Source organism: Paracoccus sp. UBA889 (genome assembly GCA_002294185.1).
Classification (GTDB): Bacteria; Pseudomonadota; Alphaproteobacteria; order Rhodobacterales; family Rhodobacteraceae; genus Paracoccus.
The window spans coordinates 140215-185397 of the sequence record DBFD01000050.1; the positions used below are offsets into that span (position 1 = coordinate 140215).

Consider the following 45183-nt stretch of genomic DNA (forward strand, 5'->3'; position numbering starts at 1 on the left):
CATCCGCCAGAACCTGTTCTGGGCTTTCGGCTACAATGTCGCGCTGATCCCGGTCGCGGCGGGCGTGATCTATCCGGTATCGGGATTGCTGCTGTCGCCGATGCTGGCCGCCGGCGCCATGGCGCTGAGTTCGGTCTTTGTCCTGACCAACGCCTTGCGGCTGCGCCGGGTCCGTCCGGTCATGGAAGAGACCGGCAAGGGTCCGGAAAGGTCGGGGTCGCCCACCGTTTCCCCGGTCGCCGCAGAATAGAAAGGGCCACGACATGAATATCGGAGATGTTGCCACCCTGTCCGGCCTGCCGGCCAAGACGATCCGCTACTACGAGGATATCGGTTTCGTGAAGCCGCTTCGCAGCCAGAACGGCTATCGGATCTTCAGGGAAAGCGACGCGCACAAGCTTGCCTTTCTCGGCCGTGCGCGCGCCCTGGGCTTTTCCATCGAGGATTGCCGCAATCTGCTTGCGCTCTACGAGGACGAAAGACGCGCAAGCGCCGAGGTGAAGGATATCGCCGGCCAGCACCTGAAGCGGATCGACAGAAAGATCGCGGAACTTGTGGAAATGCGCGCGACCCTTGCGCATCTTTTCGAGGCCTGCGCCGGAGACCACCGACCGGATTGTCCCATCCTCGCCGACCTTGCCACGAAAGGCCCGGACGGCGAGGTGCTGGACAGGACCGGCTGAGGGAATCCGAGAATTTGGTCTGGTCCCTTTTTCTGGCGGTCGCCCTGTTCGGGCTGAGCGGGCTGGTTCATCTTCGCGCGATGAATCTGGTGATGAGATTCGGCGACAGCCCCGGATTGTCGGGATCGGGGCGGGTTCTGGTGGCACTCTATACGCTGGGGATCGCCCATGTCGTTGAAGCCGGCCTCTATGCGGTCGGCTTCAGCATGGGTGAGGCATTGGGCATCGGGGGTTTTGAACAGGATATCGTCGATTCGTTCATGGATGTCTTCTACTTCTCGCTCGTCAATTATTCGTCTCTTGGGCTGGGCGATATCTATCCCACCGGGCATTTGCGGTTCCTCGCCGGCATCGAGGCTTTGAACGGATTTCTTCTGATCAGCTGTTCGGCCTCGACGATTTTCCTGGTGGTGACCAAGCGCGGGAACTGACGGATCGCACGTCCCTCGCTGTCTGGCGCCGGTCCGGGTCGGCGCAGTCTGCGCGCCTGGTTCCCAAGCTTGCGGACGACGAGGCTGGACCGGTTCATGCACTGCGCGCGCCCATCGTCAGGGCGCGCTTTCGCCTTTCAGATTCCATCGCCGGCAGCGTCAATACCCATGCCGCAACCCGGCCGGATTGCGGACCGGTGCGAAGCGGGTTGACCGGCTGCGGAATCATTCATTATACATAATACAAAATTACGCCAGATTGTCGGAGGAGGGACATCGGGTGGTTCGCGCGGCCGAAATGGCGGTTACCCCACGGCGAATGCGGTGCGCTGTCCAGCCTTGACGGGGGCGAGGCACGAAGCCGCCGCAACAGCGGCCGCGCGACCCAAGGATCTGGTTCAGGACTGCTTGCCATCATCCGGTCAGCGGTGCTTCCCGCCCCCGTCAGAGGAGGACGAGGGGCGGGCCAACAGGCGAAAACAACGCAAACAGGGAGGAGACAAGATGAATATCAAGGGATTGCTGGCTGCCGCAGTCATGGCCGCCTTGGGCATGGCCACGCAGGCTGCCGCGCAGACCGAGATCAAGTTCGGCCATGTCGGCGAGCCGGGTTCGCTGATGGATCTCAGCGCCACCGAATTCGCCAAGCGCGCGAACGAGAAGCTGGGCGACAAGGCCAAGGTCGTGGTCTATGGATCCAGTCAGCTGGGCAACGACAAGGCAATGCTGCAGAAGATCAAGCTGGGCACCGTGGATCTGGCGCTGCCCTCGACCATCATGTCCTCGATGGTGCCGATCTTCGGTCTGTTCGAGATGCCCTATCTGGTCCAGAACCGCGACCACATGAAGAAGATCCGCGACGAGATCCTGCTGCCGTCGATGGCGCCGCCGGCCGAGGATGCGGGCTACAAGATCATCGGCGTCTGGGAAAACGGCTTCCGGCAGATCACCAACAATGTCAGGCCCATCAACACGCCCGCCGACCTGGCCGGGATCAAGCTGCGGGTTCCCGGCGGCGAATGGCGGGTGAAGATGTTCCAGGCCTATGGCGCCAGCCCCAGCCCGATGGCCTTCTCCGAGGTGTTCGTGGCGCTGCAGACCGGAGTGATGGACGGGCAGGAAAACCCCTATGCCCAGATCTATCCGTCGCGCTTCTACGAGGTGCAGAAATACCTGTCGAAAAGCAACCACGTCTATACGCCGGCCTATGTCGTGGCCGGACGGTCGTGGGGCAAGTTCGATCCCGAGGTGCAGCAGGTGCTGCAGGACACCGCCGTTGAAATGCAGGATGTCGTCTACGAGATCGCATCCGGCCTCGACACCGAATTGCTGCAGAAGCTGATCGACGAGGGGATGGAGGTGAACGAGGTCGATACCACCGCCTTCATCGACGCCAGCAAGCCGATCTACGACGAATTCTCCCAATCGGTCGATGGCGCCGCCGAACTGATCAAGAAGGCGCAGGATCTGGCCGCCCAATAAGGGCCGCGAGGGCGGGCCGGACGGAACATCCGGCCCGCCCGATCCGACATTCCGGGGAGATTTTCATGACTTCGTTCACGCTTCGGCGGGGTTTCGAGACCCTGCTCGAGGTCATCACCGCGCTGATCGTGGCGGCCCTGACGGCCCTGATCGTGGCGGGAACGGCCTTTCGCTATTTCGGATCGGCGCTCAGCTGGTATGACGAGGTCGCCTCGATCGGACTGGTCTGGATGACCTATTTCGGCAGCGCGCTGGCGGCGCTGAAGGGCGCCCATATCGGCTTTCCCGGACTGGTCAACGCGATGCCGGTCCGCTGGCGGGTCGCCGCGACGATCTTTTCGGAAATCTGCGTCTTCGGCTTCTTCGGGCTTCTGGCCTATGCCGGCTGGCAGGTTCTGATGATCCTCGAGGGCATGACGCTGGTCTCGCTGCCGAATGTCTCGGTCCAGCTGACGCAATCCATCATCCCGCTGGGCGCGGTGCTGTTCATGATCGCCGAGGCGGTGCGCCTGCCCGAACTGATGCGCGACGCGCGGGGCGGGGGCTTTGTCGATCACGAGATCAGGGAGGCGCTTGGCGACATCTCGAACACGCCGCTGGAACAGGACGATGCCAGCGTGCCGTCCCGTGCCCACGCCCATCGCGGAGAACGCTGATGACCATCGGATACATGCTTGTGGGAATGTTCGGTCTGGCGCTGCTGAACGTGCCCATCGCGGTGGCGCTTGGCATCGTCGCCATCCTGGCCATCGTCATCGTGCAGGGCGCGGACATGCTGCCCAACCTTGCCCTGACCATGTTCGAGGGCGCCTCCAGCTTTCCGCTGCTGGCCATTCCGCTGTTCGTGCTGGCAGGGTCGATCATGAATGCCTCTTCGATCTCGCGCCGCCTGATCGCGCTGGCCTCGGCGCTGGTCGGCTTCGTGCGGGGCGGGCTGTCCTTTGTCGTCATCGGGGCGTCCATGTTCTTTGCCGAGATTTCCGGCTCGGCCGTGGCGGGTGTTGCGGCGCTTGGCTCGATCCTGATCCCCGCGATGCGCAAGAAGGGATATTCCAAGGAATTCTCGGCGGCGATCTGTTCGTCGGCCTCCAGCCTTGCGATCATCCTGCCGCCGTCCATTCCGATGATCCTCTATGCGGTGATGGCGCAGCAATCGGTCGTCAAGATGTTCATCGCGGGCTTCGGCCCCGGCATCGTCGGCGCGATCTGCCTGGCCGTTGCCGCCTATGTGCAGGCACGGCGCCACAATTTCCCGGTCGAGGAACGGTTCCAGCTGTCCAATGTCTGGCTGCGCTTCAAGGAGGCTGGCTGGGCGCTGCTGCTGCCGGTCATCATCCTGGGCGGCATCTTCGGCGGCATCGTCACCGCCACCGAGGGCGCGGCGCTGGCGGTCGTGGCGGCCTTGTTCATCTCGGGCGTGATCTATCGCGAATTCGATGTCCGCGCGCTTTACAAGTCGCTGGTCGACAGCGGGGTGCAGACGGCGGTGGTGATGCTGCTGGTCGCATCATCCTATCTGATCGGCGGCTTCCTGACCGAGGCGCAGCTGCCCCAGCAACTGGCCCGCGCCATCGGCGGGGTCACCGAGAACAAATACCTGATCCTGATGATGCTGAACGTGGCCTTCCTGATCCTGGGCATGTTCCTGCATTCGGCGGCGGCGATCATCCTGGTCGTGCCGATCGTGATGCCGATGGTGCTGGCGGCCGGGATCGACCCGGTTCACTTCGGGCTGGTGGTGACGCTGAACCTGGCCATCGGTCAGCAGACGCCGCCTGTGGCCTCGGTCCTGATTGCTGCCTGTTCCATCGCCAAGTCCGACATCTGGGAGACGACCAAGGTGAACCTGCCCTTCATCGGCGCGCTGCTGGCGCTGCTGCTGATCAGCACCTACCTGCCCGCGATCTCGCTGCTGCCGGTCCGCCTGATCTACGGAGGTTAAGCCATGTCCGACAAACCGCTGCCGCTGGAGGGAATCCGGGTTCTGGATGTCAGCCAGGTCATGGCCGGGCCATTCTGCTGCATGTTGCTGGGCGACCTGGGCGCCGATGTGATCAAGGTGGAACCCCCCAGTGGCGATCAGACCCGCAGCGCGATGGGATTCAGGCTGAAGGGCGATGACAGCCTGGGTTTCCTGAACATGAACCGCAACAAGCGGTCCATCGCGCTGGACCTGAAATCCGACGAGGATCGGCGGATCTTTCTGGAACTGGCCAAGACCGCCGACGTGATCGTCGAGAATTATCGACCCGGCGTCGTGAAGAGGCTGGGCATCGATTACGACACGGTGGCGGCGATCAATCCGGGCATCATCTATGCCAGCATCTCGGGCTTCGGGCAGACCGGGCCGTGGTCGCAGCGGCCGGGTTTCGACCTGATGGCGCAGGCGGCATCCGGGATCATGTCGATCACCGGCCATCCCGATGGCCCGCCCGCGAAATCGGGCGGGCCGCTGGCCGATATCGGCTGTTCGCTGTTCACCGTCTACGCGATCCTCGCCGCCCATATCGGCAAGCAGAAGACGGGCGAGGGGCAGTTCATCGACGCCTCGCTCTACGAGGCCGGGCTGTCCTTTGCCGTCTGGGACATCTGCGATTACTGGGGCACCGGCATCGTCCCCGGACGGATCGGCACCGCCAACCGCATGGCCGCGCCCTATCAGGCGGTCCGCGCCAAGGATGGCCATTTCGTGCTGGGCGCCAACAACGACCGCCTGTATCGCCGCCTCTGCGAGACGATGGGCCGCGAGGATCTGACGGACCACCCCGATTACGCGACGAACGCGCTGCGGATGAAGAACCGCGATGCGCTGATCGCGGATCTGGAAACGACGCTGGTGACGCGCACGCGCCAGGAATGGGTGCAGGCGCTGCTGGATGCAGGGATTCCCGCCGGCCCGATCCTCGATTACGCCGAGGCTCTGGGCAACGAACATGCCGACGCGCGCGACATGGTCATGCCGATCAACCACCCGATCGAAGGCGAGGTGAGGAATATCGGCTTTCCGGTCAAGCTGCGTGGCACGCCCCAGCGGGTGCGCCGCCATCCGCCACTGCTGGACGAACACCGCGCCGAATTGCTGCGCGAACTGGGTATCGAGGTCGCCAATGGCTGATGCCGCCGGAAAAGGCGATGTCCATCTGCGCATCGAGGGCCCGGTCGCGCATGTCACCTTTGACCGGCCCGCCGCCCGCAACGCGATGACCTTCGCAATGTATGCGCGGCTGGGCGAGGTCTGCGACCAGCTGGAGGCCCGCGACGATCTGCGCGTCATCGTCTTTCGCGGCGCGGGCGGGGCCTTTGTCGCCGGCACCGACATTTCCGAATTCACCGCCTTCGATGGCGGCGCGGACGGCGTCGCCTACGAAGACCGGATCGATGCCACGCTGGCCCGGCTGACGCATCTGCCCGCGCCGACCTTGGCGGTGATCGAGGGCGCGGCCGTCGGCGGCGGGCTGGCCATCGCAGCCGCCTGCGATCTGCGGATCGTCACGCCCGAGGCGAAATTCGGCGTGCCGATCGCCCGCACGGTCGGCAACACGCTGTCGGCCGCCAATATCGCCCGGCTTGTCCGTGCCTTCGGCGATGGTCCGGTGCGTCGGATGCTGCTGCTGTCGGAGTTTCTGGACGGCGAGACGGTCCACCGTCTGGGATTCTCCGGCGCCTGCGTGCCGCCCGACCGGATCGAGGCCGAGGCCGACCGCCAGATCCGCCGGCTGACCGAGGCCGCGCCGCTGACCGTCGCCGCCTGCCGCGACCTGTTCGGAAGGCTGGCCGATGCCGCCCCCGATGACCGCGACGTGATCGCGCGCATCTATGGCAGCCGCGACTTCCGCGAGGGCGTCGGCGCGTTTCTGGCCAAGCGCAAACCGGAATGGAGCGGGACCTAGGGCACCGGGCGTTGAACCTGGCAAATTGCTGCCCGTCGCGCAACCAGGGACGCGGCGCCGAACCGTGAAGGATCCCGATCCGTCAGGGCGCGCGCTCAAGCGCCCTGTAGAAGTCTTCGAAGATCGCATCGCGGTTGACGTCATAGGCTTCCAGCATCGGGTGGCGACCCGCGGGATGCTGCCAGTACAGTTCGGGATCCAGGACTGGCGAACGGGTCATGTGCGTCGAGACGTAGGTTGCGTCGAACAGCCATGCGACATTGATGATGTCCCACAGAACCCAGGTCTTCGTCTCGGGTTCGGTGATGACGTATTTCTCGTGCAGCGGGTTGTGGGTGTAAAGATGGTGCAGATAGTCGCCGATCGACCCTTTGCCCTTCACGAACCGTTCCATCTCGGGCAGCGATATCCGAAGTTGCGCGCCGACATGGTATCCCGGCAGATAGACATGCGGCACGCCACAATCGAACAGCAGCCGCGAGGACAGCCTGTCCTGCACGAGGTTCAGCGACGGTGCGTTGCAGAACGGCGCGTAGGACGGGAAGGACGCCGTCCAGACCACGACGATGGTGTTGATGATGTCGGGCGCCATCAACAGGGCCGAGGCAATGTTGGTCAGCGCGCCCATCGCAAGGATATACAGCGGCTCGTCGGGTGCGGCACGTGCGCGGTCGATGATGAATCGTGCCGCCTCGGTGTCCAGCGGGCTGTCGAAATCGTCCAGATAGGCCGGCGATCCGCGATGGACCATGCCGTCGGGATCGACGCCGCAATGGCCGAACACCCGGATGATCTCGTGATAGGATTGTTCGGCGCCCTCGTCGGGCAGCACGAACTTGATGGATTCAGGGTCGGTGCCTGTCTCGACGATGCGTTGCGCCCAGCCGGCGAAGCCGCCCATGAACTTTTCTTCCTCGGCATTGCCCGGCCCGCCGCGCTTCAGGATCCGGACGCTGCGCAGCATGCCCTCGCGATGATGCGCGAAGGAATAGGGTTCGGCGGTCACGCCCTCCAGCTTCAGCCGGTCGGGCGACAACAGCGCCCAGGCCAGCGCATATTGATCGTCGATCTCGTTGGCGGTGTCGGTGTCGATGATCACCCGCGCCGGATTCTCTGGCCGTTGCAGGCGCGCCTTGACGAAATCGGGGTCCAGCCGCGGGAAACGGGCAAGCACCTGTTCGGGGATGGTCATGTGACGGGCTCCTTAATTGCCGAACCCCTTGCCGAACGCCTCTTCCTTGATGAAGCGCTCCGAGATGATCAGAAGGATGATCCCCGGCAAGGTGACGATGAGGGTGATCCCTGCCGCCGATGCATCCAGCGTGCCGCCCGCGATCTTCGAGAACAGCAGCGTCGGCAGGGTGATGATCTTGCCCTGACCCAGAAAGAAGGTCAGCAGGAAGATGTTGGTCGAGACGAGAAAGGTGAACAGCGCCCCGGCCACCACGCCGGGCAGCAGCATCGGCAGCGTCACAAGACGCAGCACCTGCCAGCGGCTGGCCCCGAGGATGATCGCCTGTTCCTCGAAATCGCGTCCCAGCCCCTGATAGACGGCGGTCAGCATGCGGACCATGTAGGGGATCGTGGGAATCAGGTGCGCGATGATGATACCGAAATAGCTGCCCGCCAGGTCCAGCCGGATGAACATCATCAGCAGCGCGATGCCGATGGCGGCCTCGGGCACGATCAGCGGCATCGACAGGAAGAACTCGAACGCGCTTTTGCCGCGGAACCGTTCGCGGGCCAGCACCCGTGCCGCCGGCAGGCTGATCGCAAGGCAGATCACGGTCACGGCCAGTCCGATGCCCACGGTGTTCAACGTTGCTTCCCAGATGCGGCTGTAGGGCGACAGGACATAATCCCAGGCCAGCGGCATCATGGATTTGCCGCGCTGCTCCAGCCACCAGGTGCCGGGCAGCATGTCGGGCCAGGCCCACCGGAAGGCAAGGCTCTGGATGATCAGGGGAATGAAAGGGCCCAGAACGAAACCGGCGACGATGATCAGATAGAACTTCTGGAACGGCGACAGGCGAGATGCCAGGCTTTCGGTGCTTCTGCGGGCCATGTCAGTTCCGTCCCATCCGTTTTTCGAACCGTCGATACGCCGCGAGATAGCCGAACAGGATCACCCCGGCGATCAGCCCGATCGACACCACCGTCGCCATCCCCTGCAGCTGCAGCGTATAGTCGGCGTCGTTGAAATAGCGCCAGGCCACCACCGGAAGCGTATCGGGAAAGCCGCCGCCCAGGATGAACGGCGCCTCGAACGCGCCCACGTTGAAGGCAAAGCAGATCAGCGTGGACGACACGATGCCGGGCAGGATCTGCGGCAGGGTCACCCGGAAGAAGATGGTGCGTCGCTTCGCACCCAGGATCGCCGCGGCCTCTTCGGTTTCGCGGCCGATGCCAAGCAGCACCGCATAGATCGCAAGGGTGATGAAGGGCAGCTGTTTCCAGACATAGACGGCGATGATGCCCCAGCCATAATGGGTCTTGAGGATCTGCGGAAACTGGCCCGGATCGTCGATCAGCCCGAACAGCGCCGCAAAGCGCGACAGCACGCCGCCATTGCCGAGCATCAGCACCGCCAGCGCGATCCCGACCGTGTAGGGGATCATCAGCGGCAGCTTGTAGAGATACTTGTAGAGGGTCTTTCCGGGAAAGGTCTTGATAAGCGCCAGCGCAAGAAGGATGCCGCCCACGAGCGCAAGAAAGGTCGACACCGTGGCGTAATACATGGTCAGCCCCAGAGACTGCCAGAAGGACGGCGACGACCACAGCGCCCGGAAATAAGACAGGTCGGGAAAGGTGTTGACGCCGAACCAGGGCGCATAGCCAAGCGACTGCACGATTGCCAGAACCAGCGCACCGCCGAACAGCAGGAAAAGGACCACCATGATCGGCGTCATCTGCAGGGCAAGAAACAGCCGTTCACGCCGCATGCTGCGCCTTCTTCTGATGTGCCTGTTCATCGGCGCCCTCGTATCGGGATGTCGTGCCGCCGCCGGGAATGGCCCGGCGGCGGCATGCGGTCACTTCGACAGATTGCCGGCGGCGCGGGTGACGATATCGGCGATCGGTGCCTGGCTGTCGCGTTCGATATATTCCAGCCAGGTCGCCTCGATCACATCGACCAGGGTGGCATTGGTATCGGGCGTCACGTTCGCGTCCAGTTCCTTTTGCGTCACGCCCACGGTGCCGGGCGACGCCTCGGCCAGGGCTGCGGCCTGTTCATCGGACAGTTTCCAGCCGTCGATGCCCGCCGGCATTCCCGCGAATTGCAGCTTCGAGGTCTGCGCCTCGGGCGAGGTCATGTAATTGACGAAGACCATCGCCGCCGCCGGGTTGGGCGTGTTGCTGGGCACCGCGAGATAGTTCTTGTTCTTGATCATCCCGCCTTCGGGAAAGATCATCTGTTCGGCCGCTTCGGGATAGGTGCCGGTGGACAGGCCGACGGCGACGGCATAGAGGCCGAACTTGCAGTTGAAGTTGACTTCGCCGTTCAGGAACAATCCGTTCAGCGACGCCGCATCCTCGGGATACCGGGGCCGGCCGCTTTCGCCGCCCAGCAGCAGCGGTTGAAGATTCTTGAGGAATTTCATGCCAGGCTCGATCAGGCGCGCCAGTTCCTCGGCCCCCAGTTCGTCAAGCGATTGCTGGAATGGCTCGGCGCCGTTACCATCGGGGTTGAACGCATAGACCACCGATTGAACGAAAGTGTTGCCCTCATAATCTGGCGGCTTGGTATAGATGAACTTGCCCGGGTTGCCCTCAAGATAGGTGCGCAGCGCCTCGAACGTCCAGGGGCGATCTGCCTCGGAAACTTGGTCGGCGTTGACGGCACAGACATATTGTTCGCCGGACCAGGGCATCTCCTTGCCCTCGGTCGGAACGCCGAAATCGCGCAGGTTCAACAGCGACCGGGGATCGCTTTCGTCCCATTCGATGAACTCGGCATTCGGCAGTTTCCGGGCAAAGGCGCCGAACAGCGCGTCCTGACGCTTCAGCGTGCTGAAATTCTCGCCGTTCAGCCAGATCGCATCGACGCTGCCCGCGCCGGCCATCTTGCCGGCGTTCTTCTCGGCCAGAACCAGATCGACCGCATCCTTGGTGCCGGTGATCCGAACGGCGTTCAGCGTGATGCCTTCGCCGGCCATCGCCGGGGCCACGACGCTGTCCATCCAGACATTCAGATTGTCGTTGCCGCCCCAGTAATACAGGTTGACCTGGCCTTCCTCGCGGGCGCGGGCCTGGACTTCCTCCCAGCTCAGATCGCCGGCAAGAAAGCTTTTCTGGAATGCTTCGCCTTCGGGGTCGATGGCCATGGCCGCCCCCCCCGTCAGCACCAACCCGGCCGTCAGGCCGGTCAACAGTAAGTGACGCATCTTCCTCTCCTCCCAAAAAGAATTCCGCTGGATGCCGTTTCTAGCCGGCCATCAGCCAGACCCGCTCGGCCGGAATATCCAGCCGGACTTCCATGCCGACATCCAGCAGCCTTCGCGATTGTTCGTTCACGATGATCCGCTCGGCGCCGCATTCGACCACGTAATTCACCGTGGCCCCGAAGAAATCCCGTGCCGCGATCCGGCCGGCCACCATGTCGTCGCCGCCTTCGACATTGGCGGGATGAATGTCGATGCCCTCGTTGCGCAGCATGGCGTGAACGCGGCTGCCATCGGCCATCCCCGGTTGCGCGACCACGCTGAGCGTGCCAAAGCCCGTCTTTACCGCGTCCGTGCCGGTCATGGTGCCGGGAAAGATGTTCGACGCGCCCATGAAATCGGCGACGTCCACCGATACCGGTTGCCGGTAAAGATCCTCGGGCGGGCCGAACTGCGCCAGATGGCCGTTGAAAATCACCGCAATCCGGTCGGCCAGTTCCATCGCCTCGACCTGATCATGGGTCACGAAGATCGTGGTGATTCCCAGTCGCTGCTGCAGGGTTCGGATGAACCGGCGCATTTCGCCGCGCAGCTTGGTGTCCAGGTTTGCCAGGGGTTCGTCCATCATCAGCACGGAAGGTTTGGTGATCAGCGTCCGCGCGATCGCGACCCGCTGCATCTGCCCGCCGGACAATTGCGCCGGAAAGCGTTGCCGGAACGGGCCCAGTTGAACCACGTCGATGATCTCGTCCAGGCGATCGCTGATCTCGGATCTGGGTGTTCCGCGCACCGACAGGCCGAAGGCGATATTCTTTTCCACAGTCATATGCGGAAACAGCGCATAGCGTTGAAACACCATGCCGACATTGCGGTCCTGCACCCGCAAATCCGAAACATCGCGATCGTCGAAATGGATTTCGCCGGTGGTCGGATTTTCCAGTCCGGCGATCATCCGCAACGTCGTCGTCTTGCCGCAACCGGATGGACCCAGCAGCGCGACCAGCTCTCCGGACCGGATATCCAGATCGATATTCTCGATCGCGGTGAACCCGCCGAACCGCTTGCTGATGGACCTGAGCTGCACTTGTGTCACGTCGTCTGACCCCCGTCCGGACCAAAATTGCTGCGGTCAAATTTGTAGATACAAATTTATGCGGTAAGCGCCCGATCTGTCAACGGATATCTGTGCGATCGCGCCTATCGATCGGCCAGTCCCGCATGGGGCGCAATCAGCGCCAGCCGCTTCATGCCGGACCAGCCGCCGAATTCTTCGAACGCATCGCGCCAGCGGCCGGGCACCATGACGAAATGATGTTCCAGCCCGTGTTCCATCACGCTGGTCACGACGGATGCGGCGCTTGCCCCGCCCGAGCGGTCCGAAAAGTTGCTGACCCAGCCCCGACATCCGGTGAAGCCGCTTTCCTCGGCGCGGACGACATCGCCCTCGATGGCGAAGAACGCATCGCCATCGCGCGCGAGGCGCAGAACCGTCTGCGGCCCTTCGCCGAACTCGAAGTCGGCTATCGCGCCAAATCTCGGCCCCTCGGCGGTGCCGCGTCCGATCATCGGGTGGTTGATCCATGCTGCGCGATCCCGCGCCATGTATAGCGGTCCGCCCCCGCCATGCCACATCAGGATCCGGTCGCGGTCCATCTGCGGCGAGGTCATGTCCAACAGGCAGCCGACCCGCCCGGTCATCTCCCGGACCGCCATCTGCGTCACCGCGCCCATCACGTCCCCTTCCGAGGCGACGGGCAGGTTGTCCTGTTCCTCGATCCAGCTGAACGCCGCACCCGGATGCATTCCCGGGGCTTGTTGCAATGCGGGCCAGTCCGAAACCGCCAGCGCGTCAAATCCGTGATCGCCCGCGATCGCGCGCAGCGCCAGCGCCGCCCGTGCCGTCAGCGCCATCTGGTCGTCGGACACGCCGCGAATCTCGGCCGCGGCTGCCATGTCAGCCACCTCCGCGCCGACTTCTGCGGCATCGGCGGCATCCATCCGCCCGGTCATCTCGTGCATGTCGACATGCGCGAACGCCACACCAAGCGCCGACATCAGCCCGGCCTGCGACACATCCATGTTGTAGAATGTCGGCGCCAGCCCGCCGACAAGCCCGACATGCGAGCCCTTCAGTCCGTGAGCCGTCCTGACCGCCATCAGGGTCTGCCGCAGCCGGGCCCGAAGTGCCGCGTCCGAGGGGGCGCCGAAATACCACTGCACCGGGGCATGGCGCAGATCACGCACCCCACGGGCAATCGACATCGTCATGTTCAGCGACACGAAACTGTTCAGCTGGATATCGCCTTCGTGGCTCGGTTCGGGCGTGGCCCAGACGCCCATGGGAAGATCCGATGCCGCGATCTGGCGCGCGACATCGCCCATGGTGAACCCGCCATGCAGCAACAGGATGAATCCCGCGCCTTCGGCACGGCAATGATCGACCGCCTGCTGCGCCGCGCGGGCGTCCATCGGCAGGTCCGGGGCACTGACCAGGCCGATGCCCAGATCGGCGGTCAGATCGGCCAGCATCTTCTCGGCTGCTTCAAAGACACCGTGTCGCCGGGGGAAATAGCTGGGCAGGGAAGCGTTGATCAGGCCGATGCGAAACCGGACGTTCATCATTCGGACCTTTCCCGCCGCGACGCGCCGACCAGTTCGTAGGTGATCGGGGAATCGCGATATACTTCGTCATAGAAAACCGGCGCGCCGCTGTCGTCCAGGGCCGAACATGCCTGCGCCAGGATCGGCGTGTTCGGGGCCAGGCCCAACAGCCTGGCCACTTCGTCCGAGGCCAGCTGGGGGCGGATCGTCTCGCATGCGCTGCCCCATTCCAGGCCGAAGCGCCGGACCAGGATCCGCAGGATCGACTGGTTCGGCCCATCCTCGGGGAAATCCGCATCGGACAAATCCGGCACCAGGCGGGTCGGCACCCAGGTGTTCACAAGCATCCGCGGTTGCCCGTCCACCATGCGCAGCCGCTGGATCCGGACGACCGGCTCGTCGAACAGGGCCTGCACCGTCGCGGGCGCGTCGCCGTCGAAGCGGTCGATCCCGATCAGTCGCGCACCCGGCACGCGGCCGCTTTTCAGGATCGCATCGGTAAACGAGATCAGGCAGGTCGTCGATGGCGGCGACAGGGTGCTGACCGTGTAGCCGCTGCCTTGCCGTGAAATCAGGTAACCCGCGCTGACCAACATCTCGAGCGAGCGGCGCACCGTCACCCGACTGACACCGAATGATTTCGCAAGCGCTTCTTCCGAGGGCAACCGTGTGCCGACCGAATACAGCCCCTGCTTCAACCGTGCCAGTATCTCTTCGTGGATGGTCTGATATCGCGGCACATTCTGCTCGGCCATGTGTCATCCTCTCCTTGCGATGGCAGCACTTTCCGTTGCACCGTCGCGGCTACACGCCTTGCCAAACCGATTTCGTCTGGCTGTAAAGCGCCAGTGCGTCGCGCCCCATCTCGCGGCCATATCCGCTTTGGCCCATGCCGCCAAAGGGCGAGGCCGCGTCGGTATCGCCCCAGCAATTGATCCAGACCGTTCCGGCATGCAGGCCCGCGCCCATTCTTGCCACACGTCCAGCGTCCCGCGTCCAGCAACCCGCCGCAAGGCCATATTCGGTATCGTTCGCACGGGCCAGCACCTCGTCCTCGTCATCGAAGGTCAGGACAGACAGGACCGGGCCAAAGATTTCCTCGCGCGCAATGCGCATATCGTCGCGAACCCCGGTCAGGATCGTGGGCTGCACGAACCATCCGGCGTCGCCCCGCCGCGCGCCACCGGCCACGCATTCGGCGCCGGCATCGCGCCCATCGGCGATATAGCCCAGAACCTTGTCCATCTGCGGACGCGAAATCACCGGTCCAAGATCGTGGCCCCTGGCATCCATCCCCGGCCCGATCGACAGCCCGTCAGCCAGCTTGCGCAGCCCCTCCAGCACCCGATCATGCAGGCTGCGATGCACGAACAGCCGGGCGCCGGCGGTGCAGGATTGACCGTTATTGCCGAAAAGGGCCCAGAACGCGCCCGGGATCGCAAGTTCCAGATCCGCGTCGGCGAAGATGATGTTGGCGGCCTTGCCACCCAGTTCAAGCGAGACCTTCTTGAGGTTCCCTGCCGAAGCCCTGACGATCTCGCGCCCGGTTGCCGTCGATCCCGTAAACCCGATCTTGTCGACGCCGGGATGTGACGCAAGCGCGGCGCCGGCATCGCGGCCCGATCCCGGAACGACGTTCAGCACACCGGGCGGAAACCCGACCTCCAGTGCCAGATCGGCCAGATACAGGGCGCTGAGCGGGGTTTGTTCGGCGGGCTTCAACACGATGGTGTTGCCCGTCGCCAGGGCCGGGGCCAGCTTCCACGCGACCATCAGCGTCGGGTAGTTCCAAGGTGTGATCAGCCCGCAGACGCCCATCGGCTCGATCCGCGTGTGGTTCCGGCGACTGGGGGTGGATACGGGGATCGTGGCGCCTTCGATCTTGTCGGGCCAGCCCGCGAAATAGCGGAAATGCCGCGCCGACCAGACCGCGTCGACATCGCGCGCGATCGCGAAGGGCTTGCCATTGTCCAGCGCGTCAAGCTGACCGAAGACATCCTTGCGCTCCTCGATCGCGTCGGCCAGTTTCCAGATCAGCCGCCCGCGATCATGCGGCGTCAGTCGCGTCCACGGCCCTCCAAGCGCGGCGCGCGCGGCAGCCACCGCCATGTCGATCTGCGCGGGCTCCGCCGACGCGATCCGGCACAAGACCGCCCCGCTTGACGGGTCGAACACATCAAGTTCGGACGAGCCCGCGACCTCGGCCCCGTCGATACGCAGGGGTTGAACGCGCGACAGGAAGGTCCGGACCGCGGGAAGGCGGGGGATCAGGTTCATGCGACGGCCTCGGAGAGGCGTGCCAGACGACGGCGACCTTCATCGGCAAGCCAGGCTTCGGCGGCGGTGGGTCCGTCATTGCCGAAGATGGCGATGGCGTCGTTCCAGATCGCGCGACCGCACATGAAACCGGCGAATCCCGCGCCCGATTCGACAGCCAGCTTCAGCGAGGATTCGAACCGTTCGAACGTGACCCCTGCGGACAGATACAAAAGCGGAATGTCCCCGGCGGCCTCGGCGGCGTGGCGCAGGGCGGCGGCGGCCTCGGGGCGGGTCATCGTCGGGGTGCCGAAACCCTCGACATGGGACAGGTTCAGCGGAATCTGGACCTTGAGGATATCGATCCCGAATTCCGGCGCGGCGAAAAGCCGGGTCGCCTCGGTCACGAGTCGGGGCTTCAGCCGGGCGAATTCCGCGCCGTCCTCGTCGGGCACGGCGCGGTCATAGACGATCGGCTCGAACAGGAAGGTGATGCCGTGTTCGCGGCATTCCGCGCCGATCCGGCGCACCCGTTCGAATTTCTGCGCATTGATCGGGGTCGGGTCGTTGGGGGCAAAATACAGAAAGAACTTCAGCACCCGGACCCCCAGCCCCGGATAATCCGCGATCCTGAGGTCTTCGGGCAGAACCGTCATCCGGTCCTCGTCCGCGATGCGATAGACATCGGCCTCGTAGGCCAGCATGCTTTCACAGCCCGGCGCGATCGAGGGCAGCAATTCGCGACCGTAATTCGCATCGACCAGCAAGGTGCTGGCCTCGGGGCTGAGCTGCTCGGCCACCAGTCGCTTGAACAGCAACAGGTCGCCTTTCCCGGCCTTGGCACCGCGTGCCTGGCGCAGCATCCGGGCCAGCCCGCTGCCCTGATCGACGGCAACTCCGCGGATCGGACGCATGCTCAGTGGTTCGGAACGGGTCACTGGCTTTTCTCCTTTTCAGCATGCCGGATGGACGGAAAGAACGGCGTATCCGAGGGCGCGGTCCACAGCCGCAGCATGTCGCCCGCAGGCTCGAGCAGCGAAATCGAAAAGCCGCCCATTTCCTGCGTCGTCACGAAGGATCCGATCATGGGCGCGACCGCCGCGATGCCGCGCGCGGCCAGCGCGTGTCGGGTCTCGTTCCAGACGGTCAGAAGCTCCATCAGCGTGGTGCCGCCCATGCCATTGACGATCACGGCGGCCTGTCCGCCTGACGCGATCGGGTAATCCCCCAGCAGCTTGTCGACGATCAGCGTGACGAGATCGCGTACCGGGCCGACCCCCGTCCGCCCGATCCCCGGTTCGCCATGCACCCCCATGCCCAGATAGATTTCGTCGTCGGGCAGGTCGAACATCGGCTGGCCGGTCAGCGGCGAGATGCCCGGCGACAGCGCCGCGGCCAGGGTCACGGTGCGCGCGCGGACGGCCCGGCCCAAGGTCATCAAATCGTCCAGCGGCATTCCTGCCTCGGCCGCGGCGCCGAGGATCTTGTAGATGAACATGGTGCCGGGGGCGCCGCGACGATCCTGGATGCGGTCGCGCGGTGCGGACGAGATGTCGTCATACATGGGCAGGGCGCGGACCCTCAGCCGCTCTTCCTCGGCCAGCATCACTGCCGCGCGGCCGTTGATCATGTCGCCGGAATGCTGCGAGATCAGAAGGATGCAGCCCGCCTTGCCCGATACCTCGCGGATGCCGTCAAGGATCAGATCGGCCGAGGGCGCGGCGAACACGTCGCCGACCACATTGGCATCCAGAAGGCCCGCCCCGACGAACCCCATGGCAATCGGTTCGTGCCCCGAACCATTGCCGATCAGCAGCGTCACCTTTCGATCGGGATCCTTGCGGCCCTTCGCCCGCACCACGATGCGGGGATCCTGATGGCCCCGGACGACCTGTTCGAAAGCCGACACATAGCCGTCGATCATGTCGTCGACGATGCTTTCCGCCGCGTTCATCAGCTTTTTCACAGCGCGCTTTCCTTGCCTGCCAGGGTTTCAAGGATGATCACGACCGACACCGCGCCGGGATCGACATGGCCGCGTCCGCCATTCTCGACATATTGCGCGCGGCCCCTGCGTGCGCTCAGGTCGCGGGTGCGGTCGCGACCGGCGACGGCGGCATCGACGGCATCCTGCACCGTGCCCTCCGCCAGCGCGTGCGCCGCCGGCGCCAGCGCGTCGATCATGCTCTTGTCGCCCGTGGTCACCTGACCCAGATCCTTGATCCGCTCGCAGGCGCGTTGCAGGCCCTCGCCCAACGCGGCGTTTTCGTTCAGATGCCGTTCGATCTCGATCAGGATCAGCCCGAACAACGTCCCCGATGCACCACCCGACGCCCGCATGAACGCCTTGGCCTGCGCGCCCCTGTCGGCCTGCGCCGCGCGGGTCAGGCCGCGCAGCATGGTCGCGCCATGATCGCCGTCTCCCAAGGCTGCATCCAGCCGGTTCAGCGCATCGGCATGGACCGCGATCCGGGCCTGAAGCGCCAAGAAGAATTCGGGCCCGGTCATCGCGCAAAGACCCGCTGCATGAAGTCCAGCGTCTGCCGCGCGGCCTCGGTCGGGTCGGGCTCGATCGCGCGCCAGACCTTCACATCCGCGCTGTTCGGGTTGGACGGCATCACGAACATTTCCGCGGTGATCCAGCCGTCATAGCCGATATCCGACAGCGCCGTGGCACAATGTTCAAAATCGAAATGACCCGAGCCCGGCACACCCCTGTCGTTGTCCGAGACATGAAAATGCACCAGGGCGTCGCCGGTGGCGCGGATCGCGGCGGCCGGATCCTTCTCCTCGATGTTCATGTGAAACGTATCCAGCAGAACGCCCACATGCGCGGCCCCGGTGGCGCGGGCAATCGCCGTGGCATCGGCGGCGGTGCTGGTCAGATCGGTTTCGAACCGGTTCACGGCCTCGATCCCCAGGGTCACGCCATTCTGCGCAAGCACCGGTTCGATCCGGGCCAGGGTCCGTGCCGATCGGTCGGCCCGATCCGAATCGCCCGGCGCAAAGACGCCCCATGGCGCGGCAACGACACCGGCCAGCGATCTTGCCCCCAGGGCAGCGGTGATTTCGATGGCCTCGGTCAGGACGGCAACGGCCCGTTCGCGCACGGCGACCTGCGGCGATGTCGGGTCAGCCTCGGCGCCCAGGCCGGTCGAACAGGTCAGGTCCAGCCCGCGTGCGGCGGCAGCCTTGCCGATGCCGCTGGCGCGGTCCATTCCGATCCCCAGCAACGAAAGCTCGACCCCGTCAAAGCCCAGATCGGCCGCGATGTCGAGAATCGGCAAGGGGTCGTCCTGCCACGCTTTCATCCACAATCCCGCATGAACGCCGAATTTCATCTGCCATCCCTCGCTTGCCTCTACATATTAGTAGATACAAATTAGTCAGGTCAATTACCTTCTGCCTGCCGCAGGGCCTTTCGGTTGATCTTGCCCGACGAGGTCATCGGGAATTCGTCCACATAGTCGATCTCTCGTGGCGCCTTGTAAGATGCGAGCTTGTTGCGGACATGGGCGCGCAATTCCTCGGTCAGCGACGCATCGCCGATGAATCCCGAGGCCAGACGCACGAAGGCCTTGACGATCGTGCCACGCTGGGCATCCGGCTTGCCGATCACGCCGGCTTCGGCCACGGCGGGGTGTGACAGCAGGCATTCCTCGATCTCGGTCGGGCCGATGCGGAATCCCGACGATTTGATCAGGTCGTCCGACCGGCCCTTGTACCAGAAATACCCGTCCGCATCGCGCACCGCCAGATCATGGGTGCGCAGCCAGTCGCCCAGCCGCAATTCGGCCTCTTTCCCGGCATTGTTCAGATAGCCAAGAAATCGCGTCGGCGATGTCGCAGGCGTCACGATTTCGCCCGGCTCTCCGTCCGCCACCTCGATTCCTTCGGCATCGACCAGCCGCACGTCGTGGCCGGGATAGGCCACGCCCATGGATCCGGGTCTTCGCGGATAAAGCCGCGAACAATTGCCGATCAGATGGTTCACCTCGGTCATGCCGTAGAACTCGTTGCAGACCACGCCCAGCCTGTCCTCGGCCCAGACGAGGGTATCCGCCGCCAGGGCCTCGCCCCCGGTGCAGATCACCCGCAGCGACAGATCATGGCTGTCGCGCGGCTGGGCCGTCTGCGCCAGACGCTTGACCGCCGTGGGCGCCAGGAAGACATGCGTCACCTTGTGGCGGGCCATGAATTCATAGGCCCATTCTGCCGTGAAGCGCGCTTCCGAGGTGACGATCGGCCGCCCGGCCAGCCATGCGGGCATCATCATGTCCAGCAAGCCGCCGACCCATGCCCAATCCGAGGGCGACCAGAACACCGCGTCCGCGTCCTGCAACGACAGGTTGTAGAACAGGTTGATCGAGGGGCGATAGGCGGCCAGGATCCGGTGCCCGTGCAGGATGCCCTTGGGCATCCCGGTCGATCCCGACGTATACATCAGCAAGGCGGGATCATCGGGCCCGGTATAGTCCGGTTCGAATCCGGGCGGGGCGGCGCTGTCCAGAATGGCCCGCAGATCGGGCTCCGTCCCCGCGCTTTCGGAGACGAGGATATCGGTCAGATACCCGAACCGCCCTGCTTCGTCCCGCAGGCTGGCCCAGGCGGCTTCGGTGGTCACAAGACAGCGCGCCTCGCAATCATTCAGCGCATGGGCCAGGGCATCCGACCCGTAAAGCTGCGACAGCGTCACCGCCGTTCCGCCCAGCTTGCACACGGCCATATGCCCGATGGCCGTTTCGGGGCGCATCCCGGTATGAAGACCGACCAGATCGCCGCGGCCATAACCCAGTCCTCGCAGATGCGCGGCAAGGGTCGTTGCGGCCGCGTCGATCTGGGCGAAGCTCCAGGTTTCAAGGCGGCCGTCCGGCCGTTCGAACAGCATGGCCGGCCTGTCCGCGCCCTCCGGTCCCAGCTGCCGGCCCAGCGTCATGGAAAAGATGTTTGCATCCGCCGGAATGTCGATCGTCACGGCCTCGCCGTCACGGCGCAGCCCGATCTCGGCAAGTTGCGCCTCTGTCCAGGTCTCAAGCATGGTCCGTCTCCCGTTCATTCAGCCGCAGCCAAAGGCCGGGCCGAGGCCCGTTCGGCGCCATCAGCTGTCCCGTTTCGCCCCTTGCCTCGGGATTGCCCAGGGCGACCGTCGTCGCGCCATCCGCACCCTCGAACCGCGCCAGCGCAAAGGCCGCCGCCAGGGCGTCGGTGCGCAGAACCACGCGGGCGCGACCGGACAGACGCGCCCAGTCATGCGCCTCTGCACCGCACTCCGCGCAAACCAGCCGCGGCGGAAAGCTGATCCGTCCGCATCCCTTGCAACGCGACGCCAGGGCGACGCCGGCACGCAATGCGTCGAAATACGGGGCCATCCCGCCCTCGGGCAGCGTGTAGTCCAGGGCTATCGAAAATCTCATTCCACGCCTCCCAGAATGGTCACGGCGCACAAGGTCGCGATGCCGCCATGGGTATCGGCCAGCGCGAAACGCGGGGTAATCCGCGGCCCGAGACCCGCATAGCGCCCCTCCAGCTGGTGCGCGCAGGACACGATTTGCGCCACGCCGGTCGCGCCCACCGGCGCCCCCTGCCCAAGCAGGCCGCCCGACAGATTGGTCGGCACCGTGCCCGTCGCGTCGAACACGCCGCGTCGTTCTGCGGCAACGACGTCATCCGCCAGGCCCAACGCCTCCAGCGCTTGCAGCTGCGCGCCGGAATAGCTGTCATAGACCTCGGCCAGCCCGATCTGCGCCGGTGTGATCCCGGCGTGCGAATAGGCCTGCTGAGCGGCCAGGCGCTTGGCGGCGAATGTGCCCGGATCGGCGCGTTCGGCCAGGCGAACCCGGTCATTGGCCGAACCCATGCCGACGATCCGGGCGCGGCCCTTGCCGGTTCCCGGCAGGTTGCCGGGCTGAGACAGGATCACGCAGGCTGCCCCATCGCTGAGGGGAGAGCAGTCCAGCCGCCGATAGGGCGCGGCGATCATCGTCGATGCCGCGACATCCTCCGGCGCGATGTCCAGCGGCAGATGCGCATTGGGATTGTGCCGCGCATTCTGCCTGTTTCGCACCGCGACGCGGGCAAAATCGCTGACGGTTGCATCCGTGCGGCGCATGAAGGCCAGGGCCGACATGGCATAGATCGAGGTTGAATCGATCCCCGTCATGCCGTCTGTCCAGGCGTCGAAGGACAGAGAATAAAGCGCGGCGACATCCGCGCCCGAAAGATGGGCGGCCGCAGGCTCCAATCCCAGCACGGCCACGCGCCGCGCCTGACCCGAGGAGACCAGCGCCGCCCCGGCCTGGACAGCAACCTGGCCCGACGCGCCGCCGCCCTCTGCCCGCATCACGCGGATACCGAAAAGACCCAGCTCATCCGCCAAGAGGCTGGCGGGGTTCAGTTGCAGGGTAAGGAAATCGCTTTCCGAGGCGACGATCAGCGCGTCGATATCGCGGCGCTGCAGGCCCGCATCGCGCAGGGCCGCCGCGAAAGCCTGCCGCGCCCAGTCGCGAAAGCTGCTGCCATCCTTGCGGCGGCCGAACCGGGTCAGCGCCCCGCCTGCGACCACCATGCCGATTTCGTTTGCCATCGTCACCGCTCTGCCCGTCGCGGAAGCGGGAACAACAGCAGGACACCGACCAGATTCATCGCCAGCAACAGCCACGCCAGAACCTGAAAGCCCGCCCCTTGCCATACGACCCCGCCGGCCGCCGGTCCAAGCGCCATCATCACCAGCCCGATCATGGCGATCAGGCCCAGATCGCGGCCCAGCCTGAACGGCGGCACATGGTTCCGCGTCAGAACCGGCCGCAGAATCGTATGCATCCCGTAGCCCGCCCCCTGAAGCAGCAGGATCGGCAGGATGGTTGTCGCCTGATAGGGTACGACGAGCAGCGCGAGCGGCGGCAACAGCATCACGCCAAAAACGCTGCGCGCCAGCAGAACAGGATCGAAAAGCCGGATCAGTGGCGCGCAGACCAGCCGTCCGAAAATCTGCGCAGGGCCCAGCAGCGCCGGAAGGATCAGCGCGAAATCGGCGGTTTCGGGCAGTTTTCGCAGATGCAGGGGCAGGATGAACAGCAGGGCCGCGTGGCTGAACATCAGCGTGGCGAAGGACAGCCCGATCAGCAGCACCGTCGGCGAGGCGCGACCGCGGGGCATGTCATGGCGCGACCGGTCCGCCGGGCGGGCCGCGCCTTCGGACGGTATCAGCACCGCCGCAGCCAGGACCAGGGCCGCAGCGGCAAGCATTACCGTGCGCCAGTCCGTGACTTGCAGCAGCCACCCCACCATCGGAAAGGTCAGAAGCGTGGCGAACCCGGCCACCAGGGTCACGGTCGCGACCGGACTGGCTGCGGAGGCGCCGAACCGACGCAGCAGGATGGCGAAGCACGGATCATAGAGGGTGGCTGCCATCGACGCCCCCAGCAGCACCATCAGCGGGGCAAAAACGGCAAGCGTCTGTGCTTGCGACATGGCCACGAGCAGGCTGGCACCGACCAGCGCTCCGCAGCGCATCGCCACTATTCCATGACCGATGTCGATCGTCCGACCCACCAGCGGCGAGGAAAACGCCCAGAGCAGGAAACCGGCCGTATAGGACGCGGTGAGGATGCTTGCCGACCACCCCGTCTCGGCCAGGATACGCCCCGTCAGTGCTGGAAAAAGGTAGTAAAGCCCCGACCACAGCATCAGCTGCGCGACCGCATGACGCCCGACCAGACTGGCCCGTCCCCGCGTCAATGCGGGCTCGATCCGGGCCATGGCCTTGGATGGTGGAAGGGACACGCCAGCTCCGGAAAATTTGTTAATACAAATTATCTAAGACATTTGACGTGAGAAGGCAAGAATGGATCGCGTCGGTGCCGCCTTCAAGCAGGCGCGCGCAAGCGGGCTCCGGCGATGCTGAGGTCCCTGTCGAGGCCCTGTCGCCCAAGCGCATTCCCGGCAGTTCGCGGTGCTGCGGCGGCATCGGATCGCTGGCGCTACCGGCCGTCCCTGCTGCGAAGTTCCGCGTCCTTGCCGTGGCCTGACAGGCCACGGTATCGGCGCGTTCTTCATCGCCGTGACGGATGAGCCGCAGGGAAACGGTTGGTTCGGCCTGGTCAGCGCAGGCTTCCGCCGTCAGCGTACGGGGTCGGTCGCCCAATTGTCGGCGAGGTGGCCTGTGCCGGAACGGCCGGGATTCAACCTGGCCAGCGCCAGGCCGAGCCGCGCCGCTGCCAGCGTCGCCCCAAGATCGGCCTTGCCGCGTCCGGCGATGTCGTAGGCGGTGCCATGCGCGGGGGTCACGATCGGAAAGCCGTAGCCCGCGATCAGGGTCACGCCACGATCAAAGCCCATCAGCTTCATCGCGATCTGGCCCTGGTCATGATACATCGTCAGCACCGCATCGAATTCGCCCCGCGTCGCCCGCACGAACACTGTGTCCGACGGTATCGGACCGGCGACATCCAGCCCCTCGGCCCGCGCCGCCTCGATGGCGGGGGCGATGATATCCTCGTCCTCTTCGCCGAAATTGCGTCCGTCGCCCGCATGGGGGTTCAGCGCGGCGACGCCGATGCGCGGGGCCGGCTTTCCGGCGCCCTCCATCACCGTGACGGTCAGGCGGATGCTGGACAGGATGCGCTCGGCGCTGAGGCTGGCCGCAACCTCGCGCAGCGGAATATGAGAGGTGACGCGGGCGTTCCACACCTCTTCCAGCACGTTGAATTCGCGCCCGCTGCGATCCGCCCCCAGCGTCGCGTCGATAAAACCGATCTCATCGACATAGGCGGGCCGCGCCAGTCGCATCGAATGCTTGTTGAAGGGCGTGAACATCGCCGCATCCGCCACGCCCGCCTGCGCCAGACGCAGGGCCGCGGCGAAATTCTGCAGCGAGGCCGCCCCGGCCCCTTGGCTCGAGCGCCCCAGCGTCAGATCGCCCGGCGGACAATTCCCCAGATCGACCATGACCTTTCCCGCGGGCAGTCGATCGGGCAGGTCCGCCGCCGCGACAGTCGGCAGATCAAGGTCGAGGCCCCCGTGCCGCGCGCCCAAGCCCAGCAGCCGCGCGTCGCCCAGCACGATCACGTCCCGATCCCGCATGTCCTGGTGGGTCAACAGTTTCGCGGCCAGTTCCGGCCCCACGCCCCCCGCATCTCCGATCGCCAATGCCAGCCGCATCTTCGGCCCCTTCTCATGTTGACGCGCGTTTCACCGCGCGCGGATGTCGTCTTCGCAGGGGCCGCCACGGGCGCCGGCCCGATCCCTGTCTTTCCGTCGCTGTCAGACTTGCCGACGGCGGGTCGAAAGCCGGTCCGCGACGACCCTTGCACACAGCGCCAGCGAGGTTGCGCCCGCGTCGGGATGACCCAGGCTGCGTTCGGCCAGCGGACGCGCGCGGCCCAGCCTTGGGCGCAGCTTCGCAGTGCCCTCGGCGGCAAGGGTTGCGCGGTCCGCCGCCTTCGACCATGCTTGGGCAAGGTCCAGCCCTGCCGTGATGCCGGCGCCCAAAGCCTCGACGAAGGGCACCATGGCGTCGACCAGCGTCTTGTCGCCCGGCCGGGCCCCGCCCAGATCGGTGATCGCCGTCAGCGCGGCCTCGGCGCCCCGGCCCACATCGGCCGCGCGGGCCGCATCCGCATCGCCAAGGGCAGAGCCCCAGGCCCGCAAGGCCACGCCCCACAGCGCCCCCGACGTGCCGCCGGCGCGATCCGCCCAGGCGTCGCCGGCAAGGCCCAGTGTCGTGGCGGCGCCGGCACCGGAAGCCGCGGCGTGGCGCGCGGCGCTGGCCGCGGCCCGCGACCCGCGCGCCATGCCCTGCCCGTGATCGCCGTCGCCGGCCTGCGCGTCGATGCGGCCCAGCATTTCTTCCGCTTCGGCCAGAGACGCGGCCAGCGCCTCGATCAGGTCGGCTATGCAGACGGCCGTGCCCCGCGATGCGGTCCCGCCCTGCGGAATCTCGCGCATAATGTCGGCGACAACCGGCGCCTCGGCACGACGCGGTTCGACCGCGCCCTTGCGAAAGGCCGGGGCGTCGGCCGGGGCGCGCCACAGCCGTTCCAGATCATCGTCCAGCCAGGTGATCGACAGCGAACAGCCGGCCATGTCGAGGCTGGTCACGAATTCGCCGACCTCGGGTTCGACGATGGCCAGCCCTTCTTGCTGCATCAGGCCCGAGAGATGATGCCAGATCACGAACAGTTCTTCGTATTTGGTCGAACCCAGCCCGTTCAGGACGACGGCGACGCGCCCGTCATGCCCGTCCGGGCGTTCGGCCAGCAGCGGCGTCAGCAGCATCCGGGCCAGATCGGCCGCCGCAACCATGGCTTCGGTGCGGGTGCCGGGTTCTCCGTGGATGCCGAGGCCAAGGGCCACGAAACCGTCATCGACGGTGAACAGCGGCCCTGGTTGACCCGGCAGCGTGCAGCCGGCGAAGGCCATGCCGAACGAGACCGTGGCGGCATTCGCGGCCTGTGCCACGGAAACCACGGCGTCGATATCCATGCCTTCCTCCGCGGCCGCCCCCGCGATCTTGAAGACCGGAAGATCGCCCGCCACGCCGCGCCGCTTGTCGCGCTGATCCGCGGGGGCGCTGGCCACGTCGTCGGTGACGGCAAGGATGCGCGCGTCGATGCCCTCGTCCTGCAACCGCCGGGCGGCGGCGCCGAAATTCAGCACATCGCCCGCATAATTCCCAAAGCCCAGGATCACGCCGCCGCCACGATCGGCAGCGCGCGCCACGCCCGCCACGGCGCTGGTCGAGGGCGAGGCGAAGACGTCGCCGGCGACCGCGGCATCGGCAAGGCCGGCGCCCACATATCCCAGAAAGGCCGGGTAATGGCCGGAGCCGCCGCCGATCACCAGCGCCACCTTGCCCTCGGCGCCCGGCGCGGCCCGCACCGCGCCATGCGGCACCGCCGCCACGCGGTCGCGATTGGCCGAACAGAAACCTGCCAGCGCGGTTGCCGCGAAGTCTTCGGGGTCGTCAAAGATCCTTGTCATCGCGGCGCCTCCTCTCGGTCAGAATGTCGCGGATATAATCCCGGTTGCGTGCGCAGATCCAAAGCCCGTCGCCGCCGTAATGTTCGACCAGAAACGGGCTGTCGAAACCCAGATCCAGCGCCATGTTGATTGCCGCCCGCCAGTTGATCGTGCCGCCCAGCAACGGCGCCGGATGGCTCATGGCCCGACCGGTGGCGCTGTCTTCCATGCGGTAGTAGTTCTTGACATGCCAATAGCCCGCGAAGGGGGCGCATCGCGCGATCATCCGGGTCCAGGGCTCGACCGGGCGATGCAGGCGGACCAGATTTCCGATGTCGATGTTCAGCCTCGCGGCCGGATGATCGAGATCGGTCATGAAGCGCGCGGCGCCTTCGCCGGTGCCCAGATAGGTATCCTCATACATCTCCAGCGACAGCTGGATGCCGCTGCGCCCGGCGTGACCCGCCAGCTCGCGCACACGATCCAGCGCCAGCCGGTAGGTTTCGGGATCGGCCGGGTTGCGGGGGCCGGGCTGGGTCCAGAACCATGTCGCGTCCTGCTGCGCCCGTGTCAGCGGGCCGAACAGGCCGATACTGACCCAGCCCGCGCCCAGTTCCGCCGCCGTGTCGATGACGCGGTGGCAATAGGCCAGATTCGCGTCACCGTGATCGGGGTCGATCACGCTGCGGCGCGCGGTCGAGATGGCGGGCACAGCCAGACCAAGACCGCGGCAGATCGCCATGAACTCGGCGCGCATGGGCGCCTCCAGATCGGCAACGCGCAGCCACGAATCCGTCGGATCGACGGCGACGAAGCCTGCGTCCGCGACCTCGGACAGGCTGGCCGCCCAGGCAACGGGGCCCGCCTCCTGCACCGATCGCCCGTCCGGCAGCGTCGCGGGAAACGGGATCATCGCGGCGGCGATGGGCCAGTCCGAAGGTGACCAGCGCGGCCGGCCGGTCTGCAGGATTGCGGAGGTCATTTGATATACTCTGTCAGGGCCAGCGATACCGACGGGACATAGGTGACCAGCAGCAGGACGAAGGCCAGCACGCCGATGAAGGGCAGGTTCGTGCGCGAGGTTTCCCAGATGCCAGACCTGGCGATCGAGCAGGAGGTGATCAGGACCGATGCGACCGGCGGCGTCTGCTGGCCGATGGCAAGGTTCAGCGTCACCATGATGCCGAAATGGACCGGATCGATCCCCACGGCGTTGACCAGCGGCATGACCACGGGCACGACGAGGATGATCGCGGCCGCGCCATGCAAAAACATCCCCAGCACCAGCAGCAGCAGGTTCAGCAGCGCCAGAACGATCAGCGGATTTGTCGTCATCTGCGTGATCTGCGCCGCCAGTTGCTGTGGCACCTGCGCCTGGGTCAGAAACAGCCCCAATGCCGCCGAGGTGGCGACCAGCAGCATGACCACGCCGGTCTGGCTGACCCCTTCCAGCATCGTGCTGCGCAACCTTTTCAGGTCCAGATCGCGATAGATGAAGATGCCGATGATCAGCGCGGCAAGAACGGCCAGTCCGGCCCCCTCGGTCGCCGTCACCACGCCCGAGAAGATGCCGCCCAGAATGATGACCGGCATGGTCAGCGCCCAGAAGGCCTCTTTCAAGCTTTTCCAGACGTGACACGGATCAAAGCCCTCGGCGCGCGGCAGGTCGTAGCGGATCGCCAGGATATAGGTGACCAGCATCAAAAGCCCGCCGCCCAGGATGCCGGGAACGATACCTGCGACGAACAGCTTCAGCACCGAGGTCTCGGCGATGGCGCCGTAAAGGATCATCGGGATCGAGGGCGGAATGATGATTGCCAGCGAGGCCGAGGACGAGGTGATCGCCGCCGCCAGCGTGCGGGAATAGCCGCGTTTCTTCATCTCGGGGATGAGCACGGTGCCGGTCGCCGCCACATCGGCGACAGCCGATCCCGAAATCTCGGCGAAGACCATCGAGACGCCGATATTGACCATGCCCAGCCCGCCGCGCACGAAGCCGATCAGCGCGGTGACGAAGTTGATCAGCCGGACCGAGATGCCCGATGTGTTCATCAGGTTGCCCGCCAGGATGAACAGCGGGATCGCGATCAGCGGAAACGAGGTTGCGCCAGAATACAGCGCGATCGCCATGTCGTAGAAACGGGCGCTGCCCGAGGTCAGGTAGAAGCCGCCGACGGACACGATGCCGATGGCGATCGCGATGGGCACGTTGATCAGGATCAGCAAGATCAGGGCGGCGGTGGTCAGAAGCAGGGTCACGGCCTGTCCTCCTTGCGGGACAGGGCCTCGGCTTCCTTCTCGGCCTCGGCGATGGCATGTTCGATCTCGGCGTGTTCGCGGTCGATGCCGCGTGCCGCATCGCGGATCGCGCGCGGCATCGTCATCAGGGTGCCAAGGATCATCAGCACGGCGGAAATCGGGATGACGGATTGCACGATATCCAGCGTCAGCCATGGCAGGCTGAGCAGCGAATCGAAGGCCGCGACCCTCAGCACCGCATAGCCGTACCATGCGACAAGCGCGAAGAAGGCGACCACCAGCATTTCCGACAGGATGGCCAGCGCCACGGCAGGCCCGCGCGGCAATGCAGCGACCAGCCCTGCAAAGCCCATATGCGACCGCGTGAACACGGCATAGGTGGCGCCGAAATAGGTCAGCCATGCCAGCAGCACGCTTGCGACCTCGTCATACCACGAGGGTGACGAGCCCAGATAGCGCATGGTGGTCGAATAGACGACGGCGACGGCCAGCACGACCAACAGGACAAGGCAGATCGACTCGATCAGCCGGAGCAGGATCTTCTCTGTCTGGACAATCATGGGGTGCTCCTGCGCGAGACGGTCGGCACGACAGCCGCGCGCCGACCGCGAGGCGGTCCTACTTGGCCAGCGCCTGTGCCTTCGAGACCAGATCGGCCCCACCCGGAACCTGCTGAGCGAAAGCATCGTAGATCGGTTGCGAGGCCGCGACGAAAGCGGCCTTGTCGGCGTCGTTCACCTCGACCCCCGCCGCCTTGACCTTCTCGACCAGCGTGCCATCCGCCTTCTCGCCCTCGGCGAGCGACCAATCCTGGACCTCGTCCGCGATTTCGGACACGGCCGTTTTCACGTCGTCGGGCAGGCCCGCCCATGTCTCGGCCCCGCTGGTCAGATAAGTGGGCGAATAGACGTGGTCCGTGAGGCTGAGATATTTCTGCACCTCCTGAAAATTCGCGCCGACGATGTTGGTCAAAGGGTTTTCCTGACCGTCCATCGTTCCGGTCTGCAGGGCGACGAACACCTCGGAGAAGGCCATCGGCGTCGGGTTCGCGCCCCATTCCTTGAACATCGCGACCCGCCATTCCGACGACGGCGTGCGGATCTTCAGTCCCGCAAGATCCTCGGGGGTGTTGATCGGCCGCGTGTTGTTGGTGATCTGGCGAAAACCGTTCTCCCATGTCGAAATCAGGTGCAGGCCTTTCTCGTCAAGCTTCGGCGCCAAATCGGGTTGGATGATCTGGGCGTCGATGGCCCTCAGATGGGCCCGGTCCCGAACCAGGAACGGCATGTCGAACAATGCGAATTCCGGCAAGAAATTGGTCATGATCGACGATACCAGCGTGAACTGCACCGTGCCCAGCCGCAGCTTCTGGACCAGTTCCTTCTCGTCGCCCAGCTGGCCGTCGGCATAGAATTCGACCTTGTCGGCATCACCCAGCCGGGCCTGCAGATCCTCGGCGAACTTCGCCGCGCTGCGACCCTGCAAGCTGTTCGAGGCGGCCCCCACCGCCACGATGTAGGTCTCGGCCGCGACCGGTGCCGCGGCCATCGTCACGGCGCAAACCATCAGGCCGGCGGCGCTTTTCCGAAAGGTTTTCATGTGCTGTCTCCTCCTCCCAGAACATGCAGAACTGCATATTCGATCGATGTATTTTGTATACATGCGCAAGGTATCGACCAGCAATCCTTTTCTTGCTACACTGCGCCATGATCTCATAAGCCTTTGAAATTCAGGAAAAGGTGAAGGTTCCAGGATGACGGCCAACATCGCGATCACAAATCGTTCTCTTCACGATCAGGTCGTCAGTCGGGTGCGGGACCTGATCATCGAGGGCGTTCTGGAGCCCGGCAGCCGAATCGACGAGGCCCGTCTGATCGAGGAACTGGAGGTCTCTCGCACGCCGTTCCGCGAAGCCCTGCGCACACTCGCCGCCGAGGGGCTGGTGATCGTTCGCCCGTCGAAAGGCAGCATCGTGCGCAAGCTGACGCGCGAGGATGTCTTTTCGATGCTGGAGGTGCTGGCGCATCTTGAACGGCTGGCCGGCGAACTGGCCTGTGCGCGGGCCGGCGACGAACAGATCCAGGCGCTTGTGGATCTGCACCAGCGGATGATGGAATGTTACCGCCAGCGCGACCGTCTGCCTTATTACAAGCTGAACCAGGAATTTCACTCGCGGCTGGCCGAACTGTCGAAAAACACGACGCTGCAGGACATGCAGGCCAATATCCAGGCACGGCTGAAGCGCATCCGCTATATCGGCAACCAGAAACCGGAATCATGGGCCGGCGCGGTTGCCGATCACGAAGAGATGGTCGCGGCGTTGAAGGATCGGGACGGCAAGCGGCTTGGCGACGCCATGTCCGACCATCTCGGCCGGACGTGGGAGCGCGTCAAGGACAGCATATAGACCAGATCATTGGACCCGTTATCGCTGCCCCGCCGAAACCTGCGATCCGTTCACGCCGCGTGGACGGACCGAGAGCCGGTCATGGTCCCGGGTTCGAAGATGCGGGTGCCCTAACCCTCGTCGGGCGAAGACAGCAGCCATTCGCGCAGGGTCACGCTGGTCTTTTCCATATGCTCGCGCAGGATCACCGCCAGCCGCCCGCCGTCGCGGGCCTGAAGTGCGTCCAGAATGTCCTCGTGTTCCTTCATGGCCTGATCCCAGCGTTCGCGGGTCATGTTGGCCATGTAACGTCCACGTCGCACCCGCGCTGCCAGGGTGCCATACTGCACCGTCAGCGTGGCGTTGCGGGCGGCCGCCAGGATCGTCTCATGGATCTGCTGGTTCAGCTTGAAATAGGCCTCAAGCTCGCGCGCCGTGTAATGGGCGAACATCCGGTCGTGCAGGGCGCGGACCTGCGCGATCTCGTCGTCGGTAATGTGCTTGCAGGCCAGTTCGCCCGCCAGCGCCTCCAGCGCGCCCATGACCGGGAACAATTCGTCCAGTTCCTCGACCGTGATGCGGCTGACCCAGGCGCCGCGATTGGGTTCCAGATTGACCAGCCCGTCGGTCGCCAGCACCTTCAGCGCCTCGCGCAGGGGCGTCCGCGAGACGCCGTAAAGCTCGCATAATTCCTTTTCGGGCACTTTGCGGCCGGGCTGCAACTCGCCCGACACGATCAGCTTTCGCAGCGATTCGGTCAGTTCCTCGTGCAGCGGGCGACGCTTCAACTGGGTCGCGGAAAGGTTCATCGTCAACGCGCCTCCTGGAGCGCAAGTTCGAAAAGCCGGGCGACGTGAATCGCCCTGCGCCCGGTCCCGTCCGCGATCTGGTGGCGGCACGAGGTGCCGTCCGCCACGATGATCGCATCCCCGGGCGCGGCGCGGATGGCGGGAAACAGGCTCAGTTCCCCCATCTGGCGCGAGATCGCCTCGGTTTCCAGTCCATAGCCGAAGGATCCGGCCATGCCGCAGCAGCTGGTCTCGATCAATTGAATATCGGTTTCGGGCAGCAAAGCCAGCGCTTTGTGGATCGCGGGCATGACATCCAACGCCTTCTGATGGCAATGGCCGTGCAGCAGGACCGGAACACCGGGCGGGCGCAGCGGCAGACTCCACCGCCCGGCCTCGTGTTCGGCGGCAACATATTCCTCGAACATCAGCGCGGCGCCGGCGATCTGTGCCGTGTCGTCGCCCGGCAGCATCGCGGGAATTTCGTCGCGCAGCGTCAGCAGGCTGGACGGCTCCAGCCCGACGATGCTGCGCCCGGCACGGATATGGGGCAACAGCGCGTCGATCAGTCGGCGGGCCTCGGTCCGGGCCTCGTCGACCAGTCCGGCCGACAGCAGCGTGCGGCCACATTGCAGCGGCGGTCCGCCATCCAGCGGCCGGGCCACCGTCACGCGCCTGCCGGCCGCGTTCAGAACCCGGACCGCGGCACGCAGGTTCTCGGGCTCGAACCAGCGATTGAACGGATCGGCGAACAGCACGATATCGGCATCCGCCCCTTGCGCCTCGGCATCGCGGAAGGGGCGAGCGGACCAGTGGGGCAGGGCGCGCGCGGCGGAAAAGCCGGTCGGCCGCTGCATCAGCCGCGCCAGCAGCGGCAGGCGGTTGCGCAGGTTCATCAGCCAGTGCAGCCGCGCGGCCACCGGCGCATAGCGCGGCAGATAGGCCACCAGCCGGTCATGCAGCGTCAGACCGTTGCTGCGGGCGCGGGCGGCGAGAACCTCGATCTTCATGCGGGCCATGTCAACGCCGGTCGGGCATTCGCGCTTGCAGCCCTTGCAGGACACGCACAGGGCCAGCGTATCGGCCATCGCGTCCGATGTCAGCGCATCGGGGCCAAGCTGGCCCGAGATCGCCAGCCGCAGCGTGTTGGCCCGACCGCGAGTCACGTCGCGTTCGTGACGGGTGACGCGATAGGACGGACACATCGTCCCGCCCGCCAGCTTGCGGCAGGCGCCGTTGTTGTTGCACATCTCGACCGCGCCCTGAAACCCGCCGCCGGCGCCGGGCCATGCCGACCAGTCGAATTCGGTCTTCAGCGGCGCCACCGTATAGCCGGGCGTAAAGCGGAACAGGCGGCGGTCATCCATCTTCGGCGCATCGACGATCTTGCCGGGATTGAAGCGGCGATCCGGGTCGAACCGGTCCTTGACCTCGCGGAACAGCGTGGTGATTTCGGTCCCGAACATGCGCTCGTGAAATTCCGACCGCACGATCCCGTCGCCATGTTCGCCCGAATGCGACCCCTTGTATTTCGATACCAGCGCAAAGGCTTCCTCGGCGATCGCGCGCATCCGTTTGACATCGGCGTCCAGTTTCAGGTTCAGCACCGGCCGCACATGCAGGCAGCCGACCGAGGCATGGGCATACCACGTTCCCCTGGTGCCGTGGCGTTCGAAGACCGCGCTCAGCTCGCGCGTGTATTCCGCCAGATCGGGCAGTTCGACGGCGCAATCCTCGACGAAGGAGACGGGCTTGCCCTCTTGCTTCATCGACATCATGATGTTCAGCCCGGATTTGCGGACCTCGGCGATCTGGCCCTGAAGGCGCTGGTCGGCGATCGGGACCACGCCGCCCCAGCCCTTGCCCTCGGCGCGCCAGTCAAAGCCCAGATCGGCCATGCGTTCGTCCAGCAGCCGCAGCTTTTCGGCATTGGCGGCGGCGTCGCCTTCGTCGAATTCGACCAGCAGCAGGGCGGCGGGATCGCCCTTGACGAATTGCTCGATGGTGGGACGGAACATCGGGATCTGCCGTGACAGGCCGATCATCGTGTTGTCCACCAGCTCGACCGATAGCGGGTTCAGCGCAACCAGATGCTGGGTGGCGTCCATCGCCTGATAGAAGCTGGGGAAATGGCACACGCCCAGCACGCGCTGGCCAACCAGCGGCCACAACTTCAGTTCGATCCGGGTGAAATAGGCCAGCGTGCCCTCGCTGCCGACCAGCAGGTGGGACAGGTTGACGGGTCGGTTCTTGGGCACCAGTGCATCGATGTTGTAGCCGCCGACCCGCCGGGTCAGTTTCGGAATCCGCGCCTCGATCAGCGCCGCATGGTCGCGACCCATCGCCAGAAGCGGATCCACCAGCGCGTCGGACGGCCCGCCCCTCGGCCCGACCGGCCCGAACTGCGCCAGGGTGCCGTCGGCCATGATCGCCTCGATCGAGATCACGTTGTCGCGCATCGTGCCGTATCGCAGCGACCGCCCGCCGCAGGAATTGTTGGCCGCCATCCCGCCGATCGTGGCGCGCGATGCGGTCGAGACATCGACCGGAAACCACAGCCCGTGCGGTTTCAGCGCCCGGTTCAGATCGTCCAGAACGATGCCCGGTTCCACCACGACGCGGCGGTTCGCGGGATCCAGTTCCAGGATGCGGTTGAAATGCACCGAATTGTCGAGGATCAGCCCCGAATTGATCGTCTGCCCGCATTGCGAGGTGCCGCCGCCGCGTCCGGTGACCGGCACATCGGCATCGCGGGCGACGGCCAGCGCGGCCTCGACATCCGCAAACCCGCGCGGGATCGCCACGCCCTGCGGCATGATCTGGTAGAAGGACGCATCGGTGGAATAGCGGCCGCGCGAAAACGTGTCGAACAGGATTTCGCCCGAAAACTCCCTGCGCAGCGCCTGATCCAGCATGGGCGACCCTTTCGACTTGGTTATTGACTTCGGGCTACCCGAATTGGATACATAATGCAAAATTAAAAAGGCATTTGGAAGCGGCAGGATGCCGCGAAGGGAGAAAACGCATGTCACATCGCGCAGGACGCCATTTTCTGCAGATTCCGGGCCCCAGCCCGGTCCCCGACCGCGTGTTGCGCGCGATTTCCGCCCAGGTGATCGACCATCGCGGCCCCGATTTCGCCGCTGTCGGACAGGCGGCGCTGGAGGGAATGAAATGGGTATTCAAGACCGCACAGGATGTCGTCATCTATCCATGTTCGGGCACCGGCGCATGGGAGGCGGCCCTGGTCAATGTCCTGGCCAAAGGCGACCGGGTGCTGATGTATGAAACCGGTCATTTCGCCGCGATGTGGAAGAAGATGGCCGAAAAACTGGGCCTGCGCCCCGAATTCATCGAGGGCGACTGGCGCGGCGGCGCCGATCCCGAGGCGATCGAGGCGCATCTGCGCAGGGACAAGGCGCACGAGATCAAGGCCGTCTGCGTCGTCCACAACGAGACCTCGACGGGCTCGGTCTCGCCGATCGCGCAGGTGCGGGCGGCCATCGACGCGGCGGGGCATCCGGCGCTGCTGATGGTCGATACGATCTCGGGGCTGGCCTCGATCGATTTCCGCTTTGACGAATGGGGCGTCGACGTGGCGGTGTCGGGTTCGCAGAAGGGGCTGATGCTGCCGCCGGGCATCGCCTTCAACGCGGTCAGCGCCAGGGCGATGGCAGTGTCCGAGACGGGCGGGATGCCACGATCCTACTGGGATTGGCGCGACATGAAGGCCAGCAACGCGACCGGCTATTTCCCCTATACGCCGGCGACGAACATGCTGTTCGGGCTGAACGAGGCGATCTCGATGCTGCGCGACGAAGGGCTGGAAAACGTCTTTGCCCGCCATCAACGGCACGGCGCGGCGACCCGCGCGGCGGTGCGCCACTGGGGGCTGGAGGTGCTGTGCCGCCAGCAGGGGCAGGAAAGCGGTGTGCTGACCGCCGTGATGATGCCCCAGGGCCACAGCGCCGATGCCTTCCGCAAGGTGGCGCTGAAACATTACGACATCTCGCTGGGCAACGGCTTGTCCAGGGTCGCCGACAAGGTGTTCCGGATCGGCCATCTGGGCGATTTCAACGACCTGACGCTGGCGGGAACCCTGACCGGGGTCGAACTGGGCCTGCGCAAGGCAGGGGTGCCGCATCGCGATGGCGGGGTCGAGGCCGCGATGGCGGTTCTGGACGATCTGGCGGCGCCCGGTATCGCCGCCGAATAGCACGCGCGTCCGGGGAGTTCGGGGGCGCCGCCGGGTCCCTGAACCTCGCCGGACCCGCGAACCGGAGGCCGGTATCCACGACAGGATCCGCCCTCCGGCTGTGCCGTTTTCCGGTTCCGGTCAGACGAAATCGAAGCTGTCATCCTCGATCCGGGCCATGTCGATTCCCGCGATCTCGAAACCCAGCTTGCCCGTCGCCGACAGGACCACCTCGTCAAAGGCGGCCGCTGCCTCGTAATCGATCCGGTCGGCCGGCTTCAGCAGGATTTCGTCGACCGCCGCACCGTCGTCGTAGAAGGCAAGCCGTATCTGGCCCCTGCCGCCGAAACCCGTCAGATCCAGCGCGATTCCGGTCGCGTCGGTCAGGCGGCCGCCGTCATCCATGCTGACACGCAGCGCCTCGGGTCCGTCGATGCGGTGGGCCTCGGATTTCCAGATCCGATCCGACAGCGGCGCATAGATGCCCAGCCCCTCGCCGGCGAAAGTCAGCAGGCCGAACCTGGTTCCCTCGGCCGAGATGGAGATGTCCGAACCCTTGATGTCGAGGCCGCGGGCGATGGGTGGCACGACCTGGCGGGCGACGGTTTCGCCGTCCTCGGAATAGGAGATTCGATCGAAGAACCGCCAGCCGCCGCCGAAATCGACGCCCGTGACGACGGTCCGGACGGGCTTGTCCAGCGTCACGCCGACCAGGATCGGCTCGTGATCGGATACCGCGAAGGGATCGGCATTGTAGAAGCCGGCGTTGTTGAAGGCCGAGGAATAGGAAAAGAGATCGGGCTCGTCGGCGTTGATATGCCATTCGGCGACGCCGGTGACATTGTCCAGCAACCCCTGCGAGGCCAGCCCGTAATCCAGCGTGCCGCGCTGGCCGTCGAAGACGTAGGAATAAGCCTCCTGGCCCAGATATGCGCCGGCGAGATCGGTCAGACCGGCCTGTTTCAGCGCCTGAACCGGGTCTTCCATGGCGTAGGAATTCAGATCACCCAGCAGCAGCACGTTTTCGATGCTGCCGGCGCCGGTCGGATCGGTGGCGATCCAGCGCGTCAGCTCTGCCGCGGCCTCTTGGCGAACGCCGTTCCAGAAGCCCTGGCCGTCGCCCTGATCGAAATTCGGATCGTTGCGCAGTGCCTCGATCAGCGCGGGATCGACATCGGCCGCCATCGCCGCGTCCAGCAGGCTGTCGAGACCGCTGGCGCCCTTGGATTTGAGGTGGTTCGCGACCACCGTGATCCCGCCGCCATCCGCGGCCTCGAAACTGGCGGCCATCGAGGGGCGGTTGCGGTCGAAATCGCCGACGAAATCGCCGGTGCTTTCCTGGATCTGGCGGACGATATCCCACGTCGTCGCGGCGGTGGATTCGGTGTAATCCAGCACGGCCGAGCCTTTCAGCGCAACCTGATCGGCACGATAGATGATGCCGGTGGTGATCGCATCGGTGCCCACGAAGCCGGTGCCGGGATCGACGAAGGCCCAGACATCCGCGCCCTCGGCCCGGTTCAGCGCATCGACCAGCGTGGCGATGGCGCTTTCCTCGCCAAAGCCGTTATTCTCGATCTCCTGAAGGGCCAGGACCTCGGCATCCATCCGGGTGATCGCGGCGACCAGCTTGTCGGTCTGGCGGACCAGATCCTCGGCCGTGGTCGCACCGCGGGGGTCCAGGTCGCCGTTCGGCCCGGTGCCCGCGCCTGCCACATCCAGCGTGGTGAAATAGTTCAGCACGTTGAAGCTGGCCATCTGAAGGTCGCCGCCGACATCGGGCCGCTCGGCCGGGCGCTGACCCGTGTCCGCGATCACCTGCAGCGGCGCATCCACCTGGATGCGATAGCCGCCGTAGCGTTCATCCATGATCCCGGTGACATCGGGCAACTGGCTGCCCAGTCGCAGCGTCGGCCCCTCTGCGGTCAGCGGATCGGCCGCCGTCAGCGGCGTGCCGTCGCCGGAATCGATCATCGTGATCGTGTCGCGGTTCTGCGCGGTCGAGCTGTCGTCGATGGTCAGGCGCCCGGCGGCGTTTGCGCGGGCCAGCGCCTCGATCTCGGCGGCCTGGGTCTGGGCGTCGTAGATCTGCGTCGGCTGGACCAGATTGCCCTCGGCCACCTGGATCTCGCCAAAGCGGTCGAGATTGAAGTTCGTGACCACCGTCAGCGGATCCTCCGAGCCGGTGACAAGCTGGACCCGCATCCCCTCATAGGCCTCGAAACCGGCGCTCATCCCCAGCGTGATCAGGGTGACGGCGGGCAGCGGAACGCCGGTTTGCAGCACCGCGAGGTCGCGGACATTGCTCAGTTCGGTCAGGCCCGAGAATTCCGACACATCCGCCGTCAGCCGAAGCTGCTGACCCACCGCGACCGGCTGGCCGGAATAGACATAGATTCCCTCCGAGGTCGCGGCGTCGCCGTCGCTGTCGCCGTCTTCCTCTTGCAGATAATAGCCGACCTGCGCGCCGGCGGCGTTGGTGATGATACCGGTCACGACCGCCTCGACGGTGACCTCCGCGCCGGGCATTCCGGTGGCTGCACCGCTGCCCTGAATGGCTGAAATCCGCGTGATCGTGGTGTCGTCGTCTTCGACCGCGACGCTCAGATCCGCGATCGTCAGCCCGTCATAGGCCGGATCGGCGCTGGCGACGGTGAAACCCAACGCCCCGGAATGGGTCGCGGCCTCGTCGATGGTGTCGTCGACGGCGCGCACGATCACCTCGACCGGGTCGGTGCCGCCGAGGATCGCGGTTGCGGAGGCGCCGAAGGTCCTGCCGTCCAGGCTGATCTCGCCTTGCCCGTCCGCTGCCTCGATGGTGACCTCGACCGGCGCCGCGGGCATGGTCGCCAGTTCCAGCGTGAAGCTGTCGGTGGTGGGTCCGGCTTCGGATACCGACAGCCCATCGCCCGCCCGCGCGATCACGGCCGGGCCGGCATTGCCGCCCGAGGTGCCGATGACGCGGAAATCGTCCACCGCGAAATCCTCGTCGCCCGCGTCCAGGCTGGCGGTGAAGCGCAGGTCCATGACGCTGCCGGTGCCGGCGATGGCGGCGGTGAATTGCTGGAAGGCGTCGGCCAGCACGGCGCCGTCGCCGCTGCCGTCCAGATCGGTGTCCTGCCGGAAATTGCCGTTGAAGCTGCCCGAGGTGAAGTCCGAGCCGACGAAAGCCAGCAAAGTCTGCCACGCTCCGCCGTCGATGCGCGCCTGCACCATCAGCAGATCGCCCGCGTCGATATCGCCCGGAGTGTCGAAGAACTCCGCGAATCTGCCCTGGAAGGTCAGATCCGACAGGCCGGAAATGTCGATGCCGGACCATTCCGCGGTGATCGGCAGCACAGCCCCTTCGCCGTCCAGATCCATCCCGGTCAGGTGGCTGCCATCGGCCCCGGCATAGGTCTTCAGCGCCGAAGGCGTCGGGTCCGTGCCGAAATCGGCGACGGTTCCGGCAATGCCGAAGTAATCGCCCAAGCCATCCGAAAAGAACGGCGCCGAGGTGGAAAAGCCCGCGCCGCTGTCAAAGGTCTCGTTCAGCGCGACCACTTGGGCCGCGGCGGCCGCGTCGCCGAAAGCACCGGCGAATTCCGCCGCCAGCGCCGCGTCGCGGCTGCCGATAGGGTCGGCGTCGAAATCTTTTTCGTGAGGTATGGTGGCCATGCGTCTTTTCCCTGTCAGCCCATCGGTTGCCCGCGCAGGCCGAACGCTAGCAGTTCTGTGCAACCGTCTCGTGACGCGGCAGGCCGGCAGCCCGATCTCCGCGGCCGGTCCGGCCATGCGCGAGAGACCGAGCTTATGGCTCGCCGTGCGGATGGCAACATCTTTCGCATCCCAACCAGCGGTTGTCCGCGCCCCCGCCCCGGGGCGCCATCGGCCCGCCGCGGGATTGTGCAGGAATGTCGAACACAGAGCGCGACCGATCGGGCCTAATTCCGCGGACGGGAGAGGCCTATCTGATCTGGCAGAGGACGCGGAAGATGCCGCGCCAATCGAAAGGACATGACCATGAAAAAATTCTTTGTTGCATTGATCGCCGCCACCCTGGCAACCGGCGCCGCACAGGCCGCCAATATCGGTCAGAACGAACGTCCGGGCTCGGCCGCCAGCCCCGCCCAGGCCGTCCAGACCGCCGAGGTCAAGGCCGACGAGGTGCTGTCGTCGCGCGAACTCAGCCATCGCGGGATTCCCGACGACACGATCCTGACCGTCACCAGCTTCCCCACTTCGGACGCAGCGCCGGTCGGCAACAGCGACCGCTGATCGCCGTTTCAGACGGATCCAGGGCCGCCCTTGCCGATGCAGGGGCGGCTTTCTACATGTCTGCCTCGACCATGTGGCAATCGGGGGCAGAACAAGATCATGGACATCGCCATCCTGCGCACATTCGTCGCGATCATCGACGAGGGCAGCTTTGCCGCCGCGGCGCGGCGGATGTCGATCTCCAAAAGCCTGTGCAGCAAGCATGTCTCTGATCTGGAGGCGGATCTGGGCGCGCGGCTGCTGCACCGGACCACGCGATCGGTGACGCCGACCGCCGCCGGTCAGTGCTATGCCAACCGCGTCCGCGACGTTCTGGCCCGGCTCGACGAGGCCAGCGAGGCCGTGCGCGCCCTGTCGGATCATCCCGTCGGTCCGCTGAAGATCGGCTCTCCCATCGTGTATACGCTGAACGTGTTGCGGCCGCATCTGCTGCGCTTCATCGAGAGCAATCCCCATGTGCAACTGGAGGTGATGCTGGACGACGGCCGGTCCGACATCATCGCGGGCGGATTCGATGCGGTCATCCGGATCGGCCATCTTCCGGATTCCGCCCTGACCGCGCGCAAGCTTCACGAGGCCAGGATCGTGATGGTCGCGTCGCCAGGCTATGTCGCCGAACATGGCGCGCCCGAGGTTCCGGCAGATCTGACCCGGCACCGCTGCCTGCACTACTCGAACCTGCCCGGCAGCGGCACCTGGCCGCTGCAACAGGGCAAGGTCCTGATCCACCAGCGGGTCCGGATCGCCTTTGCTTCCAACAACAGCGAATTGCTGCGAATGATGGCGATCGAGGGGCGGGGAATCGCGTTGCTGCCGCTGTTCGCACTTGGCGACGAACTGGAAACCGGGGCGCTGGTGCCGCTGATGCCTGATCATGCCCTGCCCGATGTTCCCGTTTCGCTGGTCTATCCTTCGCGCCGGTTGCTGACCGCTGCGATGCGCAGCTTCCTGGATTTCACCGCGTCGCTGCGGCTGGTCTAGCGGCAAGCGCGGGTCCGGCCGTCTTCGGTCGCATGGCGCCGCGGTTCCGGCCGCTGATCCCGTGGGCACGATACCGGCGTGGTGCCGGCACGACCCGAACCGGTCCGCCGCTATCCTGCGGTCGGGATCAATCCGTCCGAAACTGCGCCAGGCCATCCGGCGTTGATTGCGTATGCCGCGCGAAACGGCGACACTTGCTGCCGGACGGGCCGTTCGCCGCGTTTCGGCGCCGACCGGCCGGTCCGAAGGAAAGGTTTCGTGCAGATGGATTCGTTCATCGTCTTCTTCCGGCTTGCCGGCGCGGTCGCCTTGCTGCTGTTCGCGCTGCGGCTGGTGGGCAAGGGGATGACCGACGCCTTCGGCGTGCGGCTGAAGATGGTGCTGGGACTGGGCACGCGCACCGGCCCGCGCGCCTTCTTCTCTGGCCTCGTCGCCACGCTGGCGCTGCAATCCTCGACGGCGACCGCGCTGATGACCGCATCCTTCGTCGAACGCGATCTGGTGCGCGGACGCATGGCGCAGATCGCCCTTCTGGGCGCGAATGTCGGCACCGCCCTGACTGCCTGGATCGTGGCCACGGGGATCGAGGCCCTGTCGCCGCTGCTGTTGCTGATCGGCTATGTGATGCGGCGGCAGAGATTGCCGGCCATTTCGGGCACGGGTCTTGCACTGATCGGCGTCGGGCTGATGCTGTTGTCGCTGACGCTGCTGAACAATGCGACCTCACCGCTGCGCGATTCTCCGACGATGGGCGCCTTCCTGACGATGCTGGACGGTGCCTGGCCCGTGGCCGTGGTCATCGCGGCGGCTCTTGCGGCGGTCTGCGCCTCGTCGCTGGCGGCGATCATGCTGATCCTGACACTGGGGCTGTCGCCCGGCCTGACCGTCGCGATGGTGCTGGGGGCCAATCTGGGCGGCGCGATCCCGCCGGTACTGGCGACGCTGGCATCGCGGACAGCCGCCCGGCGCGTGACCGCCGGAAACCTTGTCGTGCGCGCCCTGGGCTGCGTGGCGATCCTGCCCTTCGCGGGTCCGGTCGGCAGGGCGCTGGAACGCCTGCCGCTGCCGCAGACCGGCCTTGCGGTCGAGGCGCATCTGCTGCTGAATATCGCCCTGGCGGCGGTGATCTGGCCGTTCAGCGGCCTGATCTGGTCCGCCGTCAGCCGTCTGCTGCCGGACAAGCCGGACGAGGACGCCGACCGCACGCGATGGCTGACCGAGGCCGCGCTGGAAACCCCGGCGCTGGCGCTGGCGGGCGCCAGCCGCGAGGCCCTGGCGATCGGCGACATTGTCCAGCGGATGCTGGTCCAGACACATAACGCCTTTTCGACCAGCGACACGGCACCGCTGGCCGAGGTCAAGGCGCTGGACGATCGCGTCGATCGCCGGCAGCAGGAGGTCAAGACCTATCTCAGCCGCCTGGGGCAAAACGCGACCGAACAAGAGCGGCGTCGATCGCTCAACATCATCGATTACGTGGTCAACCTCGAACATGTCGGCGACATCATCGACCGGAATCTCGCGGCGGAATTGCGCAAACGCTCCGGTCTTGGCCTGCGATTCTCCGATGCGGGCTACAAGGAACTGGAATCGCTGTTCCTTCTGACACTGGAAAATCTTTCTACCGCGCAGACCGTCTTCATGACCGGCGATCGCGCGCTGGCGCGGCAATTGATGGAGGTCAAGGTCGATATCCGCAACATGGAGCGGCAATCGGCGCAGCGGCATCTGATCCGCCTGCGTGAGGGCCACGAGCAGAGCCGGCAGACCTCGTCGCTGCATCTGGACATCCTGCGCGACCTCAAGCGGATCAACGCCCATCTCGTCGCCGTGGCCCATCCGATCCTCGACGAAGAGGGCCTGCTGATCGACAGCCGACTCAAGACCGGCTGAGGCGGTGCGACAAGCTTGATCTGGCCCGCAAAGCCCCCTAGGCAGCCCGCGACAACCGGAAAGGCACGGCATGGCCGACAAGGATTTCGAAGCGCGCCACCTCGAGACACTGGACCGCGATCTGGGCCGGTTCTCGAATCTGGAACTGGCCACGGCCTATGTCGCGCGCCCGCTTGTCGGGCCCGGTATCGCGCTGGTCTTCATCATGCTGGCCGGACTGGCCGCAGCACTGTTTCTGGGCCAGTCCAGTCAGGGCCTGATCGTGGTGCTGGCGGCGGTCTTCGGCGCCTATATGGCGCTGAATATCGGGGCCAACGACGTCGCAAACAACATGGGCCCCGCGGTCGGTGCCAATGCCCTGACCATGGGCGGCGCGATCATCATCGCCGCCATTTTCGAAAGCGCCGGCGCGCTGATCGCGGGCGGCGATGTCGTTTCGACCATCGCAAAGGGCATTATCGCCCCCGAGGTGCTGGGCGATACCACGATCTTCATCTGGGCCATGATGGCGGCGCTGCTGTCCTCGGCGCTCTGGGTGAACCTGGCCACCTGGATCGGCGCGCCGGTCTCGACCACGCATTCCGTCGTCGGCGGCGTCATGGGCGCGGGCATCGCCGCCGCCGGTTTTGCCGCCGTAAACTGGATGCTGGTCGGCACGATTGCGGCAAGCTGGGTCATCTCGCCCTTGCTGGGCGGGCTGATCGCGGCCGCGTTCCTGTGGTTCATCGAGGCCCGGATCATCCATCAGCCCGACAAGGTTGCGGCCGCACGCCGCTGGGTGCCCGGCCTTGTCGGCATCATGGCCGGCACCTTTGCCGCCTACCTGGCGCTGAAAGGGCTGAAACATCTGTTCGACGTGTCGCTGGGTCTTTCGATCGTGATCGGGCTGGCCATCGGGATCGTGACCTGGCTGGCGATGATCCCGGTGATCGCCCGCCAGTCGCGGGGCCTCGAGAACCGCAACAAGTCGCTGAAGGTCCTGTTCGCGATCCCGCTGGTCGTCTCGGCCGCGCTGCTCAGTTTCGCGCATGGAGCCAATGACGTGGCCAATGCCGTCGGTCCCTTGGCCGCGATCGTGCAGACCGTCGCCTCGGGCAGCGTCGGGCAGTCGTTCACCATTCCCATCTGGGTCATGCTGATCGGCGCCTTCGGAATCAGCTTCGGGCTGTTCCTGTTCGGCCCCAAACTGATCCGCATGGTGGGCAGCGAGATCACCAGGCTGAATCCGATGCGGGCCTATTGCGTGGCGCTGTCGGCCGCGATTACCGTCATCATCGCCAGCTGGCTGGGTCTGCCGGTCAGTTCGACCCATATCGCGGTGGGCGCGGTCTTCGGCGTGGGCTTCTTTCGCGAATGGGATGCGGAACGCCGCGCCCGGATCGCACGGCTGGCAGTGGACGCGCCGCTGGTCAACCCCGAGGAACGGCGTCGTCGCAAGCTGGTTCGCCGGGCGCATGTTCTGACCATCGGTGCCGCCTGGGTGGTGACGGTTCCCGCCGCGGCCCTGCTGTCGGCGATCATCTTCTACGTGATGCGCACCATCAACGGCTGATATGTTGGCGGTGCCCGCGACATTCTTCGCGGTCGCCGCCGAAACCGATCAGCGCCCGCGTCATGTCCGCGGGCGCCGAAATTGCCGAAGGCCGGAAAAGGTCGCTGATGCGTTTTCCCGTGCGTGATCCGGAACCCTAGTTGGATTTCTGATCCGTCGCGCCGCCATTCATGCCGTCGCCCATCATG

38 protein-coding genes and 1 pseudogene are annotated in these 45183 nt (G+C 65.5%); 14 read left to right on the top strand and 25 right to left on the bottom strand.

Features of this window, described 5'->3' with window-relative positions:
* The 8 genes and pseudogenes from B4L36_RS10400 to B4L36_RS10435 form a co-directional block, all read left to right on the top strand.
* Positions 1-250 (top strand): annotated as a pseudogene (locus tag B4L36_RS10400) (heavy metal translocating P-type ATPase); the annotation flags it as partial.
* Positions 251-263: 13 nt separating this feature from the next.
* Entirely contained in the window at positions 264-683 is a 420-nt protein-coding gene (cueR, locus tag B4L36_RS10405) for a Cu(I)-responsive transcriptional regulator (protein WP_292956480.1), read from the top strand.
* Positions 684-697: 14 nt separating this feature from the next.
* Positions 698-1114: an ion channel gene (locus B4L36_RS10410; protein ID WP_292956483.1), complete on the top strand. Its 417-nt coding sequence runs from the start codon at positions 698-700 to the stop codon at positions 1112-1114.
* A gap of 504 nt (positions 1115-1618) precedes the next feature.
* Positions 1619-2596 carry a TRAP transporter substrate-binding protein gene (locus B4L36_RS10415; RefSeq protein WP_292956486.1) on the top strand — a complete coding sequence of 326 codons (978 nt, stop codon included), beginning with the start codon at positions 1619-1621 and terminating at the stop codon, positions 2594-2596.
* A 65-nt stretch (positions 2597-2661) separates the two neighbouring features.
* On the top strand, positions 2662-3252 hold the full coding sequence (locus B4L36_RS10420; protein ID WP_292956489.1) for a TRAP transporter small permease: 591 nt from the start codon (positions 2662-2664) through the stop codon (positions 3250-3252).
* A complete protein-coding gene (locus B4L36_RS10425) occupies positions 3252-4538 on the top strand; it encodes a TRAP transporter large permease (protein WP_292956491.1) in 1287 nt (428 codons plus the stop codon). Before B4L36_RS10420 ends, B4L36_RS10425 begins: the two co-directional genes overlap by 1 nt.
* 3 nt (positions 4539-4541) lie before the next feature.
* Positions 4542-5711 (top strand): CaiB/BaiF CoA transferase family protein, encoded by a 1170-nt coding sequence (locus B4L36_RS10430; protein WP_292956494.1) that lies wholly within the window; start codon positions 4542-4544, stop codon positions 5709-5711.
* Positions 5704-6486 carry an enoyl-CoA hydratase gene (locus tag B4L36_RS10435; protein WP_292956497.1) on the top strand — a complete coding sequence of 261 codons (783 nt, stop codon included), beginning with the start codon at positions 5704-5706 and terminating at the stop codon, positions 6484-6486. Before B4L36_RS10430 ends, B4L36_RS10435 begins: the two co-directional genes overlap by 8 nt.
* Positions 6487-6568: 82 nt before the next feature.
* On the opposite strand, the gene B4L36_RS10440 is transcribed toward B4L36_RS10435, so the two are convergent.
* From B4L36_RS10440 to B4L36_RS10545, 22 genes are all read right to left on the bottom strand, one after another.
* The gene (locus B4L36_RS10440) at positions 6569-7678 is read right to left on the bottom strand and encodes a nucleoside hydrolase (RefSeq protein WP_292956500.1); all 1110 of its coding nucleotides are present in this window, start codon (positions 7676-7678) and stop codon (positions 6569-6571) included.
* A gap of 12 nt (positions 7679-7690) precedes the next feature.
* Positions 7691-8551, bottom strand: a complete 861-nt coding sequence (locus B4L36_RS10445) for an ABC transporter permease (RefSeq protein WP_292956503.1) — start codon at positions 8549-8551, stop codon at positions 7691-7693.
* Position 8552: 1 nt separating this feature from the next.
* Entirely contained in the window at positions 8553-9428 is an 876-nt protein-coding gene (locus B4L36_RS10450; protein WP_292956506.1) for an ABC transporter permease, read from the bottom strand.
* Between the two features lie 90 nt (positions 9429-9518).
* Positions 9519-10871: an ABC transporter substrate-binding protein gene (locus tag B4L36_RS10455; protein ID WP_292956509.1), complete on the bottom strand. Its 1353-nt coding sequence runs from the start codon at positions 10869-10871 to the stop codon at positions 9519-9521.
* Between the two features lie 40 nt (positions 10872-10911).
* Positions 10912-11952, bottom strand: coding sequence for an ABC transporter ATP-binding protein (locus B4L36_RS10460; protein WP_292956512.1), 1041 nt, complete (start codon positions 11950-11952; stop codon positions 10912-10914).
* Positions 11953-12065: 113 nt separating this feature from the next.
* On the bottom strand, positions 12066-13487 hold the full coding sequence (locus B4L36_RS10465) for an L-fucose/L-arabinose isomerase family protein (protein WP_292956515.1): 1422 nt from the start codon (positions 13485-13487) through the stop codon (positions 12066-12068).
* Positions 13487-14224 carry a GntR family transcriptional regulator gene (locus B4L36_RS10470; RefSeq protein WP_292956518.1) on the bottom strand — a complete coding sequence of 246 codons (738 nt, stop codon included), beginning with the start codon at positions 14222-14224 and terminating at the stop codon, positions 13487-13489. Before B4L36_RS10470 ends, B4L36_RS10465 begins: the two co-directional genes overlap by 1 nt.
* A gap of 49 nt (positions 14225-14273) precedes the next feature.
* Positions 14274-15746: an aldehyde dehydrogenase family protein gene (locus B4L36_RS10475; RefSeq protein ID WP_292956521.1), complete on the bottom strand. Its 1473-nt coding sequence runs from the start codon at positions 15744-15746 to the stop codon at positions 14274-14276.
* Entirely contained in the window at positions 15743-16663 is a 921-nt protein-coding gene (locus B4L36_RS10480; protein WP_292956524.1) for a tagatose 1,6-diphosphate aldolase, read from the bottom strand. Before B4L36_RS10480 ends, B4L36_RS10475 begins: the two co-directional genes overlap by 4 nt.
* Positions 16660-17691, bottom strand: a complete 1032-nt coding sequence (locus tag B4L36_RS10485) for a dihydroxyacetone kinase subunit DhaK (RefSeq protein ID WP_292956527.1) — start codon at positions 17689-17691, stop codon at positions 16660-16662. Before B4L36_RS10485 ends, B4L36_RS10480 begins: the two co-directional genes overlap by 4 nt.
* On the bottom strand, positions 17688-18233 hold the full coding sequence (locus B4L36_RS10490; RefSeq protein WP_292956530.1) for a DAK2 domain-containing protein: 546 nt from the start codon (positions 18231-18233) through the stop codon (positions 17688-17690). The genes B4L36_RS10485 and B4L36_RS10490 overlap by 4 nt, the downstream gene beginning before the upstream one ends.
* Entirely contained in the window at positions 18230-19066 is an 837-nt protein-coding gene (locus tag B4L36_RS10495; protein WP_292956533.1) for a sugar phosphate isomerase/epimerase family protein, read from the bottom strand. The genes B4L36_RS10490 and B4L36_RS10495 overlap by 4 nt, the downstream gene beginning before the upstream one ends.
* 50 nt (positions 19067-19116) lie before the next feature.
* On the bottom strand, positions 19117-20763 hold the full coding sequence (locus B4L36_RS10500; protein WP_292956536.1) for an AMP-binding protein: 1647 nt from the start codon (positions 20761-20763) through the stop codon (positions 19117-19119).
* Complete coding sequence (locus B4L36_RS10505) at positions 20756-21139, bottom strand: Zn-ribbon domain-containing OB-fold protein (RefSeq protein ID WP_292956539.1); 384 nt, start codon at positions 21137-21139, stop codon at positions 20756-20758. Before B4L36_RS10505 ends, B4L36_RS10500 begins: the two co-directional genes overlap by 8 nt.
* The gene (locus B4L36_RS10510) at positions 21136-22308 is read right to left on the bottom strand and encodes a thiolase family protein (protein ID WP_292956542.1); all 1173 of its coding nucleotides are present in this window, start codon (positions 22306-22308) and stop codon (positions 21136-21138) included. Before B4L36_RS10510 ends, B4L36_RS10505 begins: the two co-directional genes overlap by 4 nt.
* Before the next feature lie 2 nt (positions 22309-22310).
* Positions 22311-23483, bottom strand: coding sequence for an MFS transporter (locus B4L36_RS10515; protein ID WP_292956545.1), 1173 nt, complete (start codon positions 23481-23483; stop codon positions 22311-22313).
* A gap of 360 nt (positions 23484-23843) precedes the next feature.
* Positions 23844-24884, bottom strand: coding sequence for a 4-hydroxythreonine-4-phosphate dehydrogenase PdxA (locus B4L36_RS10520; RefSeq protein ID WP_292956548.1), 1041 nt, complete (start codon positions 24882-24884; stop codon positions 23844-23846).
* Positions 24885-24986: 102 nt separating this feature from the next.
* Positions 24987-26705, bottom strand: coding sequence for a dihydroxyacetone kinase family protein (locus B4L36_RS10525; RefSeq protein WP_292956551.1), 1719 nt, complete (start codon positions 26703-26705; stop codon positions 24987-24989).
* A complete protein-coding gene (locus B4L36_RS10530) occupies positions 26689-27666 on the bottom strand; it encodes a sugar phosphate isomerase/epimerase family protein (RefSeq protein ID WP_292956554.1) in 978 nt (325 codons plus the stop codon). The genes B4L36_RS10525 and B4L36_RS10530 overlap by 17 nt, the downstream gene beginning before the upstream one ends.
* Positions 27663-28943: a TRAP transporter large permease gene (locus B4L36_RS10535; protein WP_292956557.1), complete on the bottom strand. Its 1281-nt coding sequence runs from the start codon at positions 28941-28943 to the stop codon at positions 27663-27665. Before B4L36_RS10535 ends, B4L36_RS10530 begins: the two co-directional genes overlap by 4 nt.
* Positions 28940-29503, bottom strand: coding sequence for a TRAP transporter small permease (locus B4L36_RS10540; RefSeq protein ID WP_292956560.1), 564 nt, complete (start codon positions 29501-29503; stop codon positions 28940-28942). The genes B4L36_RS10535 and B4L36_RS10540 overlap by 4 nt, the downstream gene beginning before the upstream one ends.
* Before the next feature lie 58 nt (positions 29504-29561).
* Entirely contained in the window at positions 29562-30542 is a 981-nt protein-coding gene (locus tag B4L36_RS10545) for a TRAP transporter substrate-binding protein (RefSeq protein WP_292956563.1), read from the bottom strand.
* Positions 30543-30696: 154 nt separating this feature from the next.
* Between B4L36_RS10545 and B4L36_RS10550 the strand changes: the two genes are divergently transcribed.
* Complete coding sequence (locus B4L36_RS10550; RefSeq protein WP_292956566.1) at positions 30697-31350, top strand: GntR family transcriptional regulator; 654 nt, start codon at positions 30697-30699, stop codon at positions 31348-31350.
* 110 nt (positions 31351-31460) lie between these two features.
* On the opposite strand, the gene B4L36_RS10555 is transcribed toward B4L36_RS10550, so the two are convergent.
* Both B4L36_RS10555 and B4L36_RS10560 read right to left on the bottom strand, forming a co-directional pair.
* The gene (locus B4L36_RS10555) at positions 31461-32138 is read right to left on the bottom strand and encodes a GntR family transcriptional regulator (RefSeq protein ID WP_292956569.1); all 678 of its coding nucleotides are present in this window, start codon (positions 32136-32138) and stop codon (positions 31461-31463) included.
* Between the two features lie 2 nt (positions 32139-32140).
* Positions 32141-35032 carry an FAD-binding and (Fe-S)-binding domain-containing protein gene (locus tag B4L36_RS10560; RefSeq protein WP_292956572.1) on the bottom strand — a complete coding sequence of 964 codons (2892 nt, stop codon included), beginning with the start codon at positions 35030-35032 and terminating at the stop codon, positions 32141-32143.
* A 110-nt stretch (positions 35033-35142) separates the two neighbouring features.
* On the opposite strand from B4L36_RS10560, the gene B4L36_RS10565 reads away from it, so the two are divergent.
* Positions 35143-36333 (top strand): pyridoxal-phosphate-dependent aminotransferase family protein, encoded by a 1191-nt coding sequence (locus B4L36_RS10565; RefSeq protein WP_292956575.1) that lies wholly within the window; start codon positions 35143-35145, stop codon positions 36331-36333.
* Positions 36334-36453: 120 nt separating this feature from the next.
* Here the strand turns inward: B4L36_RS10565 and B4L36_RS10570 are convergent, their stop codons facing one another.
* Positions 36454-39969, bottom strand: coding sequence for an ExeM/NucH family extracellular endonuclease (locus tag B4L36_RS10570; protein ID WP_292956578.1), 3516 nt, complete (start codon positions 39967-39969; stop codon positions 36454-36456).
* Positions 39970-40314: 345 nt separating this feature from the next.
* On the opposite strand from B4L36_RS10570, the gene B4L36_RS10575 reads away from it, so the two are divergent.
* From B4L36_RS10575 to B4L36_RS10590, 4 genes are all read left to right on the top strand, one after another.
* A complete protein-coding gene (locus B4L36_RS10575) occupies positions 40315-40569 on the top strand; it encodes a hypothetical protein (protein WP_292956581.1) in 255 nt (84 codons plus the stop codon).
* Positions 40570-40668: 99 nt separating this feature from the next.
* Positions 40669-41550 carry a LysR family transcriptional regulator gene (locus tag B4L36_RS10580; RefSeq protein ID WP_292956584.1) on the top strand — a complete coding sequence of 294 codons (882 nt, stop codon included), beginning with the start codon at positions 40669-40671 and terminating at the stop codon, positions 41548-41550.
* A gap of 264 nt (positions 41551-41814) precedes the next feature.
* Complete coding sequence (locus B4L36_RS10585) at positions 41815-43443, top strand: Na/Pi cotransporter family protein (protein ID WP_292956801.1); 1629 nt, start codon at positions 41815-41817, stop codon at positions 43441-43443.
* A 70-nt stretch (positions 43444-43513) separates the two neighbouring features.
* Complete coding sequence (locus tag B4L36_RS10590) at positions 43514-44995, top strand: inorganic phosphate transporter (RefSeq protein WP_292956587.1); 1482 nt, start codon at positions 43514-43516, stop codon at positions 44993-44995.
* The last annotated feature ends 188 nt before the right edge of the window (positions 44996-45183 follow it).

Excerpts from the sequence above, each read along its gene's own strand:
- cueR (WP_292956480.1), top strand. The coding sequence starts at position 264 with ATGAATATCGGAGATGTTGCCACCCTGTCCGGCCTGCCGGCCAAGACG.
- B4L36_RS10415 (WP_292956486.1), top strand. The coding sequence starts at position 1,619 with ATGAATATCAAGGGATTGCTGGCTGCCGCAGTCATGGCCGCCTTGGGC.
- B4L36_RS10420 (WP_292956489.1), top strand. The coding sequence starts at position 2,662 with ATGACTTCGTTCACGCTTCGGCGGGGTTTCGAGACCCTGCTCGAGGTC.
- B4L36_RS10425 (WP_292956491.1), top strand. The coding sequence starts at position 3,252 with ATGACCATCGGATACATGCTTGTGGGAATGTTCGGTCTGGCGCTGCTG.
- B4L36_RS10430 (WP_292956494.1), top strand. The coding sequence starts at position 4,542 with ATGTCCGACAAACCGCTGCCGCTGGAGGGAATCCGGGTTCTGGATGTC.
- B4L36_RS10435 (WP_292956497.1), top strand. The coding sequence starts at position 5,704 with ATGGCTGATGCCGCCGGAAAAGGCGATGTCCATCTGCGCATCGAGGGC.
- B4L36_RS10440 (WP_292956500.1), bottom strand. The coding sequence starts at position 7,678 with ATGACCATCCCCGAACAGGTGCTTGCCCGTTTCCCGCGGCTGGACCCC.
- B4L36_RS10445 (WP_292956503.1), bottom strand. The coding sequence starts at position 8,551 with ATGGCCCGCAGAAGCACCGAAAGCCTGGCATCTCGCCTGTCGCCGTTC.
- B4L36_RS10450 (WP_292956506.1), bottom strand. The coding sequence starts at position 9,428 with ATGCGGCGTGAACGGCTGTTTCTTGCCCTGCAGATGACGCCGATCATG.
- B4L36_RS10455 (WP_292956509.1), bottom strand. The coding sequence starts at position 10,871 with ATGCGTCACTTACTGTTGACCGGCCTGACGGCCGGGTTGGTGCTGACG.
- B4L36_RS10465 (WP_292956515.1), bottom strand. The coding sequence starts at position 13,487 with ATGAACGTCCGGTTTCGCATCGGCCTGATCAACGCTTCCCTGCCCAGC.
- B4L36_RS10470 (WP_292956518.1), bottom strand. The coding sequence starts at position 14,224 with ATGGCCGAGCAGAATGTGCCGCGATATCAGACCATCCACGAAGAGATA.
- B4L36_RS10475 (WP_292956521.1), bottom strand. The coding sequence starts at position 15,746 with ATGAACCTGATCCCCCGCCTTCCCGCGGTCCGGACCTTCCTGTCGCGC.
- B4L36_RS10490 (WP_292956530.1), bottom strand. The coding sequence starts at position 18,233 with ATGACCGGGCCCGAATTCTTCTTGGCGCTTCAGGCCCGGATCGCGGTC.
- B4L36_RS10495 (WP_292956533.1), bottom strand. The coding sequence starts at position 19,066 with ATGAAATTCGGCGTTCATGCGGGATTGTGGATGAAAGCGTGGCAGGAC.
- B4L36_RS10500 (WP_292956536.1), bottom strand. The coding sequence starts at position 20,763 with ATGCTTGAGACCTGGACAGAGGCGCAACTTGCCGAGATCGGGCTGCGC.
- B4L36_RS10505 (WP_292956539.1), bottom strand. The coding sequence starts at position 21,139 with ATGAGATTTTCGATAGCCCTGGACTACACGCTGCCCGAGGGCGGGATG.
- B4L36_RS10510 (WP_292956542.1), bottom strand. The coding sequence starts at position 22,308 with ATGGCAAACGAAATCGGCATGGTGGTCGCAGGCGGGGCGCTGACCCGG.
- B4L36_RS10515 (WP_292956545.1), bottom strand. The coding sequence starts at position 23,483 with ATGGCCCGGATCGAGCCCGCATTGACGCGGGGACGGGCCAGTCTGGTC.
- B4L36_RS10520 (WP_292956548.1), bottom strand. The coding sequence starts at position 24,884 with ATGCGGCTGGCATTGGCGATCGGAGATGCGGGGGGCGTGGGGCCGGAA.
- B4L36_RS10525 (WP_292956551.1), bottom strand. The coding sequence starts at position 26,705 with ATGACAAGGATCTTTGACGACCCCGAAGACTTCGCGGCAACCGCGCTG.
- B4L36_RS10530 (WP_292956554.1), bottom strand. The coding sequence starts at position 27,666 with ATGACCTCCGCAATCCTGCAGACCGGCCGGCCGCGCTGGTCACCTTCG.
- B4L36_RS10540 (WP_292956560.1), bottom strand. The coding sequence starts at position 29,503 with ATGATTGTCCAGACAGAGAAGATCCTGCTCCGGCTGATCGAGTCGATC.
- B4L36_RS10545 (WP_292956563.1), bottom strand. The coding sequence starts at position 30,542 with ATGAAAACCTTTCGGAAAAGCGCCGCCGGCCTGATGGTTTGCGCCGTG.
- B4L36_RS10550 (WP_292956566.1), top strand. The coding sequence starts at position 30,697 with ATGACGGCCAACATCGCGATCACAAATCGTTCTCTTCACGATCAGGTC.
- B4L36_RS10555 (WP_292956569.1), bottom strand. The coding sequence starts at position 32,138 with ATGAACCTTTCCGCGACCCAGTTGAAGCGTCGCCCGCTGCACGAGGAA.
- B4L36_RS10560 (WP_292956572.1), bottom strand. The coding sequence starts at position 35,032 with ATGCTGGATCAGGCGCTGCGCAGGGAGTTTTCGGGCGAAATCCTGTTC.
- B4L36_RS10565 (WP_292956575.1), top strand. The coding sequence starts at position 35,143 with ATGTCACATCGCGCAGGACGCCATTTTCTGCAGATTCCGGGCCCCAGC.
- B4L36_RS10570 (WP_292956578.1), bottom strand. The coding sequence starts at position 39,969 with ATGGCCACCATACCTCACGAAAAAGATTTCGACGCCGACCCTATCGGC.
- B4L36_RS10575 (WP_292956581.1), top strand. The coding sequence starts at position 40,315 with ATGAAAAAATTCTTTGTTGCATTGATCGCCGCCACCCTGGCAACCGGC.
- B4L36_RS10580 (WP_292956584.1), top strand. The coding sequence starts at position 40,669 with ATGGACATCGCCATCCTGCGCACATTCGTCGCGATCATCGACGAGGGC.
- B4L36_RS10585 (WP_292956801.1), top strand. The coding sequence starts at position 41,815 with ATGGATTCGTTCATCGTCTTCTTCCGGCTTGCCGGCGCGGTCGCCTTG.
- B4L36_RS10590 (WP_292956587.1), top strand. The coding sequence starts at position 43,514 with ATGGCCGACAAGGATTTCGAAGCGCGCCACCTCGAGACACTGGACCGC.